The organism is Mycobacterium sp. 050134 (assembly GCF_036409085.1).
Lineage (GTDB): Bacteria > Actinomycetota > Actinomycetes > Mycobacteriales > Mycobacteriaceae > Mycobacterium.
The window spans coordinates 55,447-104,256 of the sequence record NZ_JAZGLV010000018.1 but is presented as its reverse complement, the minus strand read 5'-3'; the positions used below and the strand labels follow the sequence as shown (position 1 = coordinate 104,256).

At 70.8% G+C, this 48,810-nt stretch carries 46 protein-coding genes and 1 tRNA gene (1 of these 47 only partly in view); 12 read left to right on the top strand and 35 right to left on the bottom strand.

Annotated features, from left to right (window positions below; all coding sequences use genetic code 11):
- Positions 1–110: 110 nt before the first annotated feature.
- The 7 genes from SKC42_RS20780 to SKC42_RS20750 form a co-directional block, all read right to left on the bottom strand.
- A complete protein-coding gene (locus tag SKC42_RS20780; protein ID WP_330966155.1) occupies positions 111–1,436 on the bottom strand; it encodes a UDP-glucose dehydrogenase family protein in 1,326 nt (441 codons plus the stop codon).
- Positions 1,437–1,523: 87 nt separating this feature from the next.
- A complete protein-coding gene (locus SKC42_RS20775; protein ID WP_442932206.1) occupies positions 1,524–2,975 on the bottom strand; it encodes a DUF7159 family protein in 1,452 nt (483 codons plus the stop codon).
- A gap of 121 nt (positions 2,976–3,096) precedes the next feature.
- Positions 3,097–4,242: a DUF7159 family protein gene (locus SKC42_RS20770; RefSeq protein WP_330966153.1), complete on the bottom strand. Its 1,146-nt coding sequence runs from the start codon at positions 4,240–4,242 to the stop codon at positions 3,097–3,099.
- A gap of 23 nt (positions 4,243–4,265) precedes the next feature.
- Complete coding sequence (locus SKC42_RS20765; RefSeq protein WP_330966163.1) at positions 4,266–5,600, bottom strand: DUF7159 family protein; 1,335 nt, start codon at positions 5,598–5,600, stop codon at positions 4,266–4,268.
- A 277-nt stretch (positions 5,601–5,877) separates the two neighbouring features.
- Entirely contained in the window at positions 5,878–7,806 is a 1,929-nt protein-coding gene (locus SKC42_RS20760; protein ID WP_330966162.1) for a DUF7159 family protein, read from the bottom strand.
- 129 nt (positions 7,807–7,935) lie between these two features.
- A complete protein-coding gene (gene dcd / locus SKC42_RS20755; protein WP_330966152.1) occupies positions 7,936–8,508 on the bottom strand; it encodes a dCTP deaminase in 573 nt (190 codons plus the stop codon).
- Between the two features lie 28 nt (positions 8,509–8,536).
- Positions 8,537–9,184 carry a hypothetical protein gene (locus SKC42_RS20750; protein ID WP_330966151.1) on the bottom strand — a complete coding sequence of 216 codons (648 nt, stop codon included), beginning with the start codon at positions 9,182–9,184 and terminating at the stop codon, positions 8,537–8,539.
- Between the two features lie 253 nt (positions 9,185–9,437).
- Here SKC42_RS20750 and SKC42_RS20745 point away from each other — a divergent pair.
- Positions 9,438–9,511: transfer RNA gene (locus tag SKC42_RS20745), tRNA-Gly, on the top strand.
- Between the two features lie 27 nt (positions 9,512–9,538).
- Here the strand turns inward: SKC42_RS20745 and SKC42_RS20740 are convergent.
- The 6 genes from SKC42_RS20740 to SKC42_RS20715 form a co-directional block, all read right to left on the bottom strand.
- The gene (locus tag SKC42_RS20740; protein WP_330966150.1) at positions 9,539–12,478 is read right to left on the bottom strand and encodes an MMPL/RND family transporter; all 2,940 of its coding nucleotides are present in this window, start codon (positions 12,476–12,478) and stop codon (positions 9,539–9,541) included.
- Positions 12,475–12,993, bottom strand: a complete 519-nt coding sequence (locus tag SKC42_RS20735; protein WP_330966161.1) for an MmpS family transport accessory protein — start codon at positions 12,991–12,993, stop codon at positions 12,475–12,477. Before SKC42_RS20735 ends, SKC42_RS20740 begins: the two co-directional genes overlap by 4 nt.
- Before the next feature lie 118 nt (positions 12,994–13,111).
- Positions 13,112–13,798 carry a TetR family transcriptional regulator gene (locus SKC42_RS20730; RefSeq protein ID WP_330966149.1) on the bottom strand — a complete coding sequence of 229 codons (687 nt, stop codon included), beginning with the start codon at positions 13,796–13,798 and terminating at the stop codon, positions 13,112–13,114.
- Positions 13,799–13,837: 39 nt separating this feature from the next.
- Positions 13,838–14,395 (bottom strand): M15 family metallopeptidase, encoded by a 558-nt coding sequence (locus tag SKC42_RS20725; protein WP_442932205.1) that lies wholly within the window; start codon positions 14,393–14,395, stop codon positions 13,838–13,840.
- On the bottom strand, positions 14,392–14,901 hold the full coding sequence (locus SKC42_RS20720; RefSeq protein WP_330966148.1) for a hypothetical protein: 510 nt from the start codon (positions 14,899–14,901) through the stop codon (positions 14,392–14,394). The genes SKC42_RS20725 and SKC42_RS20720 overlap by 4 nt, the downstream gene beginning before the upstream one ends.
- A gap of 47 nt (positions 14,902–14,948) precedes the next feature.
- Positions 14,949–16,799: a putative alpha/beta hydrolase gene (locus SKC42_RS20715; protein ID WP_330966147.1), complete on the bottom strand. Its 1,851-nt coding sequence runs from the start codon at positions 16,797–16,799 to the stop codon at positions 14,949–14,951.
- 192 nt (positions 16,800–16,991) lie between these two features.
- On the opposite strand from SKC42_RS20715, the gene SKC42_RS20710 reads away from it, so the two are divergent.
- Positions 16,992–17,333: a DUF732 domain-containing protein gene (locus SKC42_RS20710; protein WP_330966146.1), complete on the top strand. Its 342-nt coding sequence runs from the start codon at positions 16,992–16,994 to the stop codon at positions 17,331–17,333.
- Between the two features lie 8 nt (positions 17,334–17,341).
- Here the strand turns inward: SKC42_RS20710 and SKC42_RS20705 are convergent, their stop codons facing one another.
- A complete protein-coding gene (locus tag SKC42_RS20705; protein ID WP_330966145.1) occupies positions 17,342–18,850 on the bottom strand; it encodes a bifunctional phosphatase PAP2/diacylglycerol kinase family protein in 1,509 nt (502 codons plus the stop codon).
- 25 nt (positions 18,851–18,875) lie between these two features.
- Between SKC42_RS20705 and SKC42_RS20700 the strand changes: the two genes are divergently transcribed.
- Positions 18,876–19,625 carry a hypothetical protein gene (locus SKC42_RS20700; RefSeq protein ID WP_330966144.1) on the top strand — a complete coding sequence of 250 codons (750 nt, stop codon included), beginning with the start codon at positions 18,876–18,878 and terminating at the stop codon, positions 19,623–19,625.
- Here SKC42_RS20700 and SKC42_RS20695 read toward each other — a convergent pair.
- From SKC42_RS20695 to SKC42_RS20685, 3 genes are read right to left on the bottom strand one after another with little or no spacing between them, the layout of a single operon-like run.
- A complete protein-coding gene (locus tag SKC42_RS20695) occupies positions 19,616–20,299 on the bottom strand; it encodes a GAP family protein (protein ID WP_330966143.1) in 684 nt (227 codons plus the stop codon). The two genes, SKC42_RS20700 and SKC42_RS20695, sit on opposite strands and share 10 nt — an antisense overlap.
- A 28-nt stretch (positions 20,300–20,327) precedes the next feature.
- Entirely contained in the window at positions 20,328–20,996 is a 669-nt protein-coding gene (locus SKC42_RS20690) for a GAP family protein (protein WP_330966142.1), read from the bottom strand.
- Between the two features lie 25 nt (positions 20,997–21,021).
- Complete coding sequence (locus SKC42_RS20685; protein WP_330966141.1) at positions 21,022–21,327, bottom strand: hypothetical protein; 306 nt, start codon at positions 21,325–21,327, stop codon at positions 21,022–21,024.
- 35 nt (positions 21,328–21,362) lie between these two features.
- On the opposite strand from SKC42_RS20685, the gene SKC42_RS20680 reads away from it, so the two are divergent.
- Complete coding sequence (locus SKC42_RS20680; protein ID WP_330966140.1) at positions 21,363–22,883, top strand: glycosyltransferase family 39 protein; 1,521 nt, start codon at positions 21,363–21,365, stop codon at positions 22,881–22,883.
- A gap of 13 nt (positions 22,884–22,896) precedes the next feature.
- Here the strand turns inward: SKC42_RS20680 and SKC42_RS20675 are convergent, their stop codons facing one another.
- Positions 22,897–23,733, bottom strand: coding sequence for a glycoside hydrolase family 16 protein (locus SKC42_RS20675; protein WP_330966139.1), 837 nt, complete (start codon positions 23,731–23,733; stop codon positions 22,897–22,899).
- A 246-nt stretch (positions 23,734–23,979) separates the two neighbouring features.
- On the opposite strand from SKC42_RS20675, the gene SKC42_RS20670 reads away from it, so the two are divergent.
- Entirely contained in the window at positions 23,980–24,588 is a 609-nt protein-coding gene (locus SKC42_RS20670; protein ID WP_330966138.1) for a hypothetical protein, read from the top strand.
- 27 nt (positions 24,589–24,615) lie between these two features.
- On the opposite strand, the gene SKC42_RS20665 is transcribed toward SKC42_RS20670, so the two are convergent.
- On the bottom strand, positions 24,616–25,713 hold the full coding sequence (locus SKC42_RS20665; RefSeq protein ID WP_442932204.1) for an NADP-dependent oxidoreductase: 1,098 nt from the start codon (positions 25,711–25,713) through the stop codon (positions 24,616–24,618).
- Between the two features lie 9 nt (positions 25,714–25,722).
- On the opposite strand from SKC42_RS20665, the gene SKC42_RS20660 reads away from it, so the two are divergent.
- Positions 25,723–26,403: a DUF3060 domain-containing protein gene (locus tag SKC42_RS20660; protein WP_330966136.1), complete on the top strand. Its 681-nt coding sequence runs from the start codon at positions 25,723–25,725 to the stop codon at positions 26,401–26,403.
- On the opposite strand, the gene SKC42_RS20655 is transcribed toward SKC42_RS20660, so the two are convergent.
- The 3 genes from SKC42_RS20655 to SKC42_RS20645 all read right to left on the bottom strand — a co-directional run bounded on the left by SKC42_RS20655 (position 26,400) and on the right by SKC42_RS20645 (position 30,204).
- The gene (locus tag SKC42_RS20655) at positions 26,400–26,804 is read right to left on the bottom strand and encodes a hypothetical protein (RefSeq protein WP_330966135.1); all 405 of its coding nucleotides are present in this window, start codon (positions 26,802–26,804) and stop codon (positions 26,400–26,402) included. The two genes, SKC42_RS20660 and SKC42_RS20655, sit on opposite strands and share 4 nt — an antisense overlap.
- A gap of 94 nt (positions 26,805–26,898) precedes the next feature.
- Entirely contained in the window at positions 26,899–28,812 is a 1,914-nt protein-coding gene (locus tag SKC42_RS20650) for an Hsp70 family protein (protein WP_330966134.1), read from the bottom strand.
- 165 nt (positions 28,813–28,977) lie between these two features.
- Positions 28,978–30,204 carry a hypothetical protein gene (locus SKC42_RS20645; protein ID WP_330966133.1) on the bottom strand — a complete coding sequence of 409 codons (1,227 nt, stop codon included), beginning with the start codon at positions 30,202–30,204 and terminating at the stop codon, positions 28,978–28,980.
- A gap of 38 nt (positions 30,205–30,242) precedes the next feature.
- On the opposite strand from SKC42_RS20645, the gene SKC42_RS20640 reads away from it, so the two are divergent.
- Both SKC42_RS20640 and SKC42_RS20635 read left to right on the top strand, forming a co-directional pair.
- Positions 30,243–30,887 carry a TetR/AcrR family transcriptional regulator gene (locus SKC42_RS20640; protein WP_330966132.1) on the top strand — a complete coding sequence of 215 codons (645 nt, stop codon included), beginning with the start codon at positions 30,243–30,245 and terminating at the stop codon, positions 30,885–30,887.
- 4 nt (positions 30,888–30,891) lie between these two features.
- Positions 30,892–31,374, top strand: coding sequence for a nuclear transport factor 2 family protein (locus SKC42_RS20635; protein WP_330966131.1), 483 nt, complete (start codon positions 30,892–30,894; stop codon positions 31,372–31,374).
- Positions 31,375–31,385: 11 nt separating this feature from the next.
- Here the strand turns inward: SKC42_RS20635 and SKC42_RS20630 are convergent, their stop codons facing one another.
- Complete coding sequence (locus SKC42_RS20630; RefSeq protein WP_330966130.1) at positions 31,386–32,036, bottom strand: L,D-transpeptidase family protein; 651 nt, start codon at positions 32,034–32,036, stop codon at positions 31,386–31,388.
- Between the two features lie 26 nt (positions 32,037–32,062).
- Positions 32,063–32,734 carry a phosphatase PAP2 family protein gene (locus SKC42_RS20625; RefSeq protein ID WP_330966129.1) on the bottom strand — a complete coding sequence of 224 codons (672 nt, stop codon included), beginning with the start codon at positions 32,732–32,734 and terminating at the stop codon, positions 32,063–32,065.
- A gap of 58 nt (positions 32,735–32,792) precedes the next feature.
- Between SKC42_RS20625 and SKC42_RS20620 the strand changes: the two genes are divergently transcribed.
- Entirely contained in the window at positions 32,793–33,275 is a 483-nt protein-coding gene (locus tag SKC42_RS20620; RefSeq protein WP_330966128.1) for a hypothetical protein, read from the top strand.
- Here SKC42_RS20620 and SKC42_RS20615 read toward each other — a convergent pair.
- On the bottom strand, positions 33,259–33,543 hold the full coding sequence (locus tag SKC42_RS20615) for a hypothetical protein (protein ID WP_330966127.1): 285 nt from the start codon (positions 33,541–33,543) through the stop codon (positions 33,259–33,261). The genes SKC42_RS20620 and SKC42_RS20615 overlap by 17 nt on opposite strands.
- A gap of 67 nt (positions 33,544–33,610) precedes the next feature.
- Here SKC42_RS20615 and bluB point away from each other — a divergent pair, with 67 nt between their 5' ends.
- Together bluB and SKC42_RS20605 are read left to right on the top strand one after the other, a co-directional pair.
- Positions 33,611–34,258, top strand: coding sequence for a 5,6-dimethylbenzimidazole synthase (gene bluB / locus SKC42_RS20610; protein WP_330966126.1), 648 nt, complete (start codon positions 33,611–33,613; stop codon positions 34,256–34,258).
- A 53-nt stretch (positions 34,259–34,311) separates the two neighbouring features.
- Positions 34,312–35,661: a sulfatase family protein gene (locus SKC42_RS20605; RefSeq protein ID WP_330966159.1), complete on the top strand. Its 1,350-nt coding sequence runs from the start codon at positions 34,312–34,314 to the stop codon at positions 35,659–35,661.
- Positions 35,662–35,674: 13 nt separating this feature from the next.
- Here the strand turns inward: SKC42_RS20605 and SKC42_RS20600 are convergent, their stop codons facing one another.
- On the bottom strand, positions 35,675–36,460 hold the full coding sequence (locus tag SKC42_RS20600) for a trans-aconitate 2-methyltransferase (protein ID WP_330966125.1): 786 nt from the start codon (positions 36,458–36,460) through the stop codon (positions 35,675–35,677).
- A gap of 148 nt (positions 36,461–36,608) precedes the next feature.
- On the opposite strand from SKC42_RS20600, the gene SKC42_RS20595 reads away from it, so the two are divergent.
- Positions 36,609–37,817, top strand: coding sequence for an alpha/beta hydrolase family protein (locus SKC42_RS20595; RefSeq protein WP_330966124.1), 1,209 nt, complete (start codon positions 36,609–36,611; stop codon positions 37,815–37,817).
- Here the strand turns inward: SKC42_RS20595 and eccE are convergent.
- The 9 genes from eccE to eccCa all read right to left on the bottom strand — a co-directional run.
- Entirely contained in the window at positions 37,814–38,794 is a 981-nt protein-coding gene (eccE, locus tag SKC42_RS20590; RefSeq protein ID WP_330966123.1) for a type VII secretion protein EccE, read from the bottom strand. The two genes, SKC42_RS20595 and eccE, sit on opposite strands and share 4 nt — an antisense overlap.
- The gene (mycP, locus tag SKC42_RS20585) at positions 38,791–40,194 is read right to left on the bottom strand and encodes a type VII secretion-associated serine protease mycosin (protein ID WP_330966122.1); all 1,404 of its coding nucleotides are present in this window, start codon (positions 40,192–40,194) and stop codon (positions 38,791–38,793) included. Before mycP ends, eccE begins: the two co-directional genes overlap by 4 nt.
- A complete protein-coding gene (eccD, locus tag SKC42_RS20580) occupies positions 40,191–41,600 on the bottom strand; it encodes a type VII secretion integral membrane protein EccD (RefSeq protein WP_330966158.1) in 1,410 nt (469 codons plus the stop codon). Before eccD ends, mycP begins: the two co-directional genes overlap by 4 nt.
- An 82-nt stretch (positions 41,601–41,682) precedes the next feature.
- Positions 41,683–42,567, bottom strand: coding sequence for an ESX secretion-associated protein EspG (locus SKC42_RS20575; RefSeq protein WP_330966121.1), 885 nt, complete (start codon positions 42,565–42,567; stop codon positions 41,683–41,685).
- A gap of 16 nt (positions 42,568–42,583) precedes the next feature.
- Positions 42,584–42,874, bottom strand: a complete 291-nt coding sequence (locus SKC42_RS20570; protein WP_085254620.1) for a WXG100 family type VII secretion target — start codon at positions 42,872–42,874, stop codon at positions 42,584–42,586.
- Positions 42,875–42,901: 27 nt separating this feature from the next.
- The gene (locus SKC42_RS20565; RefSeq protein WP_330966120.1) at positions 42,902–43,195 is read right to left on the bottom strand and encodes a WXG100 family type VII secretion target; all 294 of its coding nucleotides are present in this window, start codon (positions 43,193–43,195) and stop codon (positions 42,902–42,904) included.
- A gap of 48 nt (positions 43,196–43,243) precedes the next feature.
- Positions 43,244–44,764: a PPE family protein gene (locus SKC42_RS20560; RefSeq protein ID WP_330966119.1), complete on the bottom strand. Its 1,521-nt coding sequence runs from the start codon at positions 44,762–44,764 to the stop codon at positions 43,244–43,246.
- Between the two features lie 2 nt (positions 44,765–44,766).
- Positions 44,767–45,075, bottom strand: a complete 309-nt coding sequence (locus tag SKC42_RS20555) for a PE family protein (RefSeq protein WP_085254623.1) — start codon at positions 45,073–45,075, stop codon at positions 44,767–44,769.
- Positions 45,072–48,810 carry the 3' portion of a type VII secretion protein EccCa gene (gene eccCa, locus SKC42_RS20550; RefSeq protein WP_330966118.1) on the bottom strand. It continues 236 nt past the right edge of the window, so 3,739 of the gene's 3,975 nt are visible here — the last part of the coding sequence; the start codon falls outside the window, past its right edge; its stop codon occupies positions 45,072–45,074. The genes SKC42_RS20555 and eccCa overlap by 4 nt, the downstream gene beginning before the upstream one ends.

Below are 48,810 nucleotides of genomic sequence, written 5' to 3'. Positions count from 1 at the left end.
ACAACCACACCCGAGCGCACCGCCCACCGCGCCCTGATGATGCCCACCCGCCAACACACCCGCACCCAAGACCGCGCCCGCCGCATCGACACCGAGCGGGCGCAACCGTATTAGGGTCGGGGCGCCCCCAGCCGGAACACCTTCCACCCGGCCTGACGCCAGCGCGCGACGTCGAGGCAGTTGCGGCCGTCGACGATCACCCGCGAGCGCACGCGGTCGGCGAGGGCGTGGGGGTCGAGCTCGACGAATTGCCGCCATTCGGTCAGCACCAGCACGGCGTCGGCGCGGTCGCAGGCCTCCTCGACCGATACCGCGTAGTTCAGCGTGGGGAACTGCCGCTGCGCGTTGTCCAGCGCCTTCGGGTCGTACACGTTGACCGCGGCGCCGTTGAGCTGCAGTTGGCCCGCCACGTTCAGCGCGGGCGAGTCGCGCACGTCGTCAGACTCGGGCTTGAACGCCGCGCCGAGCACGGCGATGTTGGCGCCCAGCAGCGAGCCGCCGCAGGCGGCGCTGGCCAGCTCGACCATCCGCGTGCGGCGGCGCATGTTGATGCTGTCCACCTCGCGCAGGAAGGTCAGCGCCTGGTCGGCGCCCAGCTCACCGGCACGGGCCATGAACGCGCGGATGTCCTTGGGCAGGCAGCCGCCGCCGAATCCCAAGCCGGCGTTGAGGAATTGGCGCCCGATCCGGGGGTCGTAGCCGAGCGCGTCGGCCAGCATGCTGACGTCGGCGCCCGAGGCCTCGCACACCTCCGAGACGGCGTTGATGAACGAGATCTTGGTGGCCAGGAAGGCGTTGGCGGACACCTTGACCAGCTCCGCGGTCTGCAGGTCCGTCACCAGAAACGGCACGGCCTCGGCGAGCAAAGGCTCGTAGAGTTCACGCACCGCCGCCTCGGCGCGCGTCGAATCCGGTTGGACACCAAGGACGATGCGATCGGGGTGCAGGGTGTCGTGGACGGCGTAACCCTCGCGCAGGAACTCGGGGTTCCAGGCGATCTCGACGTCGACCCCGTGTGGCGCCAGGGTGGCCGCCCGGTGGTTCAGCTCGGCGGCGGTTCCCACCGGAACGGTCGACTTGCCCACCAGCACCGACGATCTCGTCAGGCGCGGCACCAGCGAGTCGACGACGGCGTACACGTGCCGCAGATCGGCGGCGTACTCGCCCTTCTTCTGCGGCGTGCCGACCCCGAGGAAATGCACGTCGGCGAAGTCGGCCGCCACGTCGTAGTCGGTGGTGAACCGCAGCCGCCCGGCAGCCAGGTTCTCCTGCAGCAGCTTTCGCAGCCCCGGCTCGTAAAACGGAATGTCACCGCCGGCCAGCTTGGCGACCTTGCCGGGGTCGATGTCGACCCCGACTACCTCATGGCCCAGTTCGGCCATCCCGACGGCGTGGGTGGCGCCCAGGTAGCCGGTGCCGAAAACGGTGCATCGCATACCACCGGTGTAAGTGGCCGCGATGAGCGAACTGCATCGCCGGCCTGAGCGGGAGGCAAACGGCAGATGACAGCTGCCCTTTACCGGCTAGCGGTGACCGAAGCCACCGTGGCCGCCGCCACCACCCGGGAAGCCGGGGAATCCTCCCCCGCCGTGCGGGCCCTCGTGGTCGCCGCCGCCCGGGCCGAAGCCGGGTCCGGGGCCGAATCCGGGAGGCCCGCCGATGCGCGGCCCGCCGAGCCCGGGGATGGGCAGCGGGATCGGGACCGGGATCGGCGCCATCACCGGCGGAGGCGGCGCAGGCGCGGGGGCCTCGGGAATGGGCACCGGTGCCGGGGCCTCCGGTATCGGGGCGGGCGCCGGGGCCTCCGGTATCGGCGCCGGGGCAGGTGCCGGCGCCTCGGGAACCGGGACGGGGGCCTGCGGGGCGGGGGCGGGCACGTTTGCCTCGGGAACGGGCGCCGGCGCGGGGGCAGCGGGTGCCGGCGCGGGGGCGGGCACCGCCTGCGGGGGCGCGACGGCATGCTGGCCGGGGGCCGGCTGGACCGCGGCCGTCGGCCGGATCGCGATCGCCAGCGAGACGACCAGCGCCACCACGCCGATGACGAACACCGACGCCACCGCGGCTCCGACCAGGCGGAATCGCCGGTGCTCGCCGAGGCCCGGGACCAGTGCGGTCGCGCCGGTCGGCTCCCCGACGAAGGGGTCGTCCGGCTCGTCGGGGACGGCGCTGTAGGCCAGCGCGTCCTCGCCGAGCGTGCCGGGGGTCTCAAAGTAGCCGGGCGCCACCGCGAACGGGTTGAGGGCGCCGGTGCCGGGATCCTGCGCGTAGGCCACCGCGGCGGTCGACGAGGCGAACAGCGGCGCGTTCGCCGACGCCAACGCGGCGCCGCGGGCCAGGGCGGTCTCCGGCTCCTCCGGGGCGGCCAGCGGGAGCGTGGTCGCCGCTTCCAGGGCGGGCTTGATCATCGGGATGTCGATGCCGGAGCCGACGACGAACACGGCGTCGGGCCGCGTCTCCAGCGCCTCGACACCGGAGACCATCGTGGCGAGCTGGGCCACCGCCGCCTCGTCGTCGTCCGGCAGGGCCTGGCGGTGCACGTCCGTGACCGACCCGTCGGAGCTGTCGACGACGGCCAGGGTCGCGGTTTCGGGCTCGATGTAGAGCAGCGCGGTGCGCGCGTAGTTGGTCTGGTGGCCCACGGTCTGGGCCAGCGCGGCCGCGGCTAGGAAGGCCGAGACCAGCATCACATTTTCGACCTTGTGCGTCGCCAGTGCATCGCGCAGAGCGGCGGCCTCGATCGGGTCGGTGAAGGTCACCCCGGTCGACGCGAGCTGGTAGCCGCCCTCGGCCGCCCCTTCACGCGTCCCGAGGATCGCCGATACCACCTGGTCGGCCGCGGTAATCGTTGCTGCGTCATCGTCGGCCGGTACGTCGAAATTGTCCTGATCTACAGTGGCGCCATCCCCGTTTTGGCCTTCCACCAGGACCATTCGGACTGCTGTCGGCGCCATTGACACGCCGAGTACGGTGTCCAAAGCTCCTCCATTATTGTTTGCTAGTCCGTCACGATGAGGATGCCGTGATTGCGAAACCCAATGTTCATGACCGCTACCGAATCCCCACCCGGTGTTCCCCTAGTACCCAGACTTTACGCGGCTATTTGTCCGGGAGCGGGATCGGAATCCCGCGCTCGAGGTGACGGCGCAGCCAATCGTCGGCGCCGTGGTCGTCGTCTCGGTGTGGCGGCACCGATTGGGGCGGAGGGTTGACCCCCGGGGCGGGCACCGCGGGCGGCGGCTGGGCGGGCGCGGGGGCCGGCGGCGGGGGCGGCGCGGCGGGCGGCGGGGCCGCCGGGGGCGGTGGCTGGGCGGCCGGGGCGACGACGTTCTTGCTGATGTCGGGCCGCTGGTCCGCGTGCGACCTGATGCCGATGGCCAGCGCCAGCGCCAGCACGCCGACAACGAAGGTCATTGTCGCGCCGACGACGGCGGCCACCGGCTTGCGGCTCCGCCGCTCGGCCGCGGCTTCGACTTCGGGGCCGCCTTCGTCCTCCGGCTCGGCGCTGTAGGCGAGCCGACGCTCGGCGGTGACCGGATCGCGCGCCTCCGGCATCGCCACGGTGCGCGGCGCGCCCAGCTGCGCGTTGGCCGACGCCAGCGCGGCACCCCGGGCCAGCGCCATTTCGGGCTCCTCGGGCGCGGTGACCGACAGCGACGTCGCTGCGTCCACCGTCGGCTTGATCAGGGCGACGTCCACGCCCGAGCCGACCAGCAATACCCCGTCCGGGCGGCTTCTCAACGACGCGGCCCTCCCCGCCATGGCGGACACTTCCGCGAGCGCCGCGTCGTCGCCGCGCGGCAGGGGTCGGCGATGCACGTCGGCGACCGACCCGTCGGCCGTGTCGACGACCGCCAAGGTGGCCGTCCCCGGCTCGACCAGCAGGAGCGCGGTGCGGGAGCACTGGATCGCGCTGCCGACCGCCTGCGCCAGCGCCGCCGCCGCGACGAACGCCGAGACGAGCATGACGTTCTCGACCTTGCGCGCCGCCAGCGCGTCCCGCAGCGCGGCGGCCTTGACGGGGTCGGTCCAGGTCACCCCGCTCGACGCGAGTTGATAACCGCCCCGCGCCGCGCTCTCCCGCGTACCGAGGATGGCTTCGATCACCTGCTCGGCGGTGGCGCCCGCGGCTGCCCCGACGGGAAAGGCGTCCTGATCGACGGTCACCCCGCCCGCGGCCTGCCCTTCGACCAACACCATGCGGACGGTCTCGGGGGCCATCGATATGCCGAGTACGACGTCCACCGCTCCTCCAAAACCCTGCGTAGCTATCGGTGCCCCCCGAATCCGTGGCCTCCGCCGAAACCGTGCCCGCCGAACGGCCCGCCGAAGGGACCGTGCCCGCCGAACGGACCGCGGAAGGCCGGGCCGCCGCCGAATCGGGGCGCCGGCGGCCCGCCGATCGGGACGCGCGGTACGGGGACGAACACCGGCGGCGGAACCAGGGGAATGGGAGCCGGCGCCGGCGGGGCCACGGGGACGGGCGCGATGACGGGCGGGCCCATCGGATGTGGCGCCGCTACCGGCGCGGGCGCCGCGATTCTCGGCCTCGCCTGGATCACCGGCGGGGGCGCCGGCTTGGCCGGGACGACGATGTTCTCGTTGGGGCTGGGCCGCAGCGCCACCGTCGGGCGGATGCCGATCGCCAGGGCGATCTCGAGCGCCACCACCGCGGTAATGAAGATCACCGCCAGCGCGCTGCCCACCAGCAGGAAGGACCTGCGGCGCTGGACGCGCTCGTCCAAGCCCAGGACGGTCGGGGCGTCGGCGTCCTCGTCGGGCACCGCGCTGTAGGCCACGTTGGGCTTGCCGGTGTCGGGGACGGGCACCCGCGCGTAGGCGAGCGGCTGCGGGTCCACCTGGCCGGTGCCCGGATCCAGCGCGTACGCCAGGGCGGCGGTGGACGACACGAACAGGGGCGCGTTGGCGGCCGCCAGCGCCGCGCCCCGGGCCAGCGCCATCTCCGGCTCGTCCGGCGCGGACACCGCGAGCGGGGTGGCGGCCTCGAGCGCGGGCTTGATGAGCGGGATGTTTACTCCGGAACCGACGACGACCACACCATCGGGGGCGCCGTCGAGGCGGTCCGCGCTGCCCACCATGTCGATGAGCTCGGCCACCGCCCGGTCCTCATCGTCGGCGAGGACGCTGCGCCGCACGTCGGAGACGGCGCCGTCGGCGGTGTTGACCACCGCCAAGGTGGCGGTATAGGGCTCGACGAAGAGCAGCGCGGTGCGCTGGTAGGAGGTGGCGTCGCCAATGGCCTGTGCGAGCGCGGCCGCCGCCATGAAGGCCGAGACCAGCATGACGTTTTCGACCCTGTGGGTGACTAGCGCGTCCCGCAGCATGGCGGCCTCGACGTGGTCGGTCCACGTGACGCCGGTGGAGAGCAGCCGGTAACCGCCTTCGGCCGCGCCTTCCCGGGTGCCGAGGATGGCCGAGATCACCCGGGCGGGCGCCGTCGAGGTGCCGGTCGCGCCGCGTGCGCCGGCCCCGACATCGAAACTGTCCTGGTCGACGGCAACACCGTCGGCGCATTCGCCCTCGACCAGCACCATGCGGACCTTCGTTGGCGCCATAGAGACGCCAAGCACAATGCCCACCACCGCTTCCACTCCCCCTGGATAGCTTGCATCACTGCCACCGCACCGCACGGGCGGAAAACCCGGGATCAGCTGGGCGCCAGGCAGTCCTGCCGCACGGGGCAGCGCGGTTTTTCGGCTGGCCCCGATGTCCCGACCCTACCCGCGCGGCACGACGCCCGGTGGGCGCGAAACCCTGTGCATTGGCTGAATTGATGCGCCCTGTCGGCCATTCAGATCGACGTCAGCGTGCTTCCCACACGCACTTTTTCGCGCTCATGTCGATCTCGAGGGCAGGGCGTCAGTGGTGCCCGCCACCCCCACCGAAGCCCCCGCCATGGCCGCCGCCAAAGCCACCGCCACCGCCGAAGCCGCCACCACCGCCGAAGCCGCCGTGGCCGCCACCAAAGCCACCGAGGCCGCCGCCCCCACCGAACGGACCGCCACCACCGAACGGACCGCCCCCGCCGAACGGACCGCCACCGCCAATCGGGCCGCCGCCGATCGGGCCTCCGCCGTGGCCACCGCTCAACGGGCCGCCGCCCCCGAAGGGACCGCCGCCGCCAATCGGACCGCCACCGATCGGGCCACCACCGCCGACGGGACCGCCGCCGCCGGGCAGGTGCACCGGACCGCCACCACCGGCCGGACCGCCGGGCTCACCGCCCGGGAGGTGGATGGGGCCGCCGCCCGCGCCCGGGCCGCCCGGCCCGCCGGGGCCGCCGGAGCCGGGAATGTGGATCGGCCCGCCGCCGCCCTCGCCGCCGGGACCGGAGCCCGGGAAGGGCAGGTGCCCACCCCCGGCGCCCGGCCCGGTTGGCTTGGGCGGCGAGTCCGGAACCTGGCCGCCGACGTGCGGCGGCGTCACCGGCGGTTCCGGAACGTGTACCGGCACCTGGGGCACCACGGGCTGCGGGATGGGTAGGCGCGGGGGCGCCTGAATGACCGGCGGCGTCAGCACCGGATTGGGCAGCGGCACCCGAATCGGCGGAGGCGCGATGACCGGCGCCAGCGGCGGGATCAGCACCGGGACGGGCACCACCGGGGCCGCCGGGGCCGGAGCCGGGATCGGCGGAGCGGCCGGAAGCGGCGGCGGCGCCGCGGGGACCGGGGCCGCGGGGATGGGCGCGGCCATCGGCTTGGGCGCCGCGACCGGCTCCGGCACGTTGATCCGCTGCGCCGGCGCGGACGCTTCGACGGGCGCGGGGGCCTGCTGCGTGGGCACGATGAGGTTCTGGGCGGGCGTGGGTCGAAGCGCGACCGTCCCGGTCGTACGGATCCCGATCGCCAGCGCGATCTCCAGCGCCAGCACCGCGCTGATGCCGACGACCGCCAACCCACTGCCTAGCAGCAGCACCGGCCTGCGGCGCGGTTCGCTCGGCTCGGGGGCTAACAACCGCTCGATGACGACGGTCTGGGCGTTGGCGTCGTCGTCCGGGACGGCGCTGTAGGCCAGCTCGTCGTCGCCGCCGGGGGTGTCGAAGCTGAGGTACTCGGGCAGGACGTAGCCGTCGAGGGCGCCGGTGCCCGGGTCCTGCGCGTAGGCCAGGGCCGCCGTCGACGACGCGAACAGCGGCGCGTTCGCCGCCGCCAGTGCGGCCCCGCGGGCCAGCGCCGTCTCCGGCTCCTCCGGGGCGCTCACCTCGAACGGGGTCGCGGCCTCCAGCGCCGGCTTGATGGGGGCGATGTCGACGCCCGAGCCGACCAGGAACAGACCGCCCGGCGCCGTGGGCAACTCGCTCAGCCGGGTGAGCAGGTCGGTGAGCTGCTCGGTGGCCTCGCCGTAGGACTCGGCCTGGATGGGGCGCTGGCAGACGTCGGTGATGGAGCCGTCGGACGTCTCGACCACCGCCAGCGTCGCCGTGTCCGGCTCCACGAACAGCACCGCGGTGCGCTCGTAACCGACTGCGCCACCGACGTTTTGGGCCAGCGCGGTGGCGGCGAGAAACGCCGACACCAGCATGACGTTCTCGATCTTGTGGGTGGCCAGCGCGTCGCGCAGCGCGGCGGCCTCGAGCTGGTCGGTCCACGTCACGCCGATCGACGAGAGCTCCAGGCCCGCCTCGGCCGCGCCCTCGCGGGTGCCGAGGATGGCCGCGAGCACCCGGTCGGGCGCGGTCGCGGTCGCCGTGTCGTCGGCGGCGGCGACGTCGAATTCGTCTTCTTCAACCGTGGCGCCGTCGGCGTTCTCGCCTTCGAGCACCACCATCTGAATCGACGCCGGTGCCATCGACACCCCGAGCACGATATCCAAATCAACCCCTCCAAAGGTGTTGCGAACGGAGCCATGGTCGGGCGGAGGAGGAACCACGGACCACTTAATAATCCCCCAGAACGACGGCGCGGGGGCTCGGCGAACCTAGGTAGATCTTATGAAGTTCTGATAGGACCGCGACGGTGTCGGACCCCGCTGGCCCTGGTACTTCGACCCGACGCGCGAACTGCCGTAAGGGTGTTCGGCGGGGCTGGTCAGCCGCAAGATGCACAGCTGGCCGATCTTCATGCCGGGCCACAGGGTGATCGGCAGGTTGGCGACGTTGGACAGCTCGAGCGTGATGTGGCCGCTGAAGCCCGGGTCGATGAAACCGGCGGTCGAGTGGGTCAGCAGGCCTAGTCGGCCCAGGGACGACTTGCCCTCGAGGCGACCGGCGAGGTCGTGGGGCAGGCTGAACAGCTCGAGCGTCGACCCCAGGACGAACTCACCGGGATGGAGCACGAACGGCTCCCCCTCGGTGGGTTCCACCAGGGTGGTCAGCTCGTCCTGCTGCTGCGCGGGGTCGATGTGCGTGTAGCGGGTGTTGTTGAAGACCCGGAACAGGCAGTCGAGGCGGACGTCGATGCTGGACGGCTGCACCAGGGTGTCGTCGAACGGGTCGATGCCGACTCGGCCGCTGTTGATTTCGGCCCTGAGGTCACGATCGGAGAGCAGCACGCGACGAAGCCTATCCGCCGGCGCGCGCTCAGCGGAGGTAGGTTTCCTGGCCCGTCGGGTATCCGCCGCCGGTGCTGGTCACGTGGACGTGGTCGTAGTGGCCGAGCCGGGAGGCCTGCGCGCCTTCGGGCGTGTAGTAGACGCCGCGCCAGATCGCGTCCTGCATGCCGAAGCGTCTCGCGTTCTGCCGTACGAACGCGACAATCTCATTGCCCAGCTCGATGCCCTCGACGCTGCCGGGGTTGGGGATCATGACGTCGATCGCGAGGCCGCGGGGATGCCAGGGCAGCGGGTCGGGCCGGACGCCGCCGATCTCCCGGATCTGCGGGAATGCGGCGCTGATCGCCCGGGCCGCCAGGATCGTCCGGACCTGCAGGCCCTGCTCGGGCGCCACCCCGGCGGGCAGGAACCGGCTGCTCACCCGCAGCCTCGAGGCGCGCGTGTTGTCGCCCTCGACCGCGCCCATCAGCTGCGCGTGTCCACTGGGGACCGGCAGCGCGGCCACGATCTCCGGGGCGTAGGGCTCGCCCTCGTCGACGATCGGCTTGGCCTCGGCGCGGGCCGGCGCCGGGTGCACGTCGCCCGCTGCCGCGACCAAAACGGCAGCCGGGATGACGACCCCCACCAGGAGCCCGGGCCACCGTCGTCGTGGCCTGGGCATTTCATGCCGACCCACGCCGAGCAGATTACGGCACAATAACGAAGGAATAAACAGCGGTGTTTATAAGAATGCGTGCTCGGTTTATTTCAGGGCTATCTACCTGCGGCGATGCGATTCTCTGTCAAGTAACGGGACCTTGCTGGGCCGATTTCCGCGACGTTCGTGGGGCCGTTCGGAATGGCTCGAAGCGGTGGCGGGATCGCCCGGCGACACCCGGCGATCCTGCCCGCCGGCGCGGCCGGGGATGCTAGCCTTCTCAGGCAGCAGCGCCGATGTAGTTCAATGGCAGAACATCAGCTTCCCAAGCTGAATACGCGGGTTCGATTCCCGTCATCGGCTCCACGAGGACAGGGCGTCCCCGCGCCAAAATCAGCGCGGCTGCACCAACCCGCCCGCCGGGCGCTCCTCGACGTCGTTGAGGAGCAATTCGCGCACGGCCGGCCGCGGTCCGTACGGCCGCAGCATGGTGCTGGCCGGCCGCGGCCGCACATGCTGCGGCCACCAGAACCAGCGTCCGAGCAGGGTGGCCAGCGACGGTGTCATGAACGACCGCACGATCAAGGTGTCGAACAACAAACCCAGCGCGATCGTCGTACCCACCTGGGCCATGATCAGCAGCGGGCTGAACGCGAACGTGGCCATGGTCGCGGCGAACACCAGACCGGCGGAGGTCACCACCGATCCCGAACCGGCCATCGCGCGGATAGTCCCCGTTTTGAGCCCGGCGTGGATCTCCTCCTTGAACCGCGATATCAACAGCAGGTTGTAGTCCGAGCCGACCGCCAGCAGCAGGATGATCGCCATCGCCAGCACCATCCAGTGCAACTTCATGCCCAGGATGTACTGCCACAGGAGCACGGAGAGTCCGAACGAGGCGCCCAGCGACAGCAGCACCGTGCCGACGATCACAACGGCCGCCACGGCGCTTCGGGTGATCACCAGCATGATGATGAAAATCAGTGTGGCCGCGGCGATTCCGGCGATCATCAGGTCGATGTTGGAGCCGTCGTGCATGTCTTTGTACGTCGCGGCGGTGCCGCCCAGGTAGACCTTGGCGCCCTCCCAGGGGGTGCCCTTGATCGCCTCGTGCACGGCCTGCTTGATCGGTCCGATGTGGTTGATGCCTTCGGGAGTCGCCGGGTCGCCCTCGTGGGAGATGATCAACCGGACCGCGTGCCCGTCCGGCGAGATGAACTGCTTGAGGCCCCGCGCGAAGTCCGGGCTCTTGAACGCCTCCGGCGGAAGGTAGAACGTGTCGTCGTTCTTCGCCTTGTCGAAGGCGTCGCCCTGGGCGGTGGCATTGTCGGACTGCGCCCTGGCCTGTTCGTTGAGGCCCATGGTGGTCGCGTAGTTCGACATGACGGTGTCGAGGTTGCGCTGCTGACTCTCGATCTGCGGCGGTATGAGCGCCACCAGCTTCGGCTGGATCTGATCCAGCTTGTCGAGGTTCGCGCTGAGGTTCACGATGTTCTGGGCCACCTGGTCGATGCCGTCGAGCGCGTTGAAAATCGACCGGATCGCCCAGCAGACCGGGATGTCGTAACAGTGCCGCTCCCAGTAGAAGTAGCTGCGGATCGGCCGGAAGAAGTCGTCGAAGTTGGCGATGTCGTCGCGCAGCGATTCGGTGATATGCACGGTCTCTTTGGTGAGCCGGGTCGTTTCGTGCGTGGTGTTGCTGAGGTCCTGGGTCACCTGCATCTGCTCGTGCAGCGTTGCCATCGTCTTGCGCAGCTCGTCTGCCTGCTTGAGCAGGTTTGCCGCCTGCTCGTCTTGATAATGCTGGGTCTGGATCCGCCCCGCGGCTTGCGCGCCCATCTGGAAACCGAGGGTGCTGTGGTCGAGCGGCGTGCCCAGTGGCCGGGTGATGGTCTGCACCCGACCGATGCCGGGGATGTGGAAGACCGCCTTGGCGACCTTGTCCAGGATCAGGAAATCGGCCGGGTTACGCAGGTCGTGATCGGTCTCGATCATCAACAGCTCGGGATTGAGCCGAGCCTGGTCGAAGTGCCGGTCCGCGGCGGCATAACCGACATTGGCCGGGGTGTCCCCCGGCAGGAAGTGGCGGTTGTCGTAGTCCGTCTTGTACCCGGGCAGGGCGAGCAAACCCACCAACGCGATCCCGATGGTCACCGCGAGAACCGGTGCGGGCCAGCGGACGACGGCGGTGCCGATGCGACGCCAGCCCCGGGTCGCCAGCTTGCGCTTCGGATCCAGGAGCTTGAAGAACGAAGCCACGGTCAGCACCGCGGGGCCCAGGGTCAACGCCGCGAGCACCGCGACCAACATGCCGACGGCACACGGTGCGCCCAAGGACTGGAAATACGGCAGCCGGCAGAAGCTCAGGCAGTACATCGCGCCGGCGATGGTCAGGCCCGACCCGAGCACGACGTGCGCGGTGCTGTGGAACATGGTGTAGAAGGCTTGTTCGCGATTCTCGCCCAGACCGCGGGCCTCGTGGTAGCGGCCGACCACGAAGATGGCGTAGTCGGTGCCGGCGGCGATGGCCATCAGCACCAACAAATTGTTGGCGAACGTGGAGAGTCCGATGATCTCGTTGTTGGCCAGGAAGGCAACGACGCCTCGAGCCGCGGCCAACTCGATGAACACCATCGCGAGCATGATGAGCATGGTGGTAACCGAGCGGTAGACGAACAACAGCATCACCACGATCACCACAAACGTGACAAGAGTGACGAGCGCGACGCCCTTCTCGCCGGCATGGGACTGGTCGGCGAACAGCGGACCCGGGCCGGTGACGTAGGCCTTGATTCCGGGCGGCGCGGGCACGGACTCCACGATCTTGCGCAGCGCCAGGGCAGACTCGTCCGCCTCCCCGCCGCCCATGTTGCCGGCGAGGTAGACCTGGACGTACGCGGCCTTTTGATCGTGGCTCTGGGAGCCCGCCGCCGTCAGCGGATCGCTCCAGAAATCCTGGACGTGCTGAACGTGTTTCTTGTCTTGCTCGGCGCGCTTGACGATCTCGTCGTAGTAGCGGTGGGCTTCTGGCCCGAGGGGCTTGTCGCCTTCCAGCAAGATCATGGCCGAGTTGTCGGAGTTGAACTCTTTGAACGTCGACCCGACCTTCATCGTCGACTGAAAAGATGCCGCGTCAGTCGGACTCATCGACACCGAGTGATTTTTGGCGACGGCCTCCAGCTGCGGGGCCGCGGTGTTGGTGACGAACACGATGCCCAACCAGACCAGGACGATCGGCAGGGCAAGCCGATGGATCATCCGCGGCAGGAACGGCGGGATCAGCGGCTGCGAGATTGGCGGCGCGGCAGATTCCACCGCGCTCGGCTCGCTCATGCGGACTTGTCCAGGCAGTAGACGAAGGGGTTCACGGTTTCGTTGGCATCCGAGCGATTCGGAGCCTTGATGACGTCACCGTGGCCGTCGTGGTTGTTGACGACGAATCGGCAGGCGATCCAACTGCCGTCTCCTTGCGCCACCAGGTTTGCCGGGATGCCGGGTTTCGTTGAACTCAAAACTATGCTCCAGGGCAAGGGCACGTTCAGTGCCTGCTGCGGATGGGAATTTTCGTCGAGGTAGTTGATGGTCGCCGTGCTGCCCGGTGAGCCCCAGACCTCGAGCGTGATCGTCTTGGCGTTGAACTGGTCGAGAACCTCCCCCGACGTGCCGCCACCGAACGCGCCGCTGTGGACGCCGAAGATGCCGTGCAATCGGTATACGACGAATCCCGACACCGCGACGACGGCCGCGATCGTGAGCACCAACCAAAAACGCCCCAGCAACCCCTTTTTCGGCGCACGCCGGGGGCCGACCGTGTCGCGCTCGCCGCCCGCGGAGCCCTGCTTCTTCAGCGGTTCGGTTCTCGGCTCAGTCGCGGCCGGCTCAGGCCCCGAGCGCTCGACGAGTTCGGGACCGTCTTCACCGGTTGCAGTTCGCCAAGCCAAAGCGCTCCGCCCTCCTTTCTGAGTTTCATGAGGATCCCGAGATCAGGCCGATGCAGGTGGCCGTCAGCAGGCGGGTGAGGGCGGTGGCGAAGTCCAGATTCCACTCGGGCGGAACCACTTCGGGCTCCTCGGCGTAGATGTCGGTCAGGTGCTTCGGCGGGTTCGCGACTTGCCACAGCGTCGCCGCCAGCGAGTAGGCGGCCAGCAGGATGTCCAGCGAGCCCGATCGTCCGAGTTCGGGCAGCGCGCATGCGATCGAATCGGCCAGCGAGAGTGTGGCCGCGGTGCTGATCCGCCTGACCTCGATGACCCGCTCGGCGTCCACCTCGTGTTCCAGGTGCAGGTGCAGGTTGGCAAGCAGGTCGCAGAACAACGGGTCCTCGGCCAGGGCTTCGGCCAATGTCTCGGCGATGCGCGACGGCGACTTCGCGCCGGGCTCGGCCAGCTTCTCCGACACGGTGTTGGACCACCGCACCCAACCCTCGGCGGACAGCCGCAGCAGGACTTCCTTGTACGAGGTGAAGTATCGGCGTACCGCCGAATAGTGAATTCCGACGCGGCTGGCGACCGCGGTCAGGGTGACCGACGCGACGCCCGTTTCCATTGCCAGCGAGCGCGCGGCTTCCACGAGGGCCTCCGCACGTTGGCGCTTCTCTTCCTCGGTGCGGGCGCGCTGGAATGTTAGTTGCGCCACAGGCGGAGTGTAACGCACATGATGTGATTTGTATAACGCACAAGGTTTGCGCGCGCACTACCCCGCAGCGTTCGGCAGCAGGGCCGGGCAGTTCCCGGCCGCGTCCGCGACCAGCTCGAAGTGCCACGGTTCGTTGGCGTAGATCCGGCACAGCCCGAAGCGGGGTCCGTTGGCGGTGAGCCACTGGTCGGCGCCCACACCGGAGACGTCGACGGCCTCGCCAACAACGTGTTTGGACGCCGCCGGCGTCTGCACGTACTGGCGCGCCGCGGCCATGCTGCCGTAGGTCCGCACGGCCTCGTCGAGCAGGCGCTGTTGCAGCGCGGGCGATCGCCAGCCCGACGTGATGGTCATCGTGATGCCCTGCGCCCCCGCCGCGGTGGCGGCGTTCTGAATGGCGCTCAACAACGCCGGATCGAGGCGCCCGATCGCCGGGTTCTGGACGTCGAACGGGCTCAGCGGGCGTCCGTCGGGCAGCGAACCATCGCCCGGTTCGGTGGCCGGATCCAACGGCACGGCGTGGTCGGCGAGCCTGACTCCCGCCGGGCTCGGCGCAGCCGCTAGAGACAGGGCGGCGACCACCGACAGGACCCAGCCGATTCGCACTTCCGTCACCCGATGTCCTTGCTGACGTCGACGGGCGCGGTGGAGCCGTCGGTGCGGTGATCGGAGGTGTCGCGGCATTCGCCGTCGACCTTGACGCCGACGTGCCGGACCAGGGTGACCGACGGGGGCGGCTGCGGCGCGACCGTGAGGATGATGTTGACGCCGTTCTTCTTCAGCGTCTGCCCGTGGGATACGAAGTCGGACTGGGTGCTCCAGCCGTCGGCGACCAGCCCCTTGACCACCGCTTGCGGGTCGGCGGGTTGATCGTGGGGGACGCCGGGCATCCAGAGCGACAGGTCGACCACCCCACGAAAGGGCGGCTCCCCCTGGTCATTACACGAATCGTAGCTGAAGTTCGCCTCGGTCACCTCGGCGCGTAGCGCCCGCACGATGTCGCGGGAGGCGTCGATGACCTGGGCGCGGGCCTGCGCCGGCGACAGTGGGTGGCTCACGGTCTCAGAGCATCCGGCCACGATCAGGCCGACCGTCGACGCGAAGAAGGCGGTCCTCGCCAAGCAGGTCCACACTCGTCACTTCCTTCCGCTGGTCCTGGCGTTCAAGGTCATCCGGCCGCCCCGCTGTGGCGGTGGCCGAGGGTCGGTGTTCGGACGGCTTCGGGGTCGACCCATTGCGGCATCCCGTACTCGCCGCGATGGTGCGCGGTCATGCCGTCGTGTTGCAAGGCGTCACCGTGCCCGGACACCACGTCACCCATGCTGAACAGCGACTCCGATCCGTCGTCGAAGTAGTGCGAATGGTCGTAGATCGGGTTGGCGGTGTAGGGCGGGTTCTCGGCCTTGAAGCGGGTGGCGCCGAAGCCGTCGACGGACGGGTCGTCACCGAGACCGACCAGCCTCGGCCCCACGGCGCCCGGCCCATAACCGTTGGGGGACCACGTGACCGAGTCCCCGGACGCCGCGCCCACATACAGGTGCCCGCCCGGCGCCAGATGGAAATCGGCCGCGGAGTGCGCCAGGTCCGTGCCCGGCGAGCCGACCAGCACCACGTCGTTGGCGTGCATGCCGAAGCCCGCCGCCGCGTCGGACACCACGGTGGAACCGTAGGAGTGCCCGACCACCGTCACGTGCGACGGCGCGCCCAGGTGGGTGACCGGCAGGGCGTTGACGTCGGCGGCCAGCAACTGGCCGCCGGTTCGGGCCATGTTCGGCTCCCACAGGCCGGGGTCGTACCAGACATTGGGGGCGTCGTAGCCCACCCACATGATCACCGACGTCTGCTTGTTCCAGTCGGCGCGGGCCGACTCCTGGTACAGGCGCACGCCGTCCGGGTTGGACAGCGTCCCTTCCCGCACCCCGCTGCCCAATCCTTTGACCACGACCGCCGTGTTGTCGGCGGTGTCCGGATCGCCCATCGCGATGGCGGCGGCGCCCTCGCCGCCGAAGGCGTCCGGCTGGTACTTGAGCAGATACACCGGCGGATGCCGGCCGAACGCATCCTCGGCCTTGGCCGAGGTGTTGAGGCCGTTGCGGGCCTGAACGGCGTTGGTATAGCGCATGACCGCGTTCGGCGACAGGTCGTACCTGGCGGGGTCGGCCAGCACGTCGTCGATCGAAATCCCATTCTTGGCAAGGTCTTCCACGCGGTGCAGGTCGTCGTTCATGACGGCCTCGTTGACGTCGCTGCGGGCGGCGACCGGGACCCCGTTGAGGTTGCCGAGCTCCTGGGGATGCTCGGCGATGAGGCGTTGCCGGTCTTCGGGTGTCAGGGATGTCCACCAGCTGTGCGCGTCCTCGGGGCCGTTGTTCGGCGGGGGGATTCTGGTGTCCGCGTCGACCGGACGCAGGATGTCGGGGTCATAGCCGTCGGCGCGCAGGTTGCCGAGCGAGCCCTGCAACGTGTTCGAGTAGCCACCGCGAATCGATTGCAATTGCTGAAGGGCCGACCGGGTGTCGTCGCCGGCGTCGGCTTTCGCGTCGTTGATCAACGACCGCAGCTCGTTTCTGGATATCGCGTCGAGGCCGGGATCCTGCAGATCCTTCATCGCCGCGCCGATGAGTTTGTCGAGCAGCTGCAGCTGCCGTTCCAATGCGGCGATTTCCCCGGCTCCGGCCTGTTGCGCCTCGGCCAGCGCGGCCGCGACGTTCTCCAAGTCGGCGCCGATTCTGGGTAGCCGCTCGGATTGCGCGCCGAGCGATTTCATCACCCGCCGCACCTCGGCCGAATCGTTGATCGGGTGGTCGCCGTTGCGGTGGTTCCAGGCGGCGTCGAAGCGCTTGCGCGCCTGCTCGAAGGCGTGGTCGGCCTCCGCGGTGTGCCGTCCCGCCCCGTGAAAGGCCTCGGCCAGGCTCGAGATCTGCGCCGGGTTGCCGGCCTGCAGACTCCGGTCGATCTCCCAGGGATCCCCACCAGCCCGGGCGATCAGATCGGCGACGTTCAGCCAGACCAGCCGCATCGCACCGCCAAAACCTTCACGCTTTTCTCCCCGGACTGGCTTATCAGGCTACCCCGGCGGGCGCGGCGGCGCCCTTCACCGGCCCGTCGCCGCCTTTTCACCCCGAATCCGCCGCGCGACGTATTCACGCGCCGTTTTTCGTGTAAAAATTCGCCATCTAATTCGCGCGGCAAACACTAAGGAGAAGCAGCTATGGCAGTGCAACGGCGCTCTCGCCGATTGGTTTCGGCAGCACTGGGCGGCCCGCTTCTTGCCGCCGGGGTTGTCCTGGCCGGCCCGGCCCAGGCCGACGACACCTCCTACCTCAACGACCTGCACAACGTCGGCATCCACGACGTCGGGGGCGGCGACCCGGCGCTGTTGGTGTCGGGCTGGAAGATCTGCTCGCAGTTGAGCGCCGGGGCCACCCCCGCGCAGCTGATCGGACTGGCGCTGCAGCGCTCCGACGGGGACCTTGGCGCCAAGGGCCTCAACCCCATTCAGGCCAACGACCTGATCGCCTACGCCCAGCGGGACCTCTGCCCGTCCGCGTAGGGCAACCGTCAGTCGCGTTCGGGGAGCGGGCGAAACACCTGCAGCGCCCGGTATTTCGCCGTGAAGATGGCCTGGTCGTACTTCTCGCCGAACTCGCCGACCTCGCCGTCGCGCGCGATCACCGTCGGTCCGTCCACGGCGGAGAAGCGGAACTCGGGCACCTGCAGCTCGTGGTAGAGCGGGCTGCGCTGCAGGCGCCCAAACGCGAGCGCGGTCAGGATCCGCACTCTGGCGAGCGGGCGGCCGGCCTCCAGGATGCGGACGTCGATCAGGCCGTCGTCCATGCGGGTGCGGCGGGCCGGCGCGAATCCCGTTGGCAGATAAAGCGAATTACCGAGGAAGAACAGCGACGTCAGCAGGGTCTTGTTGTCGTAGCTGATCCGGACGGGCCGGCCCTTGCGTAGCGTGTGCAGCATCGCGTAGAAGCCGGCCAGCGGCTTGCCGATCCGCTTCTCCAGCTTCTCCCGCTGCTCGACGAACATCGGATAGGCGCCGATGCTTGCGGTGTTGACGACCATCTGGCTTTCGTTGAAGCACACCACGTCGACGCAGGCGACGCTCCCCCGCCGGATGGCGTCCACGGTCTTGGCCACGCTGTCGCAGCCGATGTCCTTGGCGAAGTGGTTGAACGTTCCGGCGGGGAAGACCGCCAGCGGCAGGTCCGCTTCGATCGCGACCGTCGCGGCGGTCGCCACGGTGCCGTCGCCGCCGCCCACCGCCAGCACCTCCGCGCGCCCGGCGGCGTCGCGCAGCACCTGCAGCGGGTCGTCGTCGGGGCCCAGTTCGCGGATTTCCGCCTTGGGCAGCGCGCCGCGCACCTCGTCGACGATGCGGGCCCCGGTGCCGCTGCCCGACTCCGGGTTGATCACCAACACCACCCCGGAACCGTCGGGGCGCTCCGGCGACTGGACGCGCAGGGGTTCGGTTCGGGGCCGGGCGGTTTCGGCGATGGGCGGCACGAGCCGGCCGCCGAGCACCGCGACGCCGGCGCCGATGCCGAATCCGGCGACCACGTCGCCGGGATAGTGCGCGCCCGTCGCCACCCGCGACAGCCCGACCAGCCCGGCCAGCACCGCGAGGCCGAAGCCCAGCATCGGGTTCTCCAGTCCGACCCCCGCCGCGAACGCGGCTGCGCTGGCCGAGTGCCCGGACGGCAGCGAGTTCGACGCCGGCCGGCGCCGCACCTGCCGCACGAGCGGCACCAGCTCGTAGCCGGGACGCGGCCTCCGGCGAATGCGCTTGGCGACCTGGTTGGTGACCAGGCTGGTGACCCCCAGCGACACGACGCCACGAATGGCGCCGCGTTGGGCGGAATTGTTGCCCGACGCGGCCAGAGCCGCCGCGATGGCCAACCAGAGCTTGGAGTGGTCGGCCGCGCGCGTGAGCGGCGGCATGACCGTGTCGAGCAGCGGCGTGGACGTCTCGGCGATCGTCGCGAAGATCTCCCGGTCCAGGGTCCCCAGCCCCCGGGTGATCTGCTTGATGCCGCGCGCGCGTCGCCAGGACCGCTTGTCCATTCGCTACACCCTAGAGTTCAGGCCGATGGCGGAAGAGTTCAGGCCGATGGCGGATCTCCCGGGTGAGTGGCTGCGCAACGCCGGACGGCGGGGCGTGCCCCGCCACGTCGTTGCCGAGATCGCCCGACGCCACGGCATCACCCCCGACAGTTTTCGGGTCCTCGACGGCATGGAACAGCTCAGGGATCCCGACGGCAAGTCCTTCTTCCTGCTCCCGCCCGGCATCCCGGGCGGCGGGGCGCGCCGGGCGACGCTGCTGACCTACGTCCTCAACGCGGCCACCGACTACGGCGCGGCGGGGGACGGCGGCGACTTTCCCCCGACGCCCTACTCGGCCGACGAGGTCGCGCGGATCGCCGAGCGGCAACGCGCCAACGCCTGGACGTACGCCCGCGACGTCCGGTTCGTCCACCGCAACGGCGGCCGACTCGTCACCACCCCGAACGGCATCCTGATGGGCGCGGGCGGCAACTGGATCCAGCGGCAGTTCTGCCAGCGGGGCGGCACCACCTGGGGCGACATCTTCATGCTCAATTTCGGCGCCGTCGCCGACCCGGCAGCCCACCTGCGCCGCATCGTCCGGTCGGGACGCGCCTGGCACGTCGACCTGGACCGGTTGCTGCACCACGAGGAGCGGCACTCCCGGCAGTGGGCGGCCAAGGGCTACGCCGGCATGGTCCGGGATTACGCGTGGGAGCTGGTGCGCGAGCTGGCCTTTCGCAAGACGAACCGGCTCGAGGAGGACGCCGGCCTGTCCGACGGCGGCTATCGGTGATGGGTTAGGGCGTCGATCCCGTGGTAGAGGATCATCGCGCCGATCACGACGAGGACCGCGGCGAGCAGGGCGGCGTTGTTTTTGTCCATCCATTCCTTGAGCCGCGCCAGCGTGTCGTCGAGGCGGCTGCCCGCGGCGGCGTAGGCCAAGATCGGGACCGCGACGCTCGACGCCGCGACGACGACGAAGAAGGCGGCGGCCAGCCAGTCGCCGGCCGCCCCCAGCCCGCTGCCGCCGATCGCCAGGCCGGCCGGCACACAGATGAGCGCGACGTCGGGCCGCACCGCGGCCAGCGCCGCCCCCATCAGCCCCGCCCGGGTGGGCGTGATCGTACTGAACGACCGCATCCAGCCCGGCTGCTCGCTGTGGCCCCGCCGGGTGAACCACTTGACGATGCCGTAGACGATCAGCAGCGATCCGAGGACGACCCGCAGCCAGGACGACCACCTCGGCGGGGACTTGTCGAGACCACCCAGCAGGCCGGAGGCCGCGACAGAGATCGCGGTCAGCGCGGCCAGGCTAAACAACCAACCGCCAAGGAAGGCAAGGCCGCTCGGCCGCGGTCGGGGCGCCTGCAACACCAGCACCGCCGGGATGACGGTGAGCGGCGAGAGCGAGATGACCAGGCCGAGGGGGATGAGACCGGTCCCGACCGTAACCCAGCTTCCTGCCATGGGCAGCAATCTACGCGACCGGCGGCTCCTACAGCGCGTGAATTCCGTTGTAAAGCACCATCAGTCCGATCAGCACCAGGACGACCGCGAGCAGCGCGGCGTGGTTTTGCTCCATCCAGACCTTGAGCCGTTCCAGCGCGTCGTCAAGGCGGTCGCCGGCCGCAACGTAGCCGAGGATGGGGATGGCGACGCTGGACGCGGACGCCGCGACGAAGAAAGCCCCGGCCAGCCAGGCGCCGGCGCCGAGCCCGTCGCCCCCCAGGGCCAACCCCGCCACCGCGCAGATGATCAGCACCTCCGGCCGCACCACGGCCAGCACCGCGCCGGTGACGCCGGCGCGCACCGGGGTCAGCCGGGAGAACGACCGCATCCAACCCGGGGCACTGCCCTCGCGATGCCGGGTTAGCCACCGGTAGGCGCCGAACAGGATCAACGCCGACCCGAAGGCCACCCGCACCCACGACGCCCACGCCGGCGGCGACTTGTGCAGCCCACCGAGCAGGTCGGAGGCCCCGACGAACAGCGCGGTCAGCGCCGCCAGGCTCAGCACCCAGCCGCCGAGGAACGCCAGGCCGGTCGGGCGCGGCCGGGGCGCGTGCAGCACCAGCACCGCCGGGATGACCGTGATCGGCGACAGCGCGATCACCAGCGCCAGCGCGAACAGCCGGACCAGCAGCGCTCCCCAACTTGTCTCCACGGGCAGGAATCATCGCATCTGCCGGCTAACTTTTGCGGCGCAACGTCCAGGCCGGCACCCAGTGGGTCACGGTCTTGCGCTTCGAGCCGTAGGCGATCGGGTAGGTGACCAGCCCCCACCAGTCGCCCTGCTCGCAGATGCCCCAGCAGCTCAACCGGCCCTCGACGACCTTGTGCAGCTGCAGCCCGTTGGGCTGATACCGGCCCGAGCGGTGCGGCTCGCGCGGAAAGAGCACGGTCAGGTCGACCAGGACTGTGATCGGCGGGCGCACCACCCGAAACGGGCTGCGCACCGGCCGCCCGTTGTATCCGATCGACGCGAGGTCGCCCATCGATCGATCATACGTTCGAATGGCAGCATAGCGGTGTGCTTCGCGGCGGCCTGCGGACGACGCCGAAGGGCGCGCTGGACCCGCTGATCGTCGCGGTGGTGGCCGCCGCGGTGAGCCTGGCCGGCGCCGCTCGGCCGTCGTTCTGGTACGACGAGGCGGCGACGATTTCGGCGTCCTACAGCCGCTCGCTCGGCCAGTTGTGGCACATGCTCGCCAACGTCGACGCCGTGCATGGCCTGTACTACCTCGTCATGCACGGCTGGTTTCGGGTCTTTCCGCCCACGGAGTTCTGGTCCCGGGTGCCCAGCGTCCTGGCCGTCGGGGTCACCGCGGCCGGCGTCGTCGTGCTGGCCCGGCAGCTCTCGACGCGCACCGCCGCGCTGGCCGCCGGGGCCTTCTGCGCGATCCTGCCGCGCGCGACCTGGGCGGGCATCGAGGCGCGGCCGTACGCGCTGTCGATGGCGGCCGCCGTCTGGCTGACGGTGCTGCTCGTCCGCGCGACGCGGAACCCGAGCGGGTGGTCCTGGTTCGCCTACGGCGTTGCCGCGATCGCGTCGGTCCTGCTCGACGCCTACCTGGTGCTCATGTTGCCCGTGCACGCGGTGTTCCTGGGCACCCATCGGCGCGCCCGAAAGGTGTTGGTGCGCTTCGTCACCGCCTCGGCGGTGGCGGTGTGCGCGCTGGCGCCGTTCCTCGCCGCGGTCGCGGGGCAGGCACACCAGATCAAGTGGGTGCCGCCGATCGGCCGCCGCACCCTCGAAGACGTGGTGGTTCAGCAGTATTTCGAACGCAGCCCGTGGTTCGCCGTGTTGGCGGCGGGGCTCGTCGCCGCGGCCGTCGCCTCGTGGCTCACGGCGTCCGGGCCCGCCGGGGGCGATCGGCAGCTGCTCACGATCGCGGTCGCGTTGCTGACCATCCCGACGGCGCTGATCGTGGTGTGGTCGGCGCTTTTTCACCCGATCTACACGCCGCGCTACCTGTCCTTCACCGCACCGGCGATGGCCCTGATCCTCGGCGTCTGCGCGGCCGCGCTCGCCGTTCGGCCGTGGGTGCCGGCGGCGCTCGTCGTGGTGTTCGCCATCGCCGCCGCCCCAAATTACGTGATGGCGCAACGCAATCCATACGCGAAATATGGGATGGACTACAGCCAGGTGGCCGACCTAATCGGGGCGCAGGCCGCGCCCGGCGACTGCCTGCTGGTCAACGACACGGTGACGTTCATGCCGGCTCCCATGCGCCCGCTGCTGGCGGCCCGGCCGGACGCCTACCGAAAGCTGGTCGACCTCACCCTGTGGCAGCGCGCCACCGACCGCAACGACGTCTTCGACACCAACCTGATCCCCGAGGTCGTCGCGCAGCCGTTGAGCCACTGCCGGGTGGTGTGGATCATCACCCAGGCCGACCCGTCGCTGCCGGCGCACGAGCAGGGGCCGGCGCTGCCGCCGGGCCCGGTCTACGGCCCGACGCCGGCCTTCGCTGTCCCGCACGACCTCGGGTTCCGGCTGGTCGAGCGCTGGCAGTACAACCTGGTCCAGGTGATCAGGGCGGTGCGGTGACGCCCGGTGACGCCTACCAGATGCGCAGGTAGTCGATGAGCATCGAGCACGGGAAGACGCCCTGGGCGGGGTCGCCGGCGCCGACGCCGCCGACCGCCAGCGTGAACATCGGGGTCATCCAGTAGCCGGGGTTGTTGAACGGCCACCGCAGGTCGGTCGGGTTGCCGTGCACCGGGATGGGCTTGTTCGGCACGCTGAAGTAGGGCTTGGCGCCGTCGACGTAGTCCCGCCAGAACTGGAATCCGTCCTCGCCCCAATGCATGCGCCAGGTGTGCCAGTTGCCGTCGACCATGCCGGGGATGGACTTGCCCTCCCAGGTCTTGCCGTTGGAGGCCGCGTGCACCGTGGTGCCCGGCGCCCACTGGCCGTTGCCGTACCACTCGAAGATGTCGACCTCGCCGTCGGGCAGCGGATCCTCATTGACACCCCAGAACGAGGGCCACAGGCCGGGGAATAGGCAGTCCAGCTTGATCCGGGCTTCCCAGGTCTGGTTGATCATGCTGCGGAAGTTTCCGCGCAGCTTGCCGCTGTAGTAGGTGTTGCTCATCAGGTCATGGGTGGCGCACAGGACGAGGTTGGAGTGCCCGTCTTGGAACACGTTCTGGCGGTCGTCGCGGTAGATGCCGTCGACCGGCGGGAACACGTCGTCCTGCCAGGTCTGGATCGTCCACTTGGCCGGGTCGGGCGGCGAGCCCGCCGGGCCGTCGAACTCGTCGTCGAAGATGTAGGGCCCGCCCGCCGCGGACGGTGGCGCCTCGGGCGCCGACGGGGCGGCCCACGCCCCCGGCATCCGCATCGCGGCCCCCAGCATGCCGACCCCCGTCATCAACAACATGCTGCGACGATCCATTTGCTACCACCAATCCGTTAACCGGGCCGCATATACCCCGCCCGCGTTCTCCCCGTAGGTCACTTTCGCAAACGGTGTTATGAAATCATGCGCCGGGGTTGGCCGCATCCCGCGGTATGCCACGCCCTGCGGCGGTCAACCGCATCCCGGCGTCTGGCCGGACCCTCGCGCTTCGGGCGCTTTCCCGCCGCCGGTGGTATCAAGGAAGTTGATACTCCGATGCGGAGACGAGGAAAGGAATTGACGATGTCTGGTGGATTTTTCGGCGGCTTCGGCGGCCCCGGTTTCGGGGGTCCGGGCTTCGGCGGCGGCTGGGGCGGGCCCGCCTGGGGTCACGGGCCCGGCGGCCCGGGTGGCCCCGGCTTCGGTGGCTTCGGCGGCGGCTTCGGTAAGCACGGCCGGCCGGGGCTGCGGCGGGCGGCGTTCGTGACCGCCGCGCTGCTGCTCGACGGACCGGCCGACGCGGCTCAGATCGTGCAGCGGGTATCCGACGCGACCGAGGGCGCGTTCACCCCGCCGCAGGACCTCGCGGAGCTCGCCATCGGCGTGCTCGCGGGTCGGGGTGTGGTCAGCGTCGACGGCGGCGTGGCGACGCTCACCGAGCTCGGCCGCAACCTGCTCGCCTGGCGGGGCGTCAGCAGCGAGACCGCGCACGCCTTCCTGGGGCGAGCGGCGAAGTTCGGCGACGTGTTCAAGATCCGCCGGGAGCTCTTCGAACTCGCCGGGCTGGCCCGCACCATCACCTGGACCGGCACCGACGAGCAGAAGCAACAGCTCGCCGAGACCCGGGCCAAGGTTCTGGAGGCCCTGACCGACGCGAAGAAGGCGCTGCACCGCGCGCTCGGCGAGGGTTAGCCAGGCCCTGCGGGGCGGCCGGGCGATCTAACCGGACGCGGGTTCGCTCAGCTGGACCAGCATCTTGCCGATGTTGGCCCCGGTGAACAGGCCGTTGAGGGCATCGATGCAGGACTCGACGCCCTCGTACACGGTCTCGCGGTGCCGGATCCGGCCCTCCTGCTCCCAGCCGCGCAGCGCGGCGAACGCCTCGTCGAAGCGGCCCCAGTCGTCGAGCGCGTTGAAGCCCTGCATCACCGCGGTCTTGGAGAGCAGGTTGACGTAATTGGCGGGGCCGGGGTGCTCTCCGCTCAGGTAGCTGGAGATCACGCCGCAGAGCACCACCCGGGCCTTGGTGGCCAGGCGTCCGAGCACGGCATCGAGGATCGGGCCGCCGACGTTGTCGAAGTACACGTTGACCCGCCGCGGGCAGTGCTCCCGCAGGGCCGCGGTCAGGTCGTCGTTCTTGTAGTCGATGCACGCGTCGAACCCGAAGTCCTCGACGACCGCGCGGCACTTCTCCGGCCCGCCCGCGATGCCCACCACCCGGGCGCCCGCGATCTTGGCGATCTGACCCGCCACCGATCCGGTGGCGCCGGCGGCGGCCGAGACCACGACCGTCTCGCCGGGCTGGGGGCGACCGATGTCCATCATCCCGATGTAGGCGGTCGCCCCGGTCGGGCCGTACACGGACATCACCGCCCGCTGGTCGACCTTGACCTTGCCCGGGATGGGCGTGCTGAAGACGTCGTCGCGCACCAGCACGTACTCCTGAAAGCCGGTCAGGGTGGTGATGACGTCGCCCACCTCGTAGGCCGGGCAGCGCGACGCGACCACCTCGCCGATCCCGGCCGCCCGGATGACCTCGCCCAGCTGCACCGGCGGCAGGTAGCCCTGCTGATCGTTCAGCCAGGTGCGGACCGCGGCGTCCAGCCCCACGTAGGTGGTGCGGACCAGCGCCTCGCCGTCGGCGGGCTCGGGCGCGGTCCCGGTGACCAGTTCCGTGTCACCGGAACCGACCAGCCCAGTCGGCCGGCGGCGCAGCACGATCTGGCGGTTCGGCAAGGCGAGCACGATGCGTAAAGCTACCGAAAGCGCCGGCAAATCCCCGGCAAATCTCGTGGAAAACGCCCAGCGGAATGGCATATTCGGTCCATGGGTTCAGAGGAAGATCCCGAAGACCGGATCCGCGAACTCGAGCGACCGCTGGCCGACACGGCCCGGGCCTCCGAGCTGAACGCGCCCGGGCCCGCGGCGCAGCCGTATCCGCCGGGCCCGCCGGGTCCCCCGCCGCCGGCACCGTGGAGCTACGGCGGCCCGTTCCCGGGACCGCCGCCGCAGCCCTCGGGCAACCGCACGTGGTGGATCCTCGGCACCCTCATCGTCGTCGGCGCGCTGGCCCTGGCCGGCGGGATCGCCGCGTTCGCGGCCCACCAGTTCTCCGGCGTCCGGTCGATCATCGAATCCCCGCCGACCGGCATCACCGCGCCGCCGGGCTCGACGTCGCCGTCCCCCCGCAGGACGACGACACCCAAGTCCTCGACGGCTCCGACGTCACCGGCGCCACCGCCGGGCGGCAAGGTCAGCGTCTCGGGCATCAACGAGAACCGGGCGCTGGCCTGCAACGACAACGTCGTGAGCGTCAGCGGGGTGTCCAACACGGTGGTCATCACCGGTCACTGCGCGAGCATCAGCGTGTCCGGCATGCAGAACGCGATCACCGTGGACTCGGTCGACGCCGTGGAGGCCTCCGGGTTCAACAACAAGGTCACCTACCACTCGGGCACGCCGAAGGTCAGCAAGTCCGGCGACTCGAACGAGGTGCAGCAGGGTTAGTCGGGCGACTGCTCGGAAGGCTCGTCCGAGTCGTAGTCGAGGACACTGACCGCGATCCCATACGGCAGGAAGCGCACCTTGCGCCTGGGGTCGACGTTGTTCCTGTTCGCCCGCAGCGCGTCCAGCTCGGACGCGTAGACCTGCTCGACCCGCGCGCCGCCGTCGGCGTCCACCGTGTAGATCGCCCACACCCCGTCGCCGGCCTCGCCGGTGGTCTCCGGAGCGGGGCGCGGGCGCCGTCGGGAGACGTCCTCGAAGATCGACGACCAGCCCGCTCCGGCGCCGGGAGCGCCCACGAACTTGCCGATCCGCTCGAAGACGTCGCGCAGCCCCTCACTGCCTTCCCTGATCACTCGATCGAACTCGTCGGGATCGAATCCGAACGCACCGTATTCTCCCACGCGACCCCTCCTTGCCGTATGCCCTTGACGCCCAGTGTGCGCGCACTTCGCGCCGTTCGCCACGAGTTCTAGGGGGCCGGCGGCGCGAGTGGGATCAGTAACCGGGACCCAGGAACGGATTCTGCGGATACCCGCCGCCCGGGTACTGCCCGGGGTACTGGTTGGCCGGGTACTGGGGCGCCGCCGGGGTCGCGGGGGCCTGGTTCGCCGGCACCGGGACCGGGATGGGGACCGGCAACAGCGGGACGTGGATCCACTGCGTCGTCATCGGCACCGTCGTCGTGGTGGTCGGCGGGGGCGGTGGCGTCGTAGTCGTCGTCGTGGTGGTCGGTGGCGGCGGCGGGGTCGTCGTCACGACCGTCGTCGAGGGCGGCGCGGGATGCCGGGTGGTAACGGCCGGCGGCGGGGTCGTCGTCACGATCACCGGCGCAGGGGGTGGCGACGGCGGCGGAGGAGGCGGCGAGGGGGGCGGGGGCGGCGCGGCACTGGGAACCGGCTCGGGGCTCGGCGGCGGCGGCACGGGCGTCGGAGGCGGGGGCACGGGGCTGGGCACCAGCGAGGTGACCGGCGGAGCGGGCAGGGGCGCGACGGTGGGCGCCGGCGGCGCCTGCCGGTTCTCGATGCCCGCCAGGGTGTACGCCACGCCGCCGATCGACGTCATCGCGACCACGGCGCACATACCGATGACCAACTGCGACAGGCGGAGTCGCCGCCACGGCGGTGCCTTGGGCGGCTCCATCACGTTCAGCCGCATGGACCAGCCGGCGGGGCCGTCCTCGTCGAAGATCTCGGGCGTGTAGCGCACCCGCAGGTCGGCACCGAATTCCGTTTGCGACCAAGCCAATTCGCGATCCGTCAAGGCCTCGTCGTCGATCACGAGCACGTCACCGGCACCCAGGTCGACCACGTCGCCGGCGGCGGCCGCCGACGAGAGCAGCCCGATGGACGTGCGCGTCCGCATGTCCAGCTGTTCGCCGCGGGAGGCCAGCAGCAGGGCACCGAGCGCGGCGGCGTACGCGGGCCGCGACGGGCTAACCACCGGCCTGCGGCCGTGTACCGAAAGTCGTTCGGTGATAAGGGGAATGCTTGCTCCCCCACCAACCGTAACCACGGCGGACAGGTCGGTCCAGCTCTTGCGGTGCCGCACTAGCATCTCGTCGAACGCGTAGATGAAGCCGGTCAACCGGTCCTGGATCAGGTCACCCAACTCGTCACGGGTCAGCCGCATGGTGCAGTTGCGCCCGCCGAGTTCCGCGGCCAATTCGACCGCGGTTTCGGTGGACAACCGCTCCTTGGCCGCGCGGCATTGCTCACGGAGCAGGCCGAGCTGGCCGACCCCGGCGGTGCTGGCGGGGTCGATCTTGCTGCCGGGGCCCAGCTCCTCGAAGACCCGCAGCAGCAGCGCCTGGTCGATCTCGTCGCCGGAGAAGGCGGCGTAGCGCATGGTCGGCGTGACCAACTCGTAGTCGCCGGCCAGGTTCACCAGGGTGGCCGACGTGCCGGTGCCGCCGAAGTCGAGCAGGCCCACGACTCCGGTTGCGGCAAGGCACAAGTCCGCGTTGGCGCCGGTCAGCGCCGCGATCGCGTCGGACACCAGCCGGGGCGCCATGCCGCTGCGCACGAAGCCGACGTGGGTCCGCAATCCGTTGCGTAGGGCTTGCACCGTGCCGGGTTTCCAGTAGGCGGGCACGGCGATGGAGATCTCGGCGGACGCCGCGTCCGCGCCGGCCGCCGAGACCATCCCGTCCAGGGCCTCCACCGCCAGCAGGTCCGGGTCGTGGGCGGAGCCGTCGGCGGACACCAGCGCCACGGCATCGCCGATGCGCTCGACGAAGCCGCTCATCAGCATGCCAGGGTCGGTCATGTCCGAATTCTCGGACGGTAGACCGACTTTCGGCGCGCAGTGCGGATACAGCGTCAGCACGGCTCGCCGGCTTACCGGTGAACTTCCGTTACGCGCAGCGACCAGGTTCGTGGTCCCGATCGACAACCCCAATGGGTCGTACATAGAGCGAAACCTTCGTCTATAGGGGTCGGTAGCCAGCGTTAACCATAACGGCGGACACGCCGAAAGCCGATGGCTTGCAATGTCATTGGTATTCGGTCGATGCGGTTGCGTCACCGAAGCGGTACCGGAAACCCCTTGACAAAAGCCGTTTCGCCGGCGCCGGGCTCAGACGGGTGTCAGTGGCAGCGAACGCCTCGGCTGGAACTCGAAGGTCGATCCGCCACTGACTTTCGCTACCGATACCTCTGGTAGTTCGGCCGCCGGGGCGTCGGCGTGGGTGAGTTCGGCGGTCCAGTCGACGGGTGTTCCGCTAACCCGGAACTCGGTGTGCGGGTCGATCGCGGTGGCGATCGCCTGCAACGGTTGGACGGATTCGGGCGAGCACAGCGAGATCCAGGCCACGTCGTCGTGCGCGGGCGAGCGGCGCACCGCGAGCCGGTGGCCGTCGATCCGCGCGACGACGTAACCCGCGGGGTTGAGCAGGGGGTGCAGCTCGAGCACCCGCATGATGCCGTCGAACCCGCCGGGCAGCGACAGCGCGCGGTGGATGCGTCCGGCGGCCAGCCCGGCCAGGCCGATCAGGCCGCGGGTGCACACATCGGTGGCCTGCGCCTCGTCGCGGGCCCGTTCCCGCACGGCGATCGCGAACGACAGGTAGAGCAGGTGCATCTGCAGGCACACCTCGTCGGCGATGCGGACCAGCGCCGAGTGCGAAAAGGCGGTGAAGTCGAGGTCCGACAGCAACGGCCCCGAGTAGTCCGCCAGCCCCTCTTCGGAGGGATCGATGGGGTCAAGTTCCCAAGTCGCGGCGCGCGCTTGGCGGACAATGTCCAGCGCCGGGATGCTCCGCGCCTCCGGGTGGGACTCGTCGATGATCACCGTCCAGGCGCAGTGCGGGTGCCGGTCCGACGGCTGGCGCGGGGGCCGGTGGATGGGCCGGACCTGCGCACGCGCGTTGGTCGCCACCGCGGTCGCGTCGAAGGTCGGGTCCTCGATCGTGTGACACATGCCGTAGACGTACTTCTCGCCCATCGGTTCCACGTCGAGCAGCGCCCCGCAGTGGTCGAGGTGGAACTCACCGCGCCAGCGATCGTGCACGGTGTAGCGGAAGTCCATGAATTGCGGCGGGGCGCCGATGTCGAGCTGCAGGCCCTTGAAGATGGTCGGCACGTCGTCGCCCTCGTAGTTCAGCGCCCGCTGCATCCGCCGGGTGTAGATCGGGCTGGAGCCGGCCCACTCTTCGATGGCGATCTGCACCATCTCCTCGCGGCCGAACGCGTCGATGCACCAGGCCATGCCGGAGCGATCGATCATCTGCCCGATCAGCAGCAGCTCGGGGACCAGCACGGCAAGCTCCTCGCGGGACAGCCGCGCGAATCGGGATCGGCTCACCGCCCAAAAATAATTGCGACTATGTTATAAAGTCAACAATGTCGATTTCCGCAGCTCAAGGGCCCGTGCGCGCCGCCGCCCCCACCCGCCGGACCAGCGCACCGCGCAAGCGCGGCGACGACACCCGCGCCCGCATCATCGACGAGACGGTCCGCTGCATCACCGACGAGGGCTTCGCCGCCGCGACAGCCAAGCACGTCGCCGAACGCGCCGGCGTGACCTGGGGCGTCATTCAGTACCACTTCGGCGACCGCAACGGCCTCCTGATGGCCGTCGTCGACGACGGGGTCGCCCGGCTGGTGGACAGCCTGTCGTCCGCCGACGTCCGCGACCTTGGACTGCGCGAGCGCATCGAGGTCGTCGTCGACACCGCATGGGAGTGCTACAGCAGCCCGACGTCGATGGCGGCGTTCGAGATCCTGCGGGCCACGCGTGGCGGTCCCGGCGAGGCCTCGCGCCGGCACCTGCTCGACATGAATGCCGCGGTGACCAAGCTCGGCCGGCTGATCACCGAGGATCGCGCGAACAACGGTGTGGCCGAGGTGATCTGGGCCGCGCTGCGGGGCGTGGTGCTGGCGCAGATGATCGTTGGCACCCCGATCGACTGGCAGCGGGAGCGGCGGGCGCTGATCGACATGGCCACCCACTACCTGCATCGCGACCCGCCCGGTGTGCTGCAATGACGGGATGAGCCCGCACGACTCCCCCTCCACGGTGACCGACATCGAGGCCATCAAGCAACTCAAGTACCGCTATCTGCGCGCGCTGGACACCAAGCGCTGGGACGACTTCGCCGACACGCTGGCCGATGACGTCGTCGGCGACTACGGGCCCTCCGTTGGCGAGGAGCTGCATTTCACCAACCGCGTCGACCTGGTGAACTTCATGCGCAAATCCCTTGGGCCCGCTGTCATCACCGAGCACCGGGTCACCCATCCGGAGATCACGGTGACCGGCGACGAGGCGTCGGGCACCTGGTACCTGCAGGACCGGGTCATCGTCGCCGACTTCAACTTCATGCTGATCGGCGCCGCGTTCTATCACGACTCCTACCGGCGCACCGACGACGGCTGGCGGATCAGCGCGACCGGCTACGACCGCACCTACGAGGCGACGATGTCGTTGGCCGGGCTCGATTTCAAGCTGAAGCCGGGCCGGGCCCTGGACTGACGCGCCCGGCGCTACTTGGTGATGGCGATGACCGCACCGGGCTGCAGCCACTTCATGATCGACACCAGCTGCGCGTCGTCGACGGCGACGCATCCCTCGGTGGGGTGACCGTCGGTGGTGTGGAAGAAGAACGCCGAGCCGCCGCCCGGCGTCTTGTTCTTGTTGACGCCCATGACGACCGCGTGCTTGTACTGCGGGATCTGCAGGTTCTCGCTGGCAGCGGTGCTGAACGGACACTGCGCCTTCTGACACACCTGCATGCTGTTGAACGTGGGGCTGTGATCGTCCCCGCTCCACCAGTGGTTCGGCCCCACCTGCGTGTAGGGCAGTGCCGTACCGGGATTCGGCGCGGTGCCGAAGGCGGAGTCCAGCGTGTAGACGCCCATCGGCGTGGCCGGCACCCCGCTGCGCGCCTGGGGCGCCATGCCCGCCGAGCCGACGTGCGTGGGAACACCCGTCCGCAGCGCCTGCCAACCGGCGGAGTTGCGCTGGTAGATGTCCATCGTGGCGTTCGACCCGCCGGTGCTGACGACGGAGACGACCTGCGTGGCGTTGCCGACGGCGTTGGCGAACCACGGCGCGCCGGCCGCACCACTGGTCGGCGCCAGCACGAGGGACGCGGACACCAGGCACGCGGCGACGCACAGGGAAGCGAGGCGCATGCATCCCATCGTCGGGCCCCTGGTGCCTAAGGGTCAAGTAAAGCTTTAGCTTCAATCGTGTCTCCGCGCCGAGACCAAGTCGGCCGAAACACCAACACGCACAACAGGAAATACAGGTAACCGAGGCACCAGCCGGCGAGCACGTCCGAGGGATGGTGCACGTTGAGCGCGACCCTGGCCGCGCCCACCGCCAGCGCGCACACCGCGGCAGCAACGGCCAGCACCCGGCCCGCCGTCCGGCTCAGCAGCGGCAGGACGAAGGCGAGGATCGCCAACAGCCCGGCGGTCGCCTCGAGCGCATGGCCGGACGGAAACGACGTGGACGACGCGGGCACCAGCATCGTCGACGGCCGCGTCCGGTTCGCCAGCCCCTTCGCCGCCGTCGTCACCACCCCGCTGAGCGGCCCGCACACCAACAGCACCAGCGCCGCGCGCACGTTGCGCCGCACCAGCGCGGCGACCGCCGCGGCCATGCCCAGCACCCGCAGCGGGACGGGCCCGAGCGCGAAGGACACCCCGTCCCAGAAGTCCACCCACAGCGGGTGCTTCACCCCGACGGCGTGGGCGGAGTTCAGCAGCCACCAATCGACGCCATGCAGCCAGCCCCACTGCCGGGAGTAGGCCAGCCACATCAGCGCATACAACGCGACCGCGACCGCGGCGACGGAAACGGTCAGGGCACTCCGCGCTCGGGTCATCCCCCACCGATACCAGCACCGCGGCCCCGCCCGCGCCGCGGGCCGTCATACTGGCGTCATGGCGGTCTTCGTCCGCAGGTTGTTCGGCATCGGCAAGCTGCCCCCCGACCTGCACGCCCAGGTGGACGCCGAAGGGCTGATCTACCTCGCCGATTACGTCGCCGTCACCCGGCGATTCAGCGGGGTCATCCCGGGCGTCCGGCTCCCCCACAGCGTCGCCAGCTACACCGGGTCGCTGGTGTTCACTTCGGAGCGGGTGCTCGCCACGCTATCCATGCTGCCCAAGCTGGCGGGCCCGACGGTCGACGCGCGCTGGGACGCGCCGCAGGCCGGCGCGGCGAAGGTGGAGATCTCCCCGACCGGATTGCAGGTGGACGTCGACGTCGCCCTGGTCGACGCCGACTTCAGCGGCGAGCTGTCGTTGCACTACAAGGCGGCCATCCCGGCCGACGTGCTGGACGCACTGCCGAGGCGTTCGCTGGCCTTCGACATGCCGCCGGAATACGTGTTTCGGGCGGTCGGCGTCACCTATAGCCCGTGATCGTGATCCGCGGCCAGGGCGGCTGCCGCAGCACCGCCAGGGTGCCGATCACCGCGGCCAGCAGCCCGGTGACCACTCCGATCAGCGCGATCCTGTTCTGGTCGACGGCCGGCACCCAGGCCGCCTCGCCCGCCCGGATGACGAACACACCGAGCGGCCTGGTGACGGGGATGACGGTGGCGCCGTCGGCGGTCTGGTACGGCTCGCCGTAGACGCGCCCGTCGGCGCGGTCGGTCGGCGGCTGGTCGAGGACGTCGGAAAGCTTCACGGGAACACTTCCTTCCTGCGCGTCTGGCAGACGATTCACGCTAACGCCGATTTCCTACGATGGCGGGGTGACCGCGTTCAGCCCGCAGGAGCGACGGGCCGTCTACCGGGTGATCTCCGAGCGGCGCGACATGCGCCGGTTCTCGCCCGACGGCACCGTGGCCTCCGACGTGCTGGCGCGCCTGCTGCAGGCCGCGCACGCGGCGCCCAGCGTCGGCCTCATGCAGCCGTGGCGGTTCATCCGGATCACCGACGCGTCGCTGCGGCGGCGCATCCACGCCCTCGTCGCCGAGGAAAGGCCGCGCACCGCCGCCGCGCTCGGCGCGCGGGGCGAGGAATTCATGGCGCTCAAGGTCGAGGGCATCCTCGAGTGCGCCGAGCTGTTGGTGGTGGCGCTGCGCGACAAGCGCGACCGGCACGTGTTCGGGCGGCGCACGCTGCCGCAGATGGACCTGGCATCGGTGTCGTGCGCGATCCAGAACATGTGGCTGGCCGCGCGATCCGAGGGCCTCGGCATGGGCTGGGTCTCCCTGTTCGACCCGCAGCGGCTGGCGGCCTTGCTGGGGATGCCCCCCGGCGCCGAACCGGTGGCGATCCTCTGCTTGGGACCGGTGCCGGAGTTCCCCGACCGGCCGGCGCTCGAGCTCGACGGCTGGACTGTCGCGCGCCCGCTGTCGGAATTCGTCTGCGAGAACCACTGGGTTCAGGGTAGGTAAGGGGGGTGACGGCGGTGGCAGACTCGGCGGACGGCCGAAAAGACAACGTGCTGATGGTGCACTGGCACGACCTCGGCCGATACCTGGGCGCGTACGGCCACCCCGACGTGTCCAGCCCGCACCTGGACCGGCTGGCCGCCGAGGGTGTGCTGTTCACCCGGGCCCACGCCACCGCGCCACTGTGCTCGCCGTCGCGCGGGTCGCTGTTCACGGGCCGCTACCCGCAGTCCAACGGGCTGCTGGGCCTGGCCCATCACGGTTGGGAATACCGCAGCGGTGTGCGCACCCTTCCCCAGATCCTGTCCGAATGCGGCTGGTACTCAGCGCTTTTCGGCATGCAGCACGAGACGTCGTACCCCAAACGGCTGGGCTTCGACGAGTTCGACGTCTCCAACTCCTACTGCGACTACGTGGTGGACAAGGCCACCGAGTGGCTCGGCGACAGCACCGAAAACCTTGCGGGTCAGCCCTTCCTGCTCACGGCCGGGTTCTTCGAGACGCACCGGCCCTACCCGCGGGACCGCTACGAGCCCGCCGAGAGCGCGGGCGTCGAACTGCCCGACTACCTGCCCGACACGCCCGAGGTCCGCGACGACGTCGCCGAGTTCTACGGCGCGATCGCCGCGGCCGACGCCGCCACCGGCCGGCTGCTGGACGCGCTGGCCGAGACCGGGCTGGACGAGAGCACCTGGGTGGTGTTCTTCACCGACCACGGCCCCGCGTTCCCCCGCGCGAAATCCACGCTCTACGACGCCGGAACGGGGATCGGGCTGATCATCCGACCACCGGCGCGCAGGCGCGTCACCCCCCGCGTCTACGACGAGCTGTTCAGCGGCGTCGACCTGGTGCCGACGCTGCTCGAGCTGCTGGGCGTGCGGGTGCCGCCCGACGTCGACGGGGTGTCCCACGCCCAGGCGCTGTGGGCGCCGACGGATTCCGACCAGGGCGGCGCGCCGGTCAGGGACCACGTGTACGCCGCCAAGACGTACCACGACTCCTACGACCCCATCCGCGCGATCCGCACCAAGGACTACAGCTACATCGAGAACTACGCCCGCCGACCACTGCTCGACCTGCCGTTGGACATCGAGGAGAGCGCGTCGGGCATGGCGGTCACACCCTTCATCGGCGATCCGCGTCCGGACCGCGAACTCTACGACCTGCGCACCGACCCGACCGAGACCACCAACCTGCTGGCCGGCGGCGACCCGGACGCGGACGGCATCGCCGCCGATCTCGCTGTGCGCCTGCATGATTGGCGCCAGCGCACCGGCGACGTCATCCCCTCGGAGTTCGCCGGGACGCGCATCGCGGTGCGCTACACCGAGACGTATCTGCAGATCCATCGCTCCGCGCCGAGCGCGCGGTCGGCGATCGCCGCCGAGCGCGGCGTCGAGGAATGACCCGCTGACCCGCTCAGCCGGCCGGGCGGTCCGCCCCGCCGACCACGGCGACGATGAACACCCGCCGGAACGGGAAGATCGTCGTGCCGTCGCCGCGCGCCGGGTAGGCGTCGTCCAGCAGCGGAATGAGTTCCTGGCGGAACTGTTGCCAGCCCTCGTCGCTCAGCCGGTCGCGCACCGGGACCAGGGCCGTCCCGGTGATCCAGTCGAGCACCGGGTGCTCGCCGGTCAGCTGATGCAGGTAGGTGGTCTCCCACACGTCGACCTTGCATCCGGCATCCAGCAGCAGGTTTGCGTAGTGCGTCGGCGCCTGCACCACCGCCCCGACCCGAAAAGGCACGTCGCGCAACAGCTTCGCGTACGGCTCCCGGCGGGCCAGCGCCCGCACCGCGGCGTACGAGGGCGACTCGAAGTTGCCCGGCATCTGCACGCCGATCCACGACCCGGGCGGCAGCTCCCCGGCCCAGCGGACCAGCAGGTCGGAATGCTCGGGCACCCAGTGCAGCGCCGCGTTGCTGACGACCACGTCGGTGTCGGGCTTGGGCCGCCAGTCCCGCACGTCGGCATTGACGGCGTCGATGCCGCGCTCCTTGGCGGCGGCCACCATCTCCGGCGAGCTGTCGATCGCCTCGATCACCGCGTCGGGCCAGCGGCGGGCCAGGTACTTCGTCAGGTGGCCGGGCCCGCAGCCCAGGTCGACGACCCGGCGTGCCCGGTCGGCCCCCACGCGCGACAGCAGGTCGTAGAACGGGCGGCCGCGATGGTCCGCAAAGGCGAGGTAGATGTCGGGATCCCACATGTCGGTCCTCCTGAGGGCGCCGTGGCTGGTCCGGAGCCGATAGACAAACCGTATTACCGCACGCCGGGCCGCGGCAGGGCGGCCGGGCAGCCGGGTTTGCTTTCCTTTGCCGCGAAACGCCCGCGGCCGAGCCGTAGCATCGGCGTTCGTGGGCCACGACACCGATCCGAGCGATCCGCCGATCGGGGTTCCGGACGTCCCCGACTCCTTCAAGGGCGAGGATCTGCCGGCGGGGGCCGAGGGGTTGCCGCCCCGTTCGGCGCTCTCACCGCGGCAGCGCGCGGTGGTCGAGGCGTCCGCCGTCGGCGATCTGGCGTTGCGCACGGCGGTGGCGTCGGTGATCGCCGCGACGGTGGCGCCGGTGGTGCTCGCGACGAACCTGCGCAGGCCCGCCGGCACCGAGCGCAGGAACCTGAGCTTCTACGCCGAGCTGGGCGCCGAACGGGATCCGGCCAAGTCGTTCCCGGCGCCCACCGAAACCCCGCGGGTCTCGTCCCGCCCGGCCGGCCGGCGGGCCGAGGCGTTGGCGCGCGGCACCGTCGAGGACATCTGGTTTTCGAGCAGCTTCACGGCCGTCAATCCCGCCATGCGCGCCCGCTGGAGCGCGCTGCGCCGCAACAACATCGTGCACGCACAGCACTGGCGCCACGGCGACGGGCCGCGGCCCACGCTGTGCGTGATCCACGGCTTCATGGGGTCTTCGTATCTGGCCAACGGGAAGTTCTTCACGCTGCCCTGGTATTACCGGGCCGGCTACGACGTGTTGATGTACACGTTGCCGTTCCACGGCAAGCGGGCCGAGAAGCTGTCGCCGTTCGGCGGTTTCGGCTATTTCGCCGACGGGCCCAGCGGGTTCGCCGAGGCGATGGCACAGGCCGTGCACGACTTCCGCTCGATCCTTGACCATCTGCGCCGCACCGGTGTCGACCGCATCGCGCTCACCGGAATCTCCCTGGGCGGTTACACCGCCGCCCTGGTGGCCTCGGTCGACGACCGGCTCGAGGCCGTCATCCCGAACTGCCCCGTCGTCACGCCGGCCACCATGTTCGAGGACTGGTTCCCGGCCAACCAGCTGGTCCGGCTGGGGCTGCGCCTGTCCAAGATCAGCAGCGACGAGCTGCGGGCCGGGATGGCCTACCACGGTCCGCTGAACTACCGGCCGCTGGTGGGCCGGGACCGCCGCATGATCATCACCGGCCTCGCCGATCGGATGGCGCCGCCCAACCAGGCCGCCGCGCTCTGGGAGCACTGGGATCACTGTGCGCTGCATTGGTTTCCGGGCAGCCACGTGATGCACGTGAGCCAGCTGGACTACCTGCGCGCGATGACGTCCTTCCTGCGGGCGGTCATGTTCTAGACGGTCGCGCGATGCGCCCCGACCGCCGGGGTGGGCCAGCGCAGCAGCGCCAGCAGGTCGGCGGGCGCCTCGGTATGGCCGTCGAGCCGCGTGGTGGACAACAGGTCCAGCGCGCTGAGCGCGGGCCGCTGGTCGCCGCTCTGGGGGGTGAGCCCGGCCACCGGTGCACCGGCCGCCGGAGGCGTCTCGGTGAGGAACGCGCAGGCGGCCGCGACGGTCGGGCGGGCCGGGTCGCCGGCGATCTCGAGTGCCGTGCAGCTCTCGCGGGCCGGGTGGGTGCGGATCGCGTCGAGGGTCCCGGGCAACGCGTCGTCGATCCGGACCCGGTACGCCGCAATGTAATCCGAGGCGCCGCGCTGCACCCCGCGCCACGTCTCCCGGGCGCTGGGCGAGAGCAGCCGCGGGACGTCGTCGGCGCCGACCGTGCCGGCTTCCCAGCCGATCTCCCGCAAGTGGTCGGCCAGCCGGCGCGCGGCCACCTGGGCGGTCTCGTGCAGGGGAACGCGCGGCGAGCGGGCCCGCAGCGCGGCCAGGTTGTCGACCGCCGAGAGCGTGAGCGCGATCCAGGTCTCGCGCCGCGCGGGATCGGAAGGGTTGTCGCGGCTGGTGATCCGGACCTTGTCGGCGCGCACGCCGTAGCGGTCCAGGTAGCCGGCGAGCAGCGGCAACGGCAGCACGTCGGCCGCGTCGCCCGGCGCGCCGACCCGCAGCAGCACCGTGGCCTTGGTGGCGGCGCCGGGGTCGGGCACGAATCGGGACCTGCGCCTCCCGATCGCCAGGCGGCGACCCAGGATCGTGGTGAAGTGCAGCCCCCGCCACCACCCGAACAGCACGACGACGATCGCGATGGCGACGCCGAGCACCCACTGCTCGCGGGCCGTTCGCCACGGGTACGCCAGCACCGCGGGCACCACGGCGAGCAGCGCCAGCGCGACCCGGCCGCTGCCGGCCGGCGGTATCGAGCGAAACACGCTCATGAGGTGGTCTCCTTTCGTCGCCGCGTGCCCGCGATCGCGGCCCAGGCCCCGAACGCCGCCACGAGCACCGCGAGGGCGGCGGTCCCGGCGAACGCGACGGTGCGCGGCGTGGTGTCCTTGGGTGCCGGCGCGGCGGGGAGCGCGACCGGCTTCCCCGGCGGGGTGGCGGGCCCGCTCCCGGCGGGCAGTTGCCAGGTCAGGGCCGCCAACGGGTCGACGCTGCCGGCGCCGACGAGGTTCGAGGGCGCGCGGGCGCCGCCGCGAGCGGTCGCGGTGAGGCGGTGCACCACCTGCGCGGCGGTCAGCTCGGGGTACTTGGCGCGCACCAGGGCGGCGACGCCGGACACGTAGCCGGTCGCGTAGCTGGTGCCGTTCAGGGCGATCATCTGCTGGTGGTTGCCCGGCAGGCCGTTGGCGAGGCCGCCGCCGTCGCGGTTGCTCACCGACACGATGTTCTCGCCGGGCGCCGCGATGCCCACCCACGGCCCGGCCATGGTGAACTTCGACGGCTGCCCCTCGGGCGTCAGCGAGGCCGCCGACAGCACGTACGGCTGCCACCACGACGGCGTGGAGATCGACGTCACCCCGGCCCAGTTGCGCAGATCGCTCGGACGGCCGAGGTCGGTCAGCGGGTTGGAGTCGCAGGCCATTCCGCCGGCAGTGGTCCCGGTGGATCCGCTGTTGCCGGCGGCGGCCACGATCACCGCATCCTTGTCGGTCGCCGCGTACCGGACGGCCGCGCCGAGCGCGGCCTGATCGACGGTCCGATCGGCGGGCAGGCAGGTGATCGCCGAGATGTTGATCACCCGGGCGCCGAGGTCGGCGGCGCGCACGATCGCCCGGGCGAGCGTCGTCACGTCCATAGCCGCCCGGGCCAGCTGGGGGTCTCCACCGGCCGGTGTCCGAGGCGAAAAGGCGGCGGACGTGACCCTGATCGACAGCAGCCGCGCCGCCGGCGCGACACCGGAGAACCCGTCCTCGGGGCCGGGCTGGCCGGCGATGATCCCGGCGACCAGGGTGCCGTGCCCGTCGCAGTCGGTGAGGCCATCGGTGGTCTCGACGAAATCGCCGCCGGGATCGACGTTGGGCAGGCGCGGCCCGGGCCGCACCCCGGTGTCGACCACCGCCACCAGCTGGCCGTCGCCGCGCGAAAACTGCCAGGCCGCAGGAAGATTGAGCGCCGCCTGAGCGGGCGTGATCACGTTGGGATCGCTCCCGGGAATGACCCCGGAGGCGCTACACGGGCCACGCTGCTCCATCGGCTGCCCGGGCCCGGGGGCACCGCTGGGCGGTGGCACCCCGGGATCGACGGTCGGCGGGCTGACCGCCACCGCCGGCGGGCAGGCCCCCACCGCAACGACCAACGTCGCTGCGGTGCAGGCCAATCCGCTGCGAATCATCGATTCAGCACCCAGCCGAAGAGCCCGACGAGGTACGCCAGCACGGGGATCAGGGACGCGTCGAGACCGGCGGCGACGAAGCCGACCAGCCGGCGCACCGGCAGCGAGTAGCTCTCCGGCTCGGCGATGCTCGGGTTCAGCGCCACCACCACCCACGCGGCGGCCAGGGCGACGACCACCAGGACGGCGCCGAGGGCGGCGCCGTACCGGCCGGCCGCGGCATAGACCACCAGCAGGACCCCGGCGACCAGGTACGGCTGCACGAGCAACCAGGCCTTGCAGGCGGCCGAATCCCACACGCGGGCACGCAGGACCGACGCCGCGGCGGTCGACGCGACCACATACCAGCCGGCACCGTTCAGCGCCTCGGGACGCAGCGCGATCGCCACCGACCCCAGCGCGCTGAGTAGCACCGCGGCGGCGATGAAGCCGGTCTGGTGGGCGTCACTGATCCGGACGCGGCGGGGCAGATCCTCGAGCACCCGCAGCGCCGGCGCCGACGGCGTCGGGTCACCGGGCGCCGGGATGACCGGCAGGGGGAAACGGGCCGCCAGCGCCGACAGCTGCGCCGCCTCGACGGTGAGCAGGAGCGCGGCCACGATCAAGCCGGCACCGATCGTGACAACCGTTGGCCGCCACAATGTTTCGGCCGCGGCCGCCAGCAACACGCCGGCCCCCACCACCGCTGTGGTGGTGAACACGCCGACGAATCGCTCGCGCTCCGCGCCGGGGATCATCAGGACGATCAGCGACCACGCGGTGACGCCGGCCGCGGCGAGCATCAGCTGCGCCGGGCCGACCCGCCCGGGAACCGCGAGCGCCAGGGCCGCGCCGACGGGTGCCAGCGCCGCGATCGACAACGCGAGCCCGGCGCGCGGCGACCGGGCGACGCCCAGCAGACCCGCCAGCACGGAGAGCACCGCGACCGCGCCGACCGCGATGAGGCCGGCCACCGACCCGGTGGCGACGCGGTGGGCCGCCCCCAGGCCGGTCGCGGCGAGCGCGGCCGCGACCGCCGCGCCGACCGCGAAGCGCTGGATATGGGTTGCGCCCCAGGGCCTCAGGCGCGAGGCGGAAAAGATCATCGCGGCATCGGCGATGTCCTCGACGATGCCCGGCGCCGCGGGGCCGGCGGGCACCGGCTGCAGGGCCAGCAGGTCACCGTCCACCACTCCGACGGTGTCGAGGCTGGCGTCGAGGCTGAACGGCGCCCCGCCGATCGGCGCCAGGCTCAGTTGTGACGTCGCGCCGATCCCGCTCAAGGTGTCGGGTGAGTCGCCGTTCGACGCCGCAGGAATCGCCAAACGCCGTACGGCGGGCAGGATTTCGCGCAGCGGCAATTCGGCCGGCAGGGCCATCTCGGTCAGCCTGCTCTCCGCGAGGATTGCCACGCGGACGATCGGCATGACGGTGCCGGACGTCACCGGACCCTCGTCGGGTGCTGGGGCCGTTGCTGGGACATCGTGCTCTCTTTCTTCTTGGTTTCCGTTATGCCCGCTGGGCGGAAAGGTCCCACGCGGAGAAATCTCGGGACAGCCGCTGGTCGGGGAACCAGCGGCCGTCGGGTAACAGGGCGGTGAGCGCCTCGAGGGCGACGGCGATCGCGAAGGGGGTGCCCGGGCCGAACGTCGACACCCATTCGCCGTCGAACGCCTGCGACGGGCTGACCAGCACCCGCCCGGCGGCGGCGTCGACGACGCTCAGGCCGACCTCGGTGGTCGCCTCCCGCCCGTCGCGGCGGCAGCCGGCGACGATCTCGACGTAGCTGCGCGGCCCGTTGAACACCGACTCGACCACCGGCCGCGCCGAGGCTGGAATGCCCAGGTAGTCAAGCACTTCCGGCAGCGAGGCGCCCGAGCGCAACCGCTCGTCAGCCCGCGCTCCGACGCGCATCGGCATGCTGAACTCGTCGAATCGGGCCGGCGGCCGCTGCGCCAGCCCCGCGCCGAGCACCGGAACCATCCCGCGCGCGTCGTCGATGTCCATCGCGGTGAAGGTGATGAGCTGCGCGCTGCGCAACGCGACGATGGTCTTGCGCGTGGTCGCGGGGCGCTGCGCCACCACGCCGCGCAACAGGTCGCCGGTGCCGCCGGCCCCCTGGTGCGTGACGTAGCGCAGGTCGAGCCACCGGTCCGGAAAGCAGACCGCCCTGATCCAGTCGGCGACCGACTGGTTGACCACACCCGTAGGCGACACCAGGCCCATCTCGGCGAGTTCGGCGCGCTGCCGTTCGAGGAACGCGCCGCGTTCCCCCCCATCACGGTACGGGGGAGTGATCGCCAAGACCCACGGAAAGGTGCCCGCGCCAATGGTTTCGGCGATGAACCACGCGTGGTCGACCGTCAGCTCGACGGCGTTCGGCTCGGAGCTCATCAGACGCTCGTCGGTTCTAGCCGCCCCACTTGGCGGCTTCGGCCTGGTCGCGGGCCAGCATGGACATCGTGTTCGCCTCGTGGGTGCTGGCCATCGCCTGATAGGCGCGCACCAGGTCTCCCATCGCCTGGTTCCACTGCGCCTGCCACGCCTGGTAGGTCATGCCGGTGTCGCCCTGCCACGCGTTCGACAGCGCGGCCTGCTCGCTGGCGATGTCCGCCCCAAGCCCCTGCAGCGTCCCGGCGTAGCCGGCCATGTCGCCGGCGTGACCGAGCATCGCCGGGTAGTTGTACATGATCTGCGACATCAGAAGTCCTTTCGTGTCGTCGGGGGGTCAGAACGCGTTGTATCCGGAAGCGGCCGCGGCGTCGGCGGCCACGTAGGTGCCCGCGGCGTCGCCGAGGTTCGCCTGGGCGATGTCGAGCAGCGTGTTGACCCGGGCGGCCACCTCGACGAAGCGCGCATGCGCGGCCTGGAATGCCGCCGACGCCTCGCCGGTGTGGAACGCCTGCGCCGACATCGCTTCCTGCTCGGCCTGGCCGATGGTGCTGCGCATCAGGGCCGCCTTGGCGCCGAACGCCGACTCGGCGGCCACCAGCTGCGGAATGTGAGCGTCCAACATACTCATGACGATTCCTTTCTTCGTAAATCCTTGGGAATGTTCGTGTTTCGCCGGCTAACTGCCCTGGCCCCCTCTCCCCCACCCGTCCGGGTCCTCGGCGTCCCGCTCCCAGGTCCCCGGCACCATCGGCAGCCGCGGACCGTCGCCGAAGCCCCCGTCGGCCAGCTTGGTCAGCCCGGCCGCCTGCGAGACTGCCTCTTTGCGGGCCGTGCCGGCGAATCCCAGTGCCCCGGCACCGTTCTCGGACGCCACCGGGGCATCGGGCTCGCCCCAGTCGGGGTCGACGTCGACGTTCATGTCCGCGAACTGGTCACCGTGATCACGCAGCGCCGTGCGGCGCCGCCGCCGCGCCCGCGCGTCGGCCCGGCACGCGGCCGCCGCCCCGGCCGCGGGAATGGTCGCCGACGGCGCCTTCGCACCGGACCGTCCGCCCACCGTCGGCCCCAAAGCCGGTCCCCAGTCACCCGGCCCGGCAACGGCATAGGCGATGCTCCCCGGCGCCGGCGCTGCGGCCGGCGACGCGCTCGCCGGGGCGCTCGCGCCCGTCGCGGTCGCGGGCGCGCCGGGCGCGGGATTGGTCACCGGCGACGACAGCCCCGCGGCCGGGAAGCCGTGGTGCTGCGCGGGGCCGGGCTCCGGCGCGACGGCGAGGGCCGCGTCGGGCGCGGGGGCCAGGTCGACCGTCCCCAGCAACGACAGCGGTATCGAGAGGCCGGTGGCGATGGCGGCCGGCAGCCACAGCGGTGAACTGAGCAGCGTTCCCCACGTGCCGAAGCCGACGGGGATGAAGAAGGCCTGGTAGGCGAGCGCGAACAGCAGCGGCCCCCAGGTGACCATGGCCGCCGACGGGTTGGTCGCGAAGTCGATGAGTATCTGCTGCGTCTGCGCAACGGGATTGGTGAGGAAGTTCATGATCAGGTCCCCGCCGGGCACCGACTGCAGGTAGGACTGCAACAGCTGAAGGATCGCGTCCGAGCCGTTCAGCGCCGAGCCGGAATCGGCGGCCGGTGCCGCGGCGGCCGACTGCGCGGAGTCGGAGGTGATGACGACGGGCGCCGCCGCGGCGCGCGGCGCCGACGCGAGCGCCGCGCCCGTGGCGGCCTGGTAGCCGCTCATCGCGGCGGCGGCCTGGACCCACATCCGTACGTAGTCGGCCTCGTTGAGCGCGACCGGAATCGTGTTGATGCCGAAGAAGTTCGTTGCCAGCAGCACCCCGTGGATGATGTGGTTGGCGGCCAGCTCGACCAGGGTGGGCATGGCCGCCAGGGCGCTGCCGTACGCGGTCGCGGCGACCTCGTGCTGCGCCGCGACGCCCGCGCTGTCGGCGCTGGCCTGCTGCAGCCAGCCAAGGTACGGCAGATGCGCGCCCACGTACCGCTCGGCGGTTGGCCCCTGCCAGGCGCCCGACTGCACCGCACCCACGAGCCCGCCCAGTTCGGCCGCCGCCGAGGCGTATTCGGCGCTGAGCGAGGTCCACGCGCCCGCGGCCGCCAACAGCGGACCCGGGCCCGGACCGGCGCTCAGCAACGCCGAATGCACTTCCGGCGGCGAAGCCATCCAGACGGGGGCGCTCATGCTCAGCCGCCCATGACCCCGTAAGTCGCGGCGGCCGCGGCATCCCCGGCGAGGTAGCTCACGCCCGACTCGCCCACCCCGACACCGGCGCGGCCCAGTTCCTCCACGCCCTGGGCGGCGACGGCGGCGTGCTCCTGCCCCTGGGCGCTGAACCCGGCGGCCGTCTGCAGCGACACGGGATCCGCCGCCGGCGGAACCACGGCGGTGATCGCCGGCGCGGCCGCCGCGTGGGCGGCGGCCAGCCGCGCGGTCAGCGCCTCCACCGCGGCGCTGGTCGCGGCCAGGCCCTCGGGCACCACTCGCAACGTCATAACATTCCCTCCTGTTGCGTTCCACCACTTACGGATTCGCCAACCAGCGGGTTGACCAGCTGCACATACGTCGGGGATTCGCTGTCGCCCAGCAGGATCGCGCGTCCCGCGGGCAGCCGGCCGAACCGCTGACCGCGGATCTTCCCGCTGTCCTGCGGGTTCCCCGACAGCATCAGCGTGGTCGCCTGCAGGTCGTTGAAGCGGCGCAGCAACGGGTTGGTCATCAGCGCGTGCCCTGATCCGGTGGCGCGCCCGGTGACGATCACCCGCAGTCCCAGATCACTTGCCTGCGAAAGCAGTCCGAGCAGCGGGGTCCACGGCCGCTGCCCGACGTACGGGCCGCTCATCGCCGGCGCGTCGGGCAGCTGGTCCACGTCGTCGATGATCAGGTAGTGGGTGTGGCCCGCATACGACCAGTGGGACAACTCGGCCGCCGACAGGCCCGCCGGTGGTCGGCGCGATTCGATCAGGTTCGCCAGCCCCAGCATCGCCGGGATGATGCGGTCGACGTTGGCGGTGTACTCGTTATCGGCGAACAGCGGCTCGTCGACCAGGTGCAGGCGCCGGTCCAGCACGGTGAAGGCGACCTCGTCGGCCGCCGAATGCTCGCGGATGGTGCGGATGATGTGGCGCAGCAACGTGGTCTTACCGGATTTGCTGTCCCCGAACACCATCAGCAAGGGGTTGTCCGCGAAGTCGATGACCACGGGCGCGAGGTCCTCCTCGCGCTGGCCGATGACCACGCGGTCGCGGCCCCGATACACCTCGCCGACCTCCACGGGCGTGAGATTGGTCGGCAGCAGCCGCACCGGCGGTGCGGCGAGGCCGGGGTAGCGGGCGTTGATCGCGGCGATCTGGTCGAGTTCCGGCGCCGCGAACAGGAAGTGCTCGGCGGCCATCGTCAGCCCGCGGCCCGGTTGGTCGTGCGGGACCGCGTCGGCGGGCCGGCGCAGCGCGCCGGCCACCCGCACGTTGCTGTCGCGCGCATCGTGCAGCTTCAGCTCCAGCCGCAGCCCCAGGCCGTCGCGCATCGACAGCGGCACCTCCAGCCAGCTCGGCGTGGTGATGACGACATGGATGCCGTACGCCAGACCCACGTTGACCAGCTCGGTCACCTTGGCCAGCAACGGGTTACGGGTGTTGAACTGGTCGGTGTTGTCGCGGCCGAAGGCGTACAGGTTGTCGATGACCAGGAAGACCTCGCCGTAGCCGTCGTCGTGCGGCGACCCCTGCCGATCGCGGAACGCCTCCCGCCGCTGCCGGGACAGCAGCAGCTGCTCCAGCTCGCCGAAGGTGCGGCGGATCCGGTCGGGCTCCAGTGCGGTCGCGACGCTGCCGACGTGCGCCAGGCCCTCGAGCGCCCGCAGCTGGCCGCCGCCGTAGTCCAGGCAGTAGAAGGTGACCTCCCGGGGCGAGTGCAGGCTCGCCGCCGACAGCATGAACGTCTGCAGCGCGGTGGACTTGCCGGACTTCGGCCCACCGTGGATGACCATGTTTCCCGCCGACGACGCGGCGTCGAAAACCAGCGGATCGCGGCGCATCTCGAAGGGCTTGTCGATCTCGCCCAGCGGCCACCGCCACTGCCGCTGCGGCACTCCCGCGCGGGCCAGCACGGCGGTCAGCGGGGTGGGCTCGTCCAGCGGCGGCAGCCACAGCTGCGGCGCGCGCGGCCCGTACCGGGCCAGCTGTTCGCCGATGGTCGCGATCAGCTTGCGCGGCGGCCCGGCGAACGCCTCATCCTCGCCGCCGGACACCACGGCCGGCTGATCGGGCTCGACGCGGCCCGCGGGAAACAGCTTGGGTTCCGGGATGGAATGCACCACGAACGATTTCGACTTCCGGGGTGGCTCGTAGATTCCGTCGACGTAGGTGCTGCGGAACTTGACCGGCGTCGCGCCGGGGGCGGGCACCAGAAAGCCCACGCCCTTGTGCTCCCTGCCGGATTCGATGTGGTAGGCGTCCTCGACCCCGATGATCTGGCGGGAAACACTGGGGCTGGCCACCTTCAGCCCGATCCGGTATGACGTGTTCTTGTCGATGTCCTTGATCTTGCCGACGTCCAGAGTCTGCGACGCGAACAGGATGTGGATGCGGAAGGAGCGGCCCTTGCGAGCCACGTAGTCGAACAGTTCGGCGTACTCCGGGTGGTCGGCGAGCATCAGTGTGAATTCGTCGGCGACCACGAATAGCGTTGGAATGGGCGGCAATTCGTGGCCCGCGGCGATCGCGTTCTCGTACTCGACCACCGAGTTGAACGCGCTGCCCTGCACGCGGCGGCCGGCCTCGCGCAGCAGCGTCTCGCGGCGGGCCACCTCGCCGCGCAGCGTGTCGGCGAACCGGTCGGCCAGCGACTTCTTCTCGGCCATGTTGGAGATCACGGCGACGACCTGCGGGAAGTCACGGAAGGCGTCCGCGCCGGCCTCACCCTTGAAGTCTGCGTAGATGACGATCAGGCGGTCCGCCGAGTGAGTCGTCAACAGCGACAACAGGATCGACATCAAGGTCTGTGACTTGCCCGATCCGGTCATGCCGATCATCAGGCCGTGCGGACCCATCCCGCCCTCGGCCTCGTCCTTGAGATCGAAGATCAGCGGCTCGCCGGTCGCGGTGACCCCGATCGGCACGCGCAGCTCGTCGTCGCGGCGGCGCGGCGCCCACAGGCTGGGCACGTCCAGCTCCGAGGCGTCTTCGATGCCCACCAGGGTGGTGAAGGTGGCGCCGCGGGTGGCCGCCGACCGCAGCCCGGTGTGGGTGGGGTTGGAGTCCCAGCGCGACAGCCGGCGGGCGAGGTGGGCCGCCTCGTCGGTGCCGAAGGCGTCGGCGTTGTCGATGTAGGGCTGCCAGCCGCCGGTCTGCCAGCGCTCCAGGGCGCCGCCGCGCACGCGCAGGATCGGCCGCTCCGGATCGGAGTACTGCTCCCGGTGCGGTGGCGTGACCGAGCGATGCACGACGGTGATCCCGGCGCGCCCCGCGGCGAGCGCCGACGCGCCCAGGTCGTAGTCGGGGTCGTCGACGACGATCAGCAGGTGCCGCAGCGCCTGGTCGAAGGCCGGCTCCCCGGTGAACGCCGGGCGGTCGAGGAGCGCCGGGCCCAGTTGCGCCACCAGCTCGTCGGGGTCGGTGTTCAGCAGGCGGGCGGGGCCGACACCGTCGACCTCGCCGGGAGCGTCCACGTGCGGCAACCACTTCAGCCAGGACCAGTCCGGGCTCTCGACGTCCCGGGCGGCAAGCGCGACGCCGAGCACCGTGGGGTCGTGCCATGTCACGGCCTGGGCGATCCAGGCGCGCAGCGCCCCGCGCACCTCGTCGGCCTCGCCCACGAGGGTGATCCGCGAGACCTTGGTCAGGTCGATCCCGGTCGGCACGTCGCGGACGGTGCGATGGGTGTCGAGCAGGCCGCGTAGCGCGCTGTGCGACACCGGTTCCAGATCGACCTCGTCCGCGGTGTCCTTGACGCGCAGCGCCGTGTCCAGCGGCACCTCATGGCGGCCGGCGCGCAGCACCAGGAAGTCGTCGTCGTGCGGGTCACGCTCCCACTGGCGGCGCGACCCCGGCACGCCCGCCAGCGCCGCCGGCTCCGGATGCGACCACTGCGCGGCCGCCCGCTGCTGGGCCGCCTGGGTCCGAACGTTGTCGCGGATCACCGACAGGTAACGCAGGTAGTCGGCCCGTTCGGCGTCGACCTCCTCGGTGCGCATCTTGTTGTCGTTGCCGCGGTACATCGCTGTCGCAGCC

Excerpts from the sequence above, each read along its gene's own strand:
- SKC42_RS20640 (WP_330966132.1), top strand. The coding sequence starts at position 30,243 with ATGTCGATTTCCGCAGCTCAAGGGCCCGTGCGCGCCGCCGCCCCCACC.
- SKC42_RS20670 (WP_330966138.1), top strand. The coding sequence starts at position 23,980 with ATGTCTGGTGGATTTTTCGGCGGCTTCGGCGGCCCCGGTTTCGGGGGT.
- SKC42_RS20665 (WP_442932204.1), bottom strand. The coding sequence starts at position 25,713 with ATGCCATTCCGCTGGGCGTTTTCCACGAGATTTGCCGGGGATTTGCCG.
- mycP (WP_330966122.1), bottom strand. The coding sequence starts at position 40,194 with ATGATTCGCAGCGGATTGGCCTGCACCGCAGCGACGTTGGTCGTTGCG.
- SKC42_RS20630 (WP_330966130.1), bottom strand. The coding sequence starts at position 32,036 with ATGCGCCTCGCTTCCCTGTGCGTCGCCGCGTGCCTGGTGTCCGCGTCC.
- SKC42_RS20650 (WP_330966134.1), bottom strand. The coding sequence starts at position 28,812 with ATGTACGACCCATTGGGGTTGTCGATCGGGACCACGAACCTGGTCGCT.
- SKC42_RS20600 (WP_330966125.1), bottom strand. The coding sequence starts at position 36,460 with ATGTGGGATCCCGACATCTACCTCGCCTTTGCGGACCATCGCGGCCGC.
- SKC42_RS20605 (WP_330966159.1), top strand. The coding sequence starts at position 34,312 with ATGGTGCACTGGCACGACCTCGGCCGATACCTGGGCGCGTACGGCCAC.
- SKC42_RS20565 (WP_330966120.1), bottom strand. The coding sequence starts at position 43,195 with ATGAGTATGTTGGACGCTCACATTCCGCAGCTGGTGGCCGCCGAGTCG.
- SKC42_RS20695 (WP_330966143.1), bottom strand. The coding sequence starts at position 20,299 with ATGGCAGGAAGCTGGGTTACGGTCGGGACCGGTCTCATCCCCCTCGGC.
- SKC42_RS20560 (WP_330966119.1), bottom strand. The coding sequence starts at position 44,764 with ATGAGCGCCCCCGTCTGGATGGCTTCGCCGCCGGAAGTGCATTCGGCG.
- SKC42_RS20660 (WP_330966136.1), top strand. The coding sequence starts at position 25,723 with ATGGGTTCAGAGGAAGATCCCGAAGACCGGATCCGCGAACTCGAGCGA.
- SKC42_RS20570 (WP_085254620.1), bottom strand. The coding sequence starts at position 42,874 with ATGTCGCAGATCATGTACAACTACCCGGCGATGCTCGGTCACGCCGGC.
- SKC42_RS20685 (WP_330966141.1), bottom strand. The coding sequence starts at position 21,327 with ATGGGCGACCTCGCGTCGATCGGATACAACGGGCGGCCGGTGCGCAGC.
- SKC42_RS20620 (WP_330966128.1), top strand. The coding sequence starts at position 32,793 with ATGGCGGTCTTCGTCCGCAGGTTGTTCGGCATCGGCAAGCTGCCCCCC.
- SKC42_RS20705 (WP_330966145.1), bottom strand. The coding sequence starts at position 18,850 with ATGGACAAGCGGTCCTGGCGACGCGCGCGCGGCATCAAGCAGATCACC.
- SKC42_RS20760 (WP_330966162.1), bottom strand. The coding sequence starts at position 7,806 with ATGGCACCGGCGTCGATTCAGATGGTGGTGCTCGAAGGCGAGAACGCC.
- SKC42_RS20555 (WP_085254623.1), bottom strand. The coding sequence starts at position 45,075 with ATGACGTTGCGAGTGGTGCCCGAGGGCCTGGCCGCGACCAGCGCCGCG.
- eccE (WP_330966123.1), bottom strand. The coding sequence starts at position 38,794 with ATGAGCGTGTTTCGCTCGATACCGCCGGCCGGCAGCGGCCGGGTCGCG.
- SKC42_RS20575 (WP_330966121.1), bottom strand. The coding sequence starts at position 42,567 with ATGAGCTCCGAGCCGAACGCCGTCGAGCTGACGGTCGACCACGCGTGG.
- SKC42_RS20625 (WP_330966129.1), bottom strand. The coding sequence starts at position 32,734 with ATGACCCGAGCGCGGAGTGCCCTGACCGTTTCCGTCGCCGCGGTCGCG.
- SKC42_RS20710 (WP_330966146.1), top strand. The coding sequence starts at position 16,992 with ATGGCAGTGCAACGGCGCTCTCGCCGATTGGTTTCGGCAGCACTGGGC.
- SKC42_RS20635 (WP_330966131.1), top strand. The coding sequence starts at position 30,892 with ATGAGCCCGCACGACTCCCCCTCCACGGTGACCGACATCGAGGCCATC.
- SKC42_RS20715 (WP_330966147.1), bottom strand. The coding sequence starts at position 16,799 with ATGCGGCTGGTCTGGCTGAACGTCGCCGATCTGATCGCCCGGGCTGGT.
- SKC42_RS20780 (WP_330966155.1), bottom strand. The coding sequence starts at position 1,436 with ATGCGATGCACCGTTTTCGGCACCGGCTACCTGGGCGCCACCCACGCC.
- eccD (WP_330966158.1), bottom strand. The coding sequence starts at position 41,600 with ATGCCGATCGTCCGCGTGGCAATCCTCGCGGAGAGCAGGCTGACCGAG.
- SKC42_RS20675 (WP_330966139.1), bottom strand. The coding sequence starts at position 23,733 with ATGGATCGTCGCAGCATGTTGTTGATGACGGGGGTCGGCATGCTGGGG.
- SKC42_RS20740 (WP_330966150.1), bottom strand. The coding sequence starts at position 12,478 with ATGAGCGAGCCGAGCGCGGTGGAATCTGCCGCGCCGCCAATCTCGCAG.
- SKC42_RS20700 (WP_330966144.1), top strand. The coding sequence starts at position 18,876 with ATGGCGGAAGAGTTCAGGCCGATGGCGGATCTCCCGGGTGAGTGGCTG.